52 protein-coding genes and 1 riboswitch (2 of these 53 only partly in view) are annotated in these 57,671 nt (G+C 56.6%); of the genes, 28 read left to right on the top strand and 24 right to left on the bottom strand.

Annotated elements, in window-relative coordinates:
• Positions 1–260, top strand: the end of a protein-coding gene (gene carB / locus ACZ3HG_RS17275; RefSeq protein WP_465333541.1) for a carbamoyl-phosphate synthase large subunit. The gene continues 2,965 nt to the left of window position 1, outside the view; the window shows 260 of its 3,225 coding nt (coding positions 2,966–3,225); the start codon falls outside the window, past its left edge; the stop codon is at positions 258–260.
• 223 nt (positions 261–483) lie between these two features.
• Entirely contained in the window at positions 484–1,227 is a 744-nt protein-coding gene (locus ACZ3HG_RS17270; protein ID WP_191934180.1) for an acid phosphatase, read from the top strand.
• Positions 1,228–1,309: 82 nt separating this feature from the next.
• Here ACZ3HG_RS17270 and ACZ3HG_RS17265 read toward each other — a convergent pair whose 3' ends face one another.
• Positions 1,310–1,924 (bottom strand): LysE family translocator, encoded by a 615-nt coding sequence (locus ACZ3HG_RS17265; RefSeq protein ID WP_191934179.1) that lies wholly within the window; start codon positions 1,922–1,924, stop codon positions 1,310–1,312.
• 189 nt (positions 1,925–2,113) lie between these two features.
• Here ACZ3HG_RS17265 and folA point away from each other — a divergent pair, with 189 nt between their 5' ends.
• Positions 2,114–2,596, top strand: coding sequence for a type 3 dihydrofolate reductase (gene folA / locus ACZ3HG_RS17260; RefSeq protein WP_191934178.1), 483 nt, complete (start codon positions 2,114–2,116; stop codon positions 2,594–2,596).
• Between the two features lie 47 nt (positions 2,597–2,643).
• Here folA and apaH read toward each other — a convergent pair whose 3' ends face one another.
• From apaH to lptD, 6 genes are read right to left on the bottom strand one after another with little or no spacing between them, the layout of a single operon-like run.
• Complete coding sequence (gene apaH / locus ACZ3HG_RS17255) at positions 2,644–3,462, bottom strand: bis(5'-nucleosyl)-tetraphosphatase (symmetrical) ApaH (RefSeq protein ID WP_191934177.1); 819 nt, start codon at positions 3,460–3,462, stop codon at positions 2,644–2,646.
• A 15-nt stretch (positions 3,463–3,477) separates the two neighbouring features.
• The gene (apaG, locus tag ACZ3HG_RS17250; protein ID WP_191934176.1) at positions 3,478–3,855 is read right to left on the bottom strand and encodes a Co2+/Mg2+ efflux protein ApaG; all 378 of its coding nucleotides are present in this window, start codon (positions 3,853–3,855) and stop codon (positions 3,478–3,480) included.
• 2 nt (positions 3,856–3,857) lie between these two features.
• Positions 3,858–4,679: a 16S rRNA (adenine(1518)-N(6)/adenine(1519)-N(6))-dimethyltransferase RsmA gene (gene rsmA / locus ACZ3HG_RS17245; RefSeq protein ID WP_191934175.1), complete on the bottom strand. Its 822-nt coding sequence runs from the start codon at positions 4,677–4,679 to the stop codon at positions 3,858–3,860.
• Positions 4,672–5,664, bottom strand: a complete 993-nt coding sequence (gene pdxA, locus ACZ3HG_RS17240) for a 4-hydroxythreonine-4-phosphate dehydrogenase PdxA (RefSeq protein WP_191934174.1) — start codon at positions 5,662–5,664, stop codon at positions 4,672–4,674. Before pdxA ends, rsmA begins: the two co-directional genes overlap by 8 nt.
• Positions 5,654–6,949, bottom strand: coding sequence for a peptidylprolyl isomerase SurA (gene surA / locus ACZ3HG_RS17235; protein WP_465333537.1), 1,296 nt, complete (start codon positions 6,947–6,949; stop codon positions 5,654–5,656). The genes pdxA and surA overlap by 11 nt, the downstream gene beginning before the upstream one ends.
• A gap of 54 nt (positions 6,950–7,003) precedes the next feature.
• Complete coding sequence (gene lptD, locus ACZ3HG_RS17230) at positions 7,004–9,382, bottom strand: LPS assembly protein LptD (RefSeq protein ID WP_191936138.1); 2,379 nt, start codon at positions 9,380–9,382, stop codon at positions 7,004–7,006.
• A gap of 268 nt (positions 9,383–9,650) precedes the next feature.
• On the opposite strand from lptD, the gene djlA reads away from it, so the two are divergent.
• Positions 9,651–10,472 carry a co-chaperone DjlA gene (gene djlA / locus ACZ3HG_RS17225; protein WP_191934171.1) on the top strand — a complete coding sequence of 274 codons (822 nt, stop codon included), beginning with the start codon at positions 9,651–9,653 and terminating at the stop codon, positions 10,470–10,472.
• 43 nt (positions 10,473–10,515) lie between these two features.
• Here the strand turns inward: djlA and rluA are convergent, their stop codons facing one another.
• From rluA to polB, 3 genes are all read right to left on the bottom strand, one after another.
• The gene (gene rluA / locus ACZ3HG_RS17220; protein ID WP_191934170.1) at positions 10,516–11,175 is read right to left on the bottom strand and encodes a bifunctional tRNA pseudouridine(32) synthase/23S rRNA pseudouridine(746) synthase RluA; all 660 of its coding nucleotides are present in this window, start codon (positions 11,173–11,175) and stop codon (positions 10,516–10,518) included.
• On the bottom strand, positions 11,176–14,082 hold the full coding sequence (gene rapA, locus ACZ3HG_RS17215) for an RNA polymerase-associated protein RapA (protein ID WP_465333535.1): 2,907 nt from the start codon (positions 14,080–14,082) through the stop codon (positions 11,176–11,178).
• A 168-nt stretch (positions 14,083–14,250) separates the two neighbouring features.
• Positions 14,251–16,614: a DNA polymerase II gene (polB, locus tag ACZ3HG_RS17210; RefSeq protein WP_191936140.1), complete on the bottom strand. Its 2,364-nt coding sequence runs from the start codon at positions 16,612–16,614 to the stop codon at positions 14,251–14,253.
• Between the two features lie 275 nt (positions 16,615–16,889).
• On the opposite strand from polB, the gene ACZ3HG_RS17205 reads away from it, so the two are divergent.
• Positions 16,890–17,651 carry a DedA family protein gene (locus ACZ3HG_RS17205; protein ID WP_191934167.1) on the top strand — a complete coding sequence of 254 codons (762 nt, stop codon included), beginning with the start codon at positions 16,890–16,892 and terminating at the stop codon, positions 17,649–17,651.
• Here ACZ3HG_RS17205 and thiQ read toward each other — a convergent pair.
• From thiQ to sgrR, 4 genes are all read right to left on the bottom strand, one after another.
• Complete coding sequence (gene thiQ, locus ACZ3HG_RS17200) at positions 17,628–18,344, bottom strand: thiamine ABC transporter ATP-binding protein ThiQ (protein ID WP_465333533.1); 717 nt, start codon at positions 18,342–18,344, stop codon at positions 17,628–17,630. The two genes, ACZ3HG_RS17205 and thiQ, sit on opposite strands and share 24 nt — an antisense overlap.
• Positions 18,328–19,938, bottom strand: coding sequence for a thiamine/thiamine pyrophosphate ABC transporter permease ThiP (thiP, locus tag ACZ3HG_RS17195; RefSeq protein WP_465333531.1), 1,611 nt, complete (start codon positions 19,936–19,938; stop codon positions 18,328–18,330). Before thiP ends, thiQ begins: the two co-directional genes overlap by 17 nt.
• The gene (gene thiB / locus ACZ3HG_RS17190; RefSeq protein ID WP_465333529.1) at positions 19,914–20,900 is read right to left on the bottom strand and encodes a thiamine ABC transporter substrate binding subunit; all 987 of its coding nucleotides are present in this window, start codon (positions 20,898–20,900) and stop codon (positions 19,914–19,916) included. The genes thiP and thiB overlap by 25 nt, the downstream gene beginning before the upstream one ends.
• A gap of 38 nt (positions 20,901–20,938) precedes the next feature.
• Positions 20,939–21,079, bottom strand: a riboswitch (TPP riboswitch).
• 35 nt (positions 21,080–21,114) lie between these two features.
• On the bottom strand, positions 21,115–22,776 hold the full coding sequence (gene sgrR, locus ACZ3HG_RS17185; RefSeq protein WP_191934163.1) for an HTH-type transcriptional regulator SgrR: 1,662 nt from the start codon (positions 22,774–22,776) through the stop codon (positions 21,115–21,117).
• Between the two features lie 259 nt (positions 22,777–23,035).
• On the opposite strand from sgrR, the gene ACZ3HG_RS17180 reads away from it, so the two are divergent.
• The gene (locus ACZ3HG_RS17180; protein ID WP_191936141.1) at positions 23,036–24,217 is read left to right on the top strand and encodes an MFS transporter; all 1,182 of its coding nucleotides are present in this window, start codon (positions 23,036–23,038) and stop codon (positions 24,215–24,217) included.
• An 86-nt stretch (positions 24,218–24,303) separates the two neighbouring features.
• On the opposite strand, the gene leuD is transcribed toward ACZ3HG_RS17180, so the two are convergent.
• From leuD to leuL, 5 genes are all read right to left on the bottom strand, one after another.
• A complete protein-coding gene (gene leuD, locus ACZ3HG_RS17175) occupies positions 24,304–24,909 on the bottom strand; it encodes a 3-isopropylmalate dehydratase small subunit (protein ID WP_191934161.1) in 606 nt (201 codons plus the stop codon).
• A 9-nt stretch (positions 24,910–24,918) separates the two neighbouring features.
• The gene (gene leuC, locus ACZ3HG_RS17170) at positions 24,919–26,316 is read right to left on the bottom strand and encodes a 3-isopropylmalate dehydratase large subunit (protein ID WP_465333527.1); all 1,398 of its coding nucleotides are present in this window, start codon (positions 26,314–26,316) and stop codon (positions 24,919–24,921) included.
• A 4-nt stretch (positions 26,317–26,320) separates the two neighbouring features.
• Positions 26,321–27,409, bottom strand: a complete 1,089-nt coding sequence (gene leuB / locus ACZ3HG_RS17165) for a 3-isopropylmalate dehydrogenase (RefSeq protein ID WP_191934159.1) — start codon at positions 27,407–27,409, stop codon at positions 26,321–26,323.
• Positions 27,410–28,978, bottom strand: coding sequence for a 2-isopropylmalate synthase (leuA, locus tag ACZ3HG_RS17160; protein ID WP_191934158.1), 1,569 nt, complete (start codon positions 28,976–28,978; stop codon positions 27,410–27,412).
• A gap of 94 nt (positions 28,979–29,072) precedes the next feature.
• A complete protein-coding gene (gene leuL, locus ACZ3HG_RS17155; RefSeq protein ID WP_118665871.1) occupies positions 29,073–29,156 on the bottom strand; it encodes a leu operon leader peptide in 84 nt (27 codons plus the stop codon).
• Between the two features lie 478 nt (positions 29,157–29,634).
• On the opposite strand from leuL, the gene ilvI reads away from it, so the two are divergent.
• From ilvI to lpxC, 19 genes are all read left to right on the top strand, one after another.
• On the top strand, positions 29,635–31,359 hold the full coding sequence (gene ilvI / locus ACZ3HG_RS17150) for an acetolactate synthase 3 large subunit (protein WP_191934157.1): 1,725 nt from the start codon (positions 29,635–29,637) through the stop codon (positions 31,357–31,359).
• A gap of 2 nt (positions 31,360–31,361) precedes the next feature.
• Positions 31,362–31,853, top strand: a complete 492-nt coding sequence (ilvN, locus tag ACZ3HG_RS17145; protein WP_062747511.1) for an acetolactate synthase small subunit — start codon at positions 31,362–31,364, stop codon at positions 31,851–31,853.
• A gap of 162 nt (positions 31,854–32,015) precedes the next feature.
• Complete coding sequence (gene cra / locus ACZ3HG_RS17140) at positions 32,016–33,026, top strand: catabolite repressor/activator (RefSeq protein WP_191934156.1); 1,011 nt, start codon at positions 32,016–32,018, stop codon at positions 33,024–33,026.
• Between the two features lie 516 nt (positions 33,027–33,542).
• Positions 33,543–34,001 (top strand): division/cell wall cluster transcriptional repressor MraZ, encoded by a 459-nt coding sequence (mraZ, locus tag ACZ3HG_RS17135; protein WP_062747515.1) that lies wholly within the window; start codon positions 33,543–33,545, stop codon positions 33,999–34,001.
• 2 nt (positions 34,002–34,003) lie between these two features.
• Positions 34,004–34,945: a 16S rRNA (cytosine(1402)-N(4))-methyltransferase RsmH gene (gene rsmH, locus ACZ3HG_RS17130; RefSeq protein WP_465333524.1), complete on the top strand. Its 942-nt coding sequence runs from the start codon at positions 34,004–34,006 to the stop codon at positions 34,943–34,945.
• A complete protein-coding gene (ftsL, locus tag ACZ3HG_RS17125; RefSeq protein WP_062747519.1) occupies positions 34,942–35,262 on the top strand; it encodes a cell division protein FtsL in 321 nt (106 codons plus the stop codon). Before rsmH ends, ftsL begins: the two co-directional genes overlap by 4 nt.
• Before the next feature lie 15 nt (positions 35,263–35,277).
• A complete protein-coding gene (locus ACZ3HG_RS17120; protein WP_191934154.1) occupies positions 35,278–37,050 on the top strand; it encodes a peptidoglycan glycosyltransferase FtsI in 1,773 nt (590 codons plus the stop codon).
• Positions 37,037–38,524, top strand: coding sequence for a UDP-N-acetylmuramoyl-L-alanyl-D-glutamate--2,6-diaminopimelate ligase (gene murE / locus ACZ3HG_RS17115; RefSeq protein WP_191936145.1), 1,488 nt, complete (start codon positions 37,037–37,039; stop codon positions 38,522–38,524). The genes ACZ3HG_RS17120 and murE overlap by 14 nt, the downstream gene beginning before the upstream one ends.
• Positions 38,521–39,882: a UDP-N-acetylmuramoyl-tripeptide--D-alanyl-D-alanine ligase gene (gene murF / locus ACZ3HG_RS17110; protein WP_465333522.1), complete on the top strand. Its 1,362-nt coding sequence runs from the start codon at positions 38,521–38,523 to the stop codon at positions 39,880–39,882. The genes murE and murF overlap by 4 nt, the downstream gene beginning before the upstream one ends.
• Positions 39,876–40,958 (top strand): phospho-N-acetylmuramoyl-pentapeptide-transferase, encoded by a 1,083-nt coding sequence (gene mraY / locus ACZ3HG_RS17105; RefSeq protein WP_191934151.1) that lies wholly within the window; start codon positions 39,876–39,878, stop codon positions 40,956–40,958. The genes murF and mraY overlap by 7 nt, the downstream gene beginning before the upstream one ends.
• A gap of 2 nt (positions 40,959–40,960) precedes the next feature.
• A complete protein-coding gene (gene murD / locus ACZ3HG_RS17100; protein ID WP_465333520.1) occupies positions 40,961–42,277 on the top strand; it encodes a UDP-N-acetylmuramoyl-L-alanine--D-glutamate ligase in 1,317 nt (438 codons plus the stop codon).
• Positions 42,277–43,485, top strand: a complete 1,209-nt coding sequence (gene ftsW, locus ACZ3HG_RS17095) for a cell division protein FtsW (protein ID WP_191934149.1) — start codon at positions 42,277–42,279, stop codon at positions 43,483–43,485. Before murD ends, ftsW begins: the two co-directional genes overlap by 1 nt.
• Before the next feature lie 3 nt (positions 43,486–43,488).
• Positions 43,489–44,553 carry an undecaprenyldiphospho-muramoylpentapeptide beta-N-acetylglucosaminyltransferase gene (gene murG / locus ACZ3HG_RS17090; RefSeq protein ID WP_465333518.1) on the top strand — a complete coding sequence of 355 codons (1,065 nt, stop codon included), beginning with the start codon at positions 43,489–43,491 and terminating at the stop codon, positions 44,551–44,553.
• 77 nt (positions 44,554–44,630) lie between these two features.
• Entirely contained in the window at positions 44,631–46,106 is a 1,476-nt protein-coding gene (murC, locus tag ACZ3HG_RS17085; RefSeq protein WP_191934147.1) for a UDP-N-acetylmuramate--L-alanine ligase, read from the top strand.
• A complete protein-coding gene (locus tag ACZ3HG_RS17080; protein WP_465333516.1) occupies positions 46,099–47,019 on the top strand; it encodes a D-alanine--D-alanine ligase in 921 nt (306 codons plus the stop codon). Before murC ends, ACZ3HG_RS17080 begins: the two co-directional genes overlap by 8 nt.
• A 1-nt stretch (position 47,020) precedes the next feature.
• Positions 47,021–47,866, top strand: a complete 846-nt coding sequence (gene ftsQ, locus ACZ3HG_RS17075) for a cell division protein FtsQ (RefSeq protein WP_465333514.1) — start codon at positions 47,021–47,023, stop codon at positions 47,864–47,866.
• Positions 47,863–49,119 (top strand): cell division protein FtsA, encoded by a 1,257-nt coding sequence (gene ftsA / locus ACZ3HG_RS17070; protein WP_048914885.1) that lies wholly within the window; start codon positions 47,863–47,865, stop codon positions 49,117–49,119. Before ftsQ ends, ftsA begins: the two co-directional genes overlap by 4 nt.
• Before the next feature lie 99 nt (positions 49,120–49,218).
• The gene (ftsZ, locus tag ACZ3HG_RS17065; RefSeq protein WP_062747285.1) at positions 49,219–50,373 is read left to right on the top strand and encodes a cell division protein FtsZ; all 1,155 of its coding nucleotides are present in this window, start codon (positions 49,219–49,221) and stop codon (positions 50,371–50,373) included.
• 103 nt (positions 50,374–50,476) lie between these two features.
• A complete protein-coding gene (gene lpxC / locus ACZ3HG_RS17060) occupies positions 50,477–51,394 on the top strand; it encodes a UDP-3-O-acyl-N-acetylglucosamine deacetylase (RefSeq protein WP_062747283.1) in 918 nt (305 codons plus the stop codon).
• Between the two features lie 8 nt (positions 51,395–51,402).
• On the opposite strand, the gene ACZ3HG_RS17055 is transcribed toward lpxC, so the two are convergent.
• A complete protein-coding gene (locus ACZ3HG_RS17055; RefSeq protein ID WP_191934144.1) occupies positions 51,403–51,918 on the bottom strand; it encodes a DUF721 domain-containing protein in 516 nt (171 codons plus the stop codon).
• A 21-nt stretch (positions 51,919–51,939) separates the two neighbouring features.
• Here ACZ3HG_RS17055 and secM point away from each other — a divergent pair, with 21 nt between their 5' ends.
• Positions 51,940–52,446 (top strand): secA translation cis-regulator SecM, encoded by a 507-nt coding sequence (gene secM, locus ACZ3HG_RS17050; protein WP_191934143.1) that lies wholly within the window; start codon positions 51,940–51,942, stop codon positions 52,444–52,446.
• A 72-nt stretch (positions 52,447–52,518) separates the two neighbouring features.
• Complete coding sequence (gene secA / locus ACZ3HG_RS17045) at positions 52,519–55,224, top strand: preprotein translocase subunit SecA (RefSeq protein WP_191934142.1); 2,706 nt, start codon at positions 52,519–52,521, stop codon at positions 55,222–55,224.
• A gap of 48 nt (positions 55,225–55,272) precedes the next feature.
• On the opposite strand, the gene ACZ3HG_RS17040 is transcribed toward secA, so the two are convergent.
• A complete protein-coding gene (locus ACZ3HG_RS17040) occupies positions 55,273–56,055 on the bottom strand; it encodes a prepilin peptidase (protein ID WP_465333510.1) in 783 nt (260 codons plus the stop codon).
• 204 nt (positions 56,056–56,259) lie between these two features.
• On the opposite strand from ACZ3HG_RS17040, the gene mutT reads away from it, so the two are divergent.
• The gene (gene mutT / locus ACZ3HG_RS17035; RefSeq protein WP_191934374.1) at positions 56,260–56,649 is read left to right on the top strand and encodes an 8-oxo-dGTP diphosphatase MutT; all 390 of its coding nucleotides are present in this window, start codon (positions 56,260–56,262) and stop codon (positions 56,647–56,649) included.
• Positions 56,650–56,661: 12 nt separating this feature from the next.
• On the opposite strand, the gene yacG is transcribed toward mutT, so the two are convergent.
• The 3 genes in view from yacG to coaE are tightly spaced (at most 10 nt apart) and all read right to left on the bottom strand, a layout consistent with a single transcriptional unit that may run on beyond the window.
• Positions 56,662–56,865, bottom strand: a complete 204-nt coding sequence (yacG, locus tag ACZ3HG_RS17030) for a DNA gyrase inhibitor YacG (RefSeq protein ID WP_191934140.1) — start codon at positions 56,863–56,865, stop codon at positions 56,662–56,664.
• Positions 56,866–56,875: 10 nt separating this feature from the next.
• Positions 56,876–57,619 (bottom strand): cell division protein ZapD, encoded by a 744-nt coding sequence (gene zapD, locus ACZ3HG_RS17025; protein WP_191934139.1) that lies wholly within the window; start codon positions 57,617–57,619, stop codon positions 56,876–56,878.
• Positions 57,620–57,623: 4 nt separating this feature from the next.
• Positions 57,624–57,671: the 3' portion of a dephospho-CoA kinase gene (gene coaE, locus ACZ3HG_RS17020; protein WP_062747268.1), read on the bottom strand. 564 nt of this gene lie beyond the right edge of the window; the window shows 48 of its 612 coding nt (coding positions 565–612); its start codon lies off the right edge, out of view — the gene reads right to left on this strand; the stop codon is at positions 57,624–57,626.

The following is a 57,671-nucleotide window of genomic DNA, read 5'->3' as shown; positions in this document are numbered from 1 at the left end:
GTCAGGTCAATAAGGTGCACGAAGGCCGGCCTCACATTCAGGACCGGGTGAAAAACGGGGAATATGTCTACATCGTCAACACCACGGCAGGGCGTCAGGCGATTGAGGACTCCAAGCTGATCCGCCGCAGTGCCCTGCAGTACAAGGTGCACTACGACACCACGCTGAACGGTGCATTCGCCACCACGACCTCCCTGCACTCCAGCGCGACGGATCAGGTGATTTCCGTACAGGAGATGCACGCGCAGATTAACGCGTAATCTCGCTGGTAAGAAGGGGCTGACTCTGGCCCGTTCTGCTACTGTAAGGCCGATCTGACGATCGGCCTTTTTTTTGACTTAGAATTGTTACAGGAATTACGGGTTTTGTGATCTCCGCCATTGCAGCATCTTCTGCATCCTATAGTATTGTCCAGGCTCGATTTTTTACATTGTGGGCTGAATGAACAGCCAATTTGATAGCCAAGATTATAGGGAAATGATGATGAAAAAAATTGTACTGGCCACGCTGATCGGTGCAGTGATGTCGCAGTTTGCATATGCGGCAAAAGATGTGACAACGAAACCTGATGTTTACTTCCTGAAAGAGTCGCAGTCGATTGACAGCCTGGCGCTGTTGCCTCCCCCTCCCGCGATGGACAGTATTGAGTTCCTGAATGATAAAACGCAGTACGATGTGGGCAAAATGCTGCGCAATACGCCGCGAGGGAAGCAGGCGTGGAAAGATGCCAATGTCGAGGGCGATGGCGTAGCCGAAGCGTTCTCAGAGGCTTACGGCATGACGATTTCGCCAGAGAAAACCCCTGAGCAGTATCGTCTGGTGAAGAAAATGCGTGAAGATGCGGGCGATCTGGCGACGCGCAGCGCCAAAGAGCATTACATGCGCATCCGGCCGTTTGCGTTCTATCACGAAGCGACCTGTCGCTCCGATGATGAAGGCAAGCTCTCTACCAACGGCTCTTACCCTTCCGGGCATACCACTATCGGCTGGGCAACGGCGCTGGTGCTGTCTGAAATTAATACCGAACGGCAGGGGCAGATTTTACAGCGGGGCTATGAGATGGGGCAAAGTCGTGTCATCTGCGGGTATCACTGGCAGAGTGACGTCACCGCCGCCCGCGTCGTTGCGTCGGCTATTGTAGCGCGCCTGCACGCTGAGCCTACCTTCGTTACTCAGCTGCAAAAAGCCAAAGACGAATTTAAACGCCTGAAGGGCAGCACACATTAAGAGCCCTTTCGCGGGCGGTCTGTTTTCCTCCCGCTGTTAACAGAACGGTGAGGGAGCCTTTATCAGCTCCCTCCACCGCCCATCAGGACAGCGCCACCTTAATCCCCAGGGCGATCAGCACGCCGCCGAGCAGCTTATCAACGATACGCTGGGCTTTTGCCAGCCCGCGACGCACCGGGCCACTCTGTATCAGCATCACCAGCAGCGGCCACCAGAGCATGGACAGGCCGAGGATAATACCCGCATACAGCAGCTTCTCGTGAAGGCTGGAGTTGACGCTAAGAACCTGCGTAAAGATCGACAGGAAAAACAGCGTCGCTTTGGGATTCAGCAGATTACACAGATAACCCTGTAAAAAGGCCTTTTTCAGTGAGGTTTGCTCGGGTGTCACATTGCTGAGATCCATCTTGCTGCCGCCGCGCGACAGCAGGGCCTGAATACCGATATAGATCAGGTAGGCAGCACCGGCATACTTGAGCAGCATAAACAGCCACGGTGTCGTGGTGATGACCACGGCCAGTCCGGCCACGCAGTAAGCCATATGGGTGGCAACGGCACAGTTTACCCCCAGTGCGCTCATCAGGGCGGCGCTGCGACGGTAACGTGCGGCATTTTTGATAATCAGAAAAAAGTCAGGGCCGGGGGAAAGCATTCCCAGCACCACAATGGTGGCGACGAATAAGCTGGTTTCTAACATAGTGAAGGTCTTTAGCTGGTTGAGCGGCAGATTCTACCATGTCTCCTTATTTTGTGCGGCGAAAAATAGGCGGAAGGTGATACAACCGATACCCTGAAAAACCTTTACCGAATATCCTCCGCTTACCTATCGACGAAAGTTTCGCCTTTACGTATGATGGCGCCAATTTTACCCCCTGCTGAGTTTGATATGATGATTAGCCTGATTGCAGCCCTTGCGGCCGACCGCGTTATTGGGATGGAAAACGCCATGCCGTGGCACTTGCCTGCCGACCTGGCATGGTTCAAAAAGCACACCCTCAACAAACCGGTGATTATGGGCCGTCGCACCTGGGAGTCTATTGGTCGTCCGCTGCCGGGCCGTCTGAACATCGTTATCAGCAGCCAGAAAGGCGACGCAGAGGGGGTGACCTGGGTGACCTCGATTGATGAGGCGCTGAAAACGGCGGGTGAGGTTGAGGAAGTGATGGTGATCGGCGGTGGGCGTATTTATGAGCAATTACTGCCGCGTGCAGACCGGTTGTATCTGACTCATATTGATGCGGAAGTCGAAGGGGACACGCATTTCCCGGACTATGAGCCGGATGAGTGGCAGTCCGGGTTCAGCGAGTTCCACGATGCGGATGAGAAGAACTCTCACAGCTTCTGCTTCGAAATTCTGGATCGTCGTTAACCGGCCGGGGCGGACGCATTGTAGCGGTCCGCCCGACCCGGGCGTTATTAACGTTCGCGGTTGGACGCCTGGGTAAAGACCCGCTTATCTTCCCAGCGCAGCATCGTCAGCGTGCCGCCCCAGCAGCAGCCGGTATCCAGAGCAATTACCCCTTCCGGCGTGCCTTTCCCCTCCAGCGAAGCCCAGTGACCAAACACGATGGTATAATCGCGTGATACCGCTCCGGGGATGCTGAACCACGGTTTTAACGGCGGGGGCGCGCTGTCCGGTGCCTCTTTCGCGATCATATCCAGCTGGCCGTTCGGGAAGCAAAAACGCATCCGCGTCAGGGCATTGGTGCTGAAGCGTAAGCGCGCCAGTCCCGTCAGTTCAGGGGACCAGTTATTGGGCATATCACCGTACATGGCATCCAGGAACAGTGGATAGGTATCGCTGCTGAGTACGGCTTCCACTTCACGCGCACAGCTTTGTGCCGTTTCAATGTCCCACTGCGGGGTGATCCCGGCGTGGGCCATGACCAGCTTTTTTTCCTCATCAACCTGAAGCAGTGGCTGGCGACGAAGCCAGTTGATCAGCAGATCAGCGTCAGGGGCTTCCAGCAGCGGGGTGATACGGTCTTTGGGTTTATTGCGGCTGATGCCTGCATACACCGCCAGCAGGTGCAGGTCATGGTTGCCCAGCACCAGCCTGACGCTGTCGCCCAGATAGCGAACAAAACGCAGAACGTCCAGCGAGTCAGGCCCACGGGCCACCAGGTCTCCGGTCAGCCAGAGCCGATCGGACGCCGGGTCAAACTGCACCTGATCAAGGAGCGATCGCAACTCGTCGTAGCAACCGTGGACATCACCGATTAAATAAGTGCTCATGCAAAAAAGGCCGGTTTAATGGATATGGGTGGCAATCGCCAGACGGAAGACCGGGATATCAACAACGAACGGTTTACCGTCGGCATCGAGCATCTGATAGTGGCCCTGCATGGTTCCCATCGGGGTTTCGAGTATCGCCCCGCTGGTGTACTGAAACTCGCCGCCGGGCTCGATGTGTGGCTGTTCGCCCACCACGCCTTCGCCCTGAACTTCGGTTTCACGGCCGTTACCGTTGGTAATTAACCAGTAACGGCCGATGAGCTGAACCGGGATACGCCCGAGATTACGAACAGTGATGGTGTAAGCAAACACGTAACGTTCTTCATCAGGTGCAGACTGCGACGCGATGTAAGCGCTTTGTACCTGAACACAGACTTTGGGCGTATCGTTCATACTCAGTTCTCCTGCGGCTGAGGATGCGCAGTCAACCAGTTCGCCAGACGGCAATATTGTGCAACGCTGATATTCTCTGCACGCAGCGTCGGATCAATCTCCATTTCTGCCAGTGCGTCGGCAGAGAACAGATGACCCAGGCTGTTGCGCAGCGTCTTACGACGTTTGCCGAAGGCTTCTGTGGTGATGCGGCTCAGGGCACGAATATCGTCAACCGGGTGGGGGATCTGCGCATACGGCATCAGACGCACCACGGCGGAATCGACTTTGGGTGCCGGGGTAAAGGATTCGGGTGGCACTTCCAGCACCGGGATCACCTGGCAGTAGTACTGCGCCATAACGGTCAGACGACCATAGGCTTTGCTACCAGGACCGGCCACCAGACGATTCACCACTTCTTTTTGCAGCATAAAGTGCATGTCCTGGATGGCACCGGTATAGCTGAACAGGTGGAACATCAGCGGCGTGGAAATGTTATACGGCAGGTTGCCAAACACGCGCAGCTTTTGCCCCTTTTCCTGGGCATAGGCGGCGAAATCGAAGGCCATGGCATCTTGCTGGAAAATGGTCAGCTTGGGGCCAAGAAAAGGGTGGGTCTGCAAACGGGCGGCCAGGTCACGGTCAATTTCAATGACCGTCATGGCATCCAGACGTTCGCCTACCGGTTCGGTAAGCGCAGCAAGACCGGGACCGATTTCAACTACCGCTTCACCCTTCTGTGGGTGGATGGCGTTGACAATGCTTTCGATAATGTACGGATCGTTAAGGAAGTTCTGTCCAAAACGTTTGCGGGCAAAGTGGCCCTGGTGAACGCGACTATTCATTACTGCTCTTAATCATGGTAATGGCGAGGTTAAGCGCCGTCTTAAAGCTGCCCGCATCAGCCTGGCCGCTTCCGGCCAGCTCAAGAGCTGTACCATGGTCAACAGACGTGCGGATAAATGGCAGACCGAGGGTGATATTCACCGCCCGACCAAAGCCCTGATATTTTAGCACCGGAAGCCCCTGATCGTGATACATCGCCAGCACCGCATCGGCATGTTGCAGATATTTCGGCTGGAACAGCGTATCAGCAGGCAGTGGACCGGTCAGCCGTATCCCGCGCTGACGAAGTTCTTCCAGCGCCGGGATAATGACATCAATCTCTTCACGACCCATATGGCCGCCTTCACCCGCATGCGGGTTCAGACCGCAGACAAAAATATGCGGCGCAGGGAGGCCAAACTGGCGTTGCAGATCCGCATTCAGGATGGTGATCACCTCATGCAGGCTGTCACGGGTGATGTTGTCCGCAACCTCTTTTAGCGGCAGATGGGTGGTGGCCAGCGCCACGCGCAGCTCCTCCGTTGCCAGCATCATCACCACGCGTTCGCACCCGGCACGTTCAGCGAAGAATTCAGTATGCCCGCTGAAAGGAATGCCGGCATCGTTAATTACGCCCTTGTGGACCGGTCCGGTAACTAACGCCGCAAACTCGCCGTTCAGGCAGCCATCGCAGGCACGGGCAAGCGTGGCCAGCACGTACTGACCGTTCGCTACGCAAAGCTCACCGGGTATGGCAGGCTGCGCCAGCGGCAGTGGCAGCACGGTAAGGGTGCCAGCCTGCTGTGGCACAGCGGGATAATCCGGCTGATAAGGTCGCAGCGTCAGGGGTAAATGCAAAGCTGCCGCGCGGGTGCGCAGCAGCTCGGGGTCGGCACAGACAACCAGCTCAACCGGCCAGTCTTGCCGGGCCAGCTGAACGATTAAGTCCGGACCAATCCCGGCGGGTTCGCCGGGAGTGATCGCCACGCGTTGGCTACTGTGCATTCGGATCCAGAATCTTCACGTAGGCGGCCGCGCGCTGTTCCTGCATCCAGGTCTGCGCTTCTTCCGAGAACTTACGGTTGAACAGCAGGCGGTAAGCACGCTCTTTTTTCGCCGCATCGGTCTTATCGACTTTACGGGTGTCCATCAGCTGGATCAGGTGCCAGCCGAAGGAAGAGTGAACCGGACCGCTCATCTGGCCTTTCTGCAGGCGGAGCAGGGCATCACGGAAAGCCGGGTCAAACACTTCCGGTGAGCTCCAGCCGAGATCGCCGCCCTGGTTCGCTGAACCGGGATCCTGCGACAGCTGTTTCGCCGCATCGGCGAAGGTCAGCTTGCCGCTTTTGATCTCGGCGGCCACTTCCTGCAGCTTCTGGCGTGCCTGATCGTCAGTCATGATCGGGGAGGGTTTCAGCAGGATATGGCGTGCATGAACCTCGGTCACTGAGATGCTCTGGTTATCACCGCGCATATCGTTCACTTTCAGGATATGGAAACCCACACCCGAACGGATCGGACCAATGATGTCGCCTTTCTTCGCCGTCACCAGTGCCTGTGCAAACAGGGATGGCAGCTCCTGAATACGGCCCCAGCCCATATTGCCGCCTTTCAGCGCCTGTGGATCGGCGGAGTAGGTGATTGCCAGCTTGCCAAAATCAGCGCCGGATTTCGCTTCGCCAGCCAGCTGTTTGGCCAGGCTCTCCTGGTCATCCACCTGCTGCTGAGTCGGATTCTCCGGCAGGGGCAGCAGAATGTGGCTGAGGTTCAGCTCCGTACCGGCATCATTCTGCGACGCCAGCTGCGTGGCGAGCTGATCCACTTCCTGAGGCAGGATGGTAACGCGGCGGCGAACTTCGTTATTGCGCACTTCTGAGGTGAGCATCTCTTTACGGATCTGTTCACGGTAGGTGGCATAGTTCAAACCATCGTAAGCCAGACGGCTGCGCAACTGATCGACACTCATTTTGTTCTGAGCGGCAATGTTACCGATAGCCTGATCCAGCTGGGCATCGGACACCTGAATACCGGCCTGTTTTGCCATTTGCAGCAAAATATTATCCATCACCAGACGTTCCAGGATCTGGTGGCGCAGGGTTTTGTCATCCGGTAGCTGCTGACCCGCCTGCTGCGACTGGCCTTTCACGGACTGCATCATGCCATCCACATCACTTTCCAACACTACGCCGTTATTCACTACGGCAGCAACTTTATCAACAACTTGCGGGGCTGCGAACGCCGTGTTGGCTGTCAGGGCTGCACCGAGGATCAGCATTCTCCAGTTCTTCATACTTTTTCCATTCTTCTATCCGCACTGCGGGTTTGCCTACCAAACATGACAACATCAGAAAGCGCGTTGATAAGGCAGGATGCCCTGACGCAGCATCTGACCGGTACCTAACCCATAGCTTGGGCTGAGGCCACGCAGTTCAATGTTGAACGAGATTTTATTGTCGTACTTACTGTTGTCGTTTTCCCAACCGTTGATCTTGCGCTCATAGCCAAGGCGGAGCGCATAGCAACAGGAGCTGTACTGGACGCCAAGCAGCTGATCGGCAGCCTGATTCGCTTTGGTATCATAATACCAGGCCCCGACGACGGACCAGGCATCGGCGATAGGCCAGCTGGCCGTTGCACCGACCTGAGAAATCTCCTGCTGCCACAGCGGGTTATTCGAGCTGGTCAGCGTTTGCTGTACATACTCCTTGCTGGTGTAGCGATAGTTCAGCTGGATCATACGGTCAGCATCACGACGATATTCCAGTACGGCATTACCCTGAGACACATCATTCAGGTTGGTATCATATTGCAGTCCACCACGTGCTGCCCACCTGTCACTGATCTTCCAGTAACTGTCGCCAGCCCATACCAGACTCCCTCTGTCGTCATCGCTCGTGGTGTTCAACCCGGTACGTGCCGGGGTGAACGAGTAGATTTGACCAATGGAAGCGTTAAAACGTTCAACCAGTTGATCATCAAAAATTCGCGAGGTGACGCCGGTGCTGACCTGGTTCGCTGAAGCGATGCGATCCAGGCCGCTGTAGGTACGGTCACGGAACAGGCCGGTGTAGTCACTTTGCAGCAGCGTGGAGTCATAGGCGCGGATATCGCTCTGGTCGCGATACGGCGTGTAGAGGTACTGCACGCGCGGTTCCAGTGTCTGGGTGTACCCTTTTGCCCAGTCCATGTCGCGGTCAAAGACCATCTTGCCATCAACTTTGAACTGCGGCATCACGCGGTTGACCGAATCTTTTAACTGGTTGTCACTGTTAGCAGACAGGGAGTTGTAATACTCAATGTCGTCCTGCTGATAGTGCGTGGCCAGCAGTTTGGCTTCGGTATTCAGGCTTCCCCAGCCGTTTGACAACGGCAAATCAATGGTCGGCTCAAGGTGCAGACGCGTAGCGTCCGGCAGCTTCTCATTGACGTTGGTGAACTTCACCGCCTGGGCATAGAGATGGGTATCGAACGGTCCGACATCGTTCTGATAAGCGTTAATATCAAGCTGGGGCTCGGCACGATAGACGTCACGGGTGGCGTTGGTCGAGAAAATCTGGAACTGCTTGGTCGACAGTGTGGCATCCCAGTTGGTATCGGCGTAGCCAATACTGAACTTCTGCGTGACGTAACCGTCAGTGGTGGAGCCATACGTGGAGTCAAGATCGGTAAAATAGTACGGATCGCTGACTTTGGTATAGTCAGCGCTGAAGCGCCAGTGCTGATCGTAAACGCCGGAATGACGCCAGTAGAACAGCCAGCGGTTGGAATCTTTATCGTCCGGATGCTCTCTGTTATACAGGCTGTCCGTACCGAGGTAGTCGAACTGCATCAGGCCCTGGCCGGCAACGGTCAGGTAGCGGAACTCATTTTGCCACTGCATACCACGGCGGCTGATGTAGTGCGGCGTCAGCGTGGCATCCGCCTGTGGCGCAATATTCCAGTAATACGGCAGCATAAATTCGAAGCCAGTATTACTGCCGTATTTGGCATTCGGGATCAGGAACCCGGAGCGGCGCTTATCGCCGACTGGCAGCTGCAGGTAAGGGCTGTAAAAGACCGGCACCGGTCCGATTTTAAAGCGGGCATTCCAGATTTCAGCCAGCTGCTCATCGCGGTCATGGATCACTTCAGAACCCACCACGCTCCAGCTGTTTTGTCCCGGCAGGCAGGAGGTAAACGTGCCATTTTCCAGGATTGTGTAGCGGTTATTGTCACGCAACTTCATCTGGTCCGCGACACCGCGTCCCTGGCGACCCACCATCTGATAATTACCGTTCCAGACGTTGGTATCTTTGGTATTCAGATTGGACCAGGCTTTCGGACCTTTCAGGATGACCTGGTTGTCATCATAGTGCACATTACCGAGGGCATCGACGGTGCGCGTCGGGGTCGTCTGCCCGTCAAGCATCTTTTGATGCAGTTGAACTTCGTCGGACTGCAGTCGGCTGTTGCCCTGTCGGATATCAACATTACCGGTAAAAACGGCGTTGTCGGGATAGTTGCCTTTGGCGGTATCCGCATCAATGGTGACGGGGAGCTGATTGCTGGCCTTTCCCTGCACCAGAGGACGGTCGTAGCTGGGCACCCCAAGCATACACTGCGATGCGAGGTCATCGGCCAGCCCTTGCTGGCTGTAGAGCGCTGTACCAATTAATGTGGCCAGCAATGTAGGTAGTCTTTTATTCATACGCGGTATCGAGAATTCCGTGATCACTGGCATCATGCCGACAAACGGTCAGAGACTAACGTACTCAACTGCATTGCGCTAGTCATACCCTTAATCTTTCAAGCATATGTTGAGTTTGACAGCGCTGCTCTCCCGGGTCACCTGTTTTTAGTCGGTGTGCGGGGTTAGCCCGGAACTGCCTTCTGCTTCTTGAAATCATTCGGGTATACTTCTGATTGTCTGGCCGCGTACCAATAGGCTGTGAGAGAAATGACAGGTATGATAATGCAATTTTTAGCCTTCAGCATGGCGAATTGAGGAGTATATGCGCTATTGGGGAAAAGTTTTGGGTCTTGTGCTGGGTTTATTGTCCGGCGCGGGCTTCTGGGGCGTGGTTTTTGGCCTGCTGGCCGGACATCTGATTGATAAAGCGCGCTCACCTGCCCGTCAGGGATATTTTGCGAATCAGCAGACCCGCCAGGCGCTGTTTTTCCGCACCACGTTCCAGGTGATGGGGCACCTGACGAAATCAAAAGGCCGGGTGACGGACGCTGATATTCAGATGGCGTCACTGTTAATGGATCGTATGCAGCTTGATGCGGGTGGAAGGACGGCTGCACAGCAGGCTTTTCGTGAGGGTAAGCAGGGCGACTATCCTCTGCGCGACAAGCTGCGTGAACTGCGTAGCGCCTGCTTTGGCCGCTTTGACCTGATCCGAATGTTTCTGGAAATTCAGATTCAGGCCGCCTTTGCCGACGGTTCACTGCATCCCAATGAACGGCAGGTGTTGTATGTGATCGCTGAGGAGTTGGGTATTTCCCGGGCGCAGTTTGATCAGTTCCTGCGCATGATGGAAAGCGGTCAGCAGTTCGGCGGCGGGGCGTATCAGGGCGGGTCTTCGCAGGGCGGGTTCGCGGGGGCACAGCGCGGGCCGACGCTGGACGATGCCTGCAGCGTACTGGGGGTCAGGAGCAGCGACGATGCCACTACGATAAAGCGTGCCTACCGTAAGCTGATGAGCGAACATCACCCGGATAAGCTGGTAGCGAAAGGCTTACCGCCGGAAATGATGGAGATGGCGAAGCAGAAAGCGCAGGAAATTCAGGGGGCATACGACCTGATCAAGCGCGAGAAAGGATTTAAATAACCGGTGAAAAAGGGCGGACCGAAAAGGTCCGCCCCGTGCCGGATTAGAATTCCGCTGGCTGGCGGAATGTCATTGGCGTGCCGTACTGCGGATGAGTAATGCTCAGGCTTTCGGCATGCAGCTGCAGACGGGGAGCCATCATTCTGGCTTCATCGTGCGCATAGAAGTTATCTCCCAGTATCGGATGTCCCAGCGCCAGCATGTGAACGCGCAGCTGATGAGAGCGGCCGGTAATCGGCTTCAGCTGCACGCGGGCGCTGTTATCACTGGCGTAATCCAGCACCTGATATTCTGTCTGGGCCGATTTCCCGGTGTCAAAACAGACCTTCTGCTTCGGCCGGTTCGGCCAGTCACAGATCAGCGGTAAATCCACCACCCCTTTCTCCGGCTGCGGATGTCCCCAGACGCGCGCCACATAGGTTTTCTGTGGCTCACGTTCGCGGAACTGACGCTTCAGCTCCCGCTCGGCGGCTTTGGTCAGTGCCACCACAATAACGCCGCTGGTGGCCATATCCAGCCGGTGGACTGACTCTGCCGTCGGAAAATCACGCTGGACGCGCGTCATGACGCTGTCCTTGTGTTCATCCAGACGGCCGGGAACGGACAGCAGCCCGCTGGGTTTATTGACCACCATGATGTGCTCATCCTGATAGAGGATATGCAGCCATGGCTCCAGCGGCGGATGATAGGGTGCCATCATCATTTACTGGTGCGTCACGACAATCAGACGCAGCGCATCAAGACGCCAGCCTGCGTCGTCAAGGTTAGCCAGCACCTGTTCACGATTATTTTCCAGCGCCTCAATTTCATCCTGACGAATGTTAGGATTGACGGCGCTCAGGGCCTGCAGACGCGACAGTTCGGCGCTCAGTTTTTCATTAGCTTCCATGCGTGCCGCGTCAATCAGCTTGCGTGCTTCCACCGCGGCCTGCTCTTCCGACAGCTTGATAATCTCGTGTACGTCCTGCTGCACCGCATTCACCAGTTTGCTGCCGGTGTGACGGTTTAACGCGTTCAGCTGACGGTTGAAACTTTCAAACTCGACTTTAGCGGCAAGGTTGGTGCCCTTACGGTCAACCAGCATACGCACCGGCGTGGGTGGCAGGAAGCGGGTTAGCTGCAGATGCTTCGGTGCCTGGGCCTCCACAACGTAGATCAGCTCGACCAGCAGAGTACCTACCGGCAGCGCCTTGTTTTTCAGCAGCGAAATCGCGCAGCTGCCGGTATCCCCGGAGAGGATCAGATCCAGACCATTGCGGATAATCGGGTGTTCCCAGCTGACGTACTGTGCATCTTCACGCGACAGCGCCTGGTTACGGTCAAAGGTAATGGTGCAGCCATCTTCCGGCAGACCCGGGAAGTCGGGCACCAGCATATGGTCACCCGGAGTGAGGATAATCAGGTTATCGCTGCGATCTTCCTGGTTAATGCCGACGATATCGAACAGGTTAAGGGCGAAGTTCACCAGCTCAATGTCGTTATCCTGTTCGGCGATCTTATCCGCCAGCGCCTGCGCTTTTTCACCGCCGTTTGAGTTCAGTTCCAGCAGGCGGTCGCGTCCCTGTTCCAGCTGTAGCTTCAGCGCATCGTGCTGCTTGCGGCACTCGTGAATAAAGTCATCCAGGCCTTCGGTATTCTCCGGTGCGGCCAGGTACTCGATCAGCGGCGCATAGACGCTGTCATAAACGGTACGACCGGTCGGGCAGGTGTGCTCAAACGCATCCAGCCCTTCGTGATACCACTTCACCAACACGGATTGGGCGGTTTTTTCCAGGTAAGGGACGTGGATCTGGATATCATGCGCCTGACCGATACGGTCAAGACGGCCGATACGCTGCTCCAGCAGATCCGGATTGAACGGCAGATCGAACATCACCATCTGGCTGGCAAACTGGAAGTTACGGCCTTCTGAACCAATTTCTGAGCACAGCAGAACCTGAGCGCCATCCTCTTCGGAGGCAAACCACGCGGCTGCGCGGTCACGCTCAATGATTGACAGGCCTTCATGGAACACGGCAGCACGGATGCCTTCGCGTTCACGCAGCACCTGCTCAAGCTGCAGAGCCGTCGCGGCTTTGGCGCAGATAACCAGCACCTTCTTGTCGCGGTTGCTGGTCAGGAAGCCCATCAGCCATTCCACCCGCGGGTCAAAGTTCCACCAGGTACCGCTGTCACCTTCAAATTCCTGATAGATCTGCTCCGGGTAGAGCATATCGCGGGCGCGTTCATCAGCTGATTTACGCGCGCTCATGATGCCGGAGACTTTGATCGCCGTCTGGTACTGCGTAGGCAGCGGCAGCCGGATCTGATGCAGTTCGCGTTTCGGGAAGCCTTTCACCCCGTTACGGGTGTTACGGAACAGGACGCGGCTGGTGCCGTGACGATCCATCAGCATACTGATCAGCTCCTGACGGGCTTCCAGTTTGCCTTCACGATCGCTGTTTGCCGTCTGCAGCAGCGGCTCAATATCCTGCTCACCCATCAGGTCGTTGAGCAGGTTCAGCTCATCATTGCTGATGGTTTTGTCCGCCAGCAGCATCGCCACCGCATCGGCAATCGGACGGAAGTGCTTCTGCTCTTCGACAAACTGCGCAAAGTCGTGGAAGCGGTTAGGGTCAAGCAGGCGCAGACGGGCGAAATGGCTCTCCATGCCCAGCTGTTCCGGCGTGGCGGTCAGCAGCAGGATCCCCGGGATCTGCTCGGCTAACTGCTCAATAACCTGATACTCGCGGCTCGGGGCCTCTTCTGACCACACCAGATGATGGGCCTCATCCACCACCATCAGGTCCCACTCGGCATCCGCCAGTTTTTCCAGACGCTGCTTGTTACGGCGGACAAAGTCCAGTGAGCAGATAATCATCTGCTCGGTTTCAAACGGGTTATCGCTGTCGTGCTGCGCTTCGGCATAGCGGTCGTCATCAAACAGTGCAAAGCGCAGGTTGAAGCGGCGCAGCATTTCAACCAGCCACTGGTGTTGCAGGGTTTCCGGCACCACAATCAGAATACGTTCGGCACGGCCCGCCAGCAGCTGCTGGTGAATGATCATCCCGGCTTCGATGGTTTTACCCAGACCCACCTCATCGGCCAGCAGCACGCGCGGCGCGTGGCGGCGGCCCACATCGTGAGCGATGTGCAACTGATGGGGGATCAGGCTGGTGCGCATGCCGCGCAGGCCGCTGGTGGCCAGACGATACTGCTCACTCTGGTACTTGCGCGCGCGAAAACGCAGAGCAAAACGGTCCATACGGTCCAGCTGTCCGGCAAACAGGCGATCCTGTGGTTTGCCAAACACCAGTTTGCTGTCCAGCATCACTTCACGCAGCACGACGTTTGCTTCTTCGCTATCAAGCCGGGTACCCACATAGCTGACTACGCCATTGTCGGTTATGACCTCGTCAACCTCCATCTGCCAGCCTTCGTGGCTGGTGATGGTGTCACCGGGATTGAACACCACGCGGGTGATCGGTGAATCACTTCTGGCATAGAGACGGTTTTCGCCCGTGGCAGGAAAGAGCAGGGTAACCATACGTGTATCTACGGCAACCACCGTTCCCAATCCCAGTTCGCTTTCCGTATCGCTTATCCAGCGCTGACCAAGTGTAAAAGGCATAAATATTCGGCTCGATTCTCGTCTAGTTTATTTTCGGCAATAGCACTGCTGCCCGGTAAAGAGTGCCCGGCGATGAATGCACGCAGTCTGCACAGCAGCTTCAAGTATGAGGGTGTTGATACTCAGGAAGGGCGCTATGGTACTGGAAGGCTGCCCGTTCGTCACCTGTCAAAAAAGCCCCAGCTGTCCTGTTACCAGTGTAGCAAAGTCATCCTGCATAAATGGCAGGATACCATCGGCGACCGGCTCCAGCTGGCGCGTGAGGTAGTGATCGTAGTCCAGCGGCGTGAGGCGGGCTTCCAGCGGCTCGGGGCCTGACGTTGCCATCACATAGCGGATCTTGCCCCCTTTCTGATACAGCAGCGGGCGGCCCAGCTTCTCATTCTGTTCATCTGCAATGCGCGCAGCGCGCACGTGCGGAGGCACATTGCGCTGATACTCGCCCAGCGGACGACGCAGCCGCTTGCTGTACGTCAGCTGGTCGTCCAGCTCACCCGCCATCAGCTGGCGCACGGTCTCAAGGATGTAATCCTGATAAGGCTGTCCGGTGAAGATACGCAGATAAAGCTCCTGCTGAAATTTTTGTGCCAGCGGCGTCCAGTCAGTGCGCACGGTTTCCAGTCCTTTAAACACCATACGCTGATTATCACCGTGACGGATCAGGCCCGCGTAGCGTTTTTTGCTACCCTGTTCAGCGCCGCGTATGGTGGGCATCAGAAAGCGGCAGAAGTGGGTTTCGTACTCCAGCTCCAGCGCGCTGTCCAGATTGAACGTCGTGCGCAGATGCTGCTGCCACCACTGATTGACCCGAGTCACCAGACGGTGGCCAATGTCCGCGGCCTGTGTTTCATCGTGGGCCGACTTCAGCCAGACAAAGGTCGAGTCCGTATCGCCATAGATCACGTCATAGCCTTCGGCTTCAATCAGTTCACGGGTCTGACGCATAATATCGTGGCCACGCATGGTGATTGACGATGCGAGGCGGGGATCGAAAAACCGGCAGGCGCTGGTACCCAGTACGCCGTAGAAGGCATTCATAATGATTTTCAGCGCCTGCGAAAGGGGCTTGTTGCCCTGTTTTTTAGCTTCTTCACGGCCCTGCCAGATCTGGTTCACAATGGCGGGCAAACAGTGGGTGGTGCGGGAGAACCGCGCCCCACGGTAGCCGGCGACCGAATCGGCCTCATCCGGGTGCGCCATCCCTTCGACCAGCCCCACCGGGTCGATCAGGAAGGTGCGGATGATTGAGGGATACAGGCTTTTATAATCCAGCACCAGCACCGAGTCATACAAGCCGGGGCGTGAGTCCATCACGTAACCGCCCGGGCTGGCCTCCGGTGCCACATCGCCCAGATTGGGCGCGACGAACCCTGCTCGGTGCATGCGCGGCAGATACAGATGGCCAAATGCGGCCACGGAGCCACCGTGCCGGTCAACGGCCAGACCGTTAACTGACGCGCGCTCCAGCAGGAAGGGCATCAGCTCGGTATGCTGAAAAATACGGGTGACCAGCTCACAGTCCTTCAGGTTGTAATGGGCCAGCGCAGGCTTATCTTCGGCAAAGCGCTGGTTAATTTCTTCCATGCGCTGCCAGGGGTTATTGATGGCTTTGCCCTCTCCCAGCAGCTCGCGCGATACCGCTTCCAGACTGAAAGACTCGAAGTTCCAGAACGCGGATTTCAGGGCATCGATACCGTCGATAATCAGCCTGCCGCTGGCCTGGGCAAAGAAGACGCCCGGCTTAAACCCGTGTTCACGCCACTCGAGTGCCGGGCTGTGTCCGCGGCCCAGATTCAGGGGGACACCGTAGCGATCGGCATGTTTTTGCAGGACGCGCAGGTCAAACTGTACGACGTTCCAGCCGATCAGCACGTCGGGATCGTGGCGGGCAAACCAGGCATTGAGTTTTTCCAGCAGCAGCGGCCGGCTGGCAACGTACTCCAGATGAAAATCGAGTGTGCTGGCATCGCCGTTTTCCGGGCCGAGCATATAGACATCTCGCTGGCCGCAGCCCTCCAGTCCGATGCAGTACAGCTCACCGTGGCGGGTCGTTTCAATATCCAGGGAAACCCATTTCAGCGGGGGGCGGTAGTCCGGGTGGGGTTTCAGCCGGGTGTTGACCAGACGATCCCCGGCGGGTTGGCCGCTGAACCAGACCGGTGCGGTAATGAAGCGCTCCATCAGAAAACGATCCGGCGGGCGCACGTCGGCTTCATACAGGGTAATGCCGTTTTCCCGCAGCAGCTTTTCCAGCCGCTGGAGCTGGCGCTGCTGGCGGCAGTACAGCCCCACCACCGGGCGCTGGCGGAAATCTTTCATCTCAAGGGGGGCAAAGCGCCAGTGACGTTCTCCGCTCAGCAGCGCGGCGGCGGCGGCCTGCTGTTCTGCAGGGATAAATGCCACGGACTCCTGCGGGGGCAGGACCACCTGCTGGGGGCCCGTATCGGTTGCCAGCCATAGCGTGATTTCACTGCCTGCGGGGGTGTCCCGCCAGTGGCGAGTTAACAGAAATCCTGCACGTGCGTCGTTCACCTTATCTCCTTAAGACTTCAGGCTGCTCCGGGTTGGCGGTACCCACTGACCCGTATCACTGTCTTCAGTCAGCCGATCGGAACGCCTGCGTTTGCCGCCCAGATGCCATTCGAATGATGGTGGCGACTGGCGGCCAGATGCTCAATAATAGCATGTTTATTTATACAGTGTTCACGCAGGTATTCTCTTATACTACGTTCCCATACAAAACAGGTCTTGACGCTTGACTGAAGCCTCTGGACAATCCGGGATTCTGTTAATCAGTTTGGAACATTATGGAAGCCTGGCTACAACATTTAATCACCCAGTCGCTGGCCTGGTCGCTGCTGGCTGTCGGGCTGATCACTTTCTTTGAATCGCTGGCGCTGGTCGGATTGCTGTTACCGGGCACGGTGCTGATGGCCTCTTTTGGTGCTCTGATCGGCAGCGGACAGATTGGCCTGTATCCCGCCTGGGCCGTCGGGACGCTGGGCTGTCTGCTGGGGGATTGGGTTTCCTACCTGATTGGCTGGCAGTTTAAAGGGCCGCTGCACCGCTGGTCGTTTATAAAAAAACACCAGAAGCTGATGGATAAAACGGAACATGCGCTGCACGCACACAGCATGTTCACCATCATTGTGGGCCGTTTTGTCGGGCCGACCCGCCCGCTGATCCCGCTGGTTGCCGGGATGCTGGAGCTGCCGATACGGAAATTTATTCCCCCGAATATCATTGGCTGCCTTCTCTGGCCACCGCTCTATTTACTGCCGGGCATTCTCGCCGGTGTCGCGATTGATGTGCCGAAAGAGGCCAACAGTGCGATGTTTAAGTGGCTGCTTCTGGGGGTTGCGATCCTGGTCTGGCTGGGATGCTGGCTGTGCTGGCGCTGGCTGCGTGCCAACAAACAGCACGACTGGGCGACGGTGTATTTGCCGCGAACACGCCTGCGCTGGCTGGCTCCGCTGATGATGCTCCTGGCAGTGGCCAGCTTCACGGCCCTGCAGTTCCATCCGATGATGCCGATTTTCCGCCACCTACTGTGGGACGTGTTCTTCTAAGGTTACCCCCAGCACTGTCGCTTCCGGTACGGCACCGCGCTGCAACTGCGCGGTGCTGCCGTCCCAGTAAACCCGTCCGTCGACAATCAGCAGGCTACGCGGTGCAATCGCGGCGGCGTCTTCAATGCTGTGCGACACCATCAGCAGGGTAATATTTCGCTCGCTACAGACCTCATCCACCAGGCCCAGCATCTCTTTGCGCAGGGCCGGATCCAGCGCAGAAAAGGGTTCATCCAGCAGCAGGATCGGCTGCTGACGAACCAGGCAGCGGGCGAGGGCGGCACGCTGGCGCTGGCCGCCGGAAAGCTGGTGCGGCAGTCGGTGCAAATGTTCCGTCAGCCCGACGCGCTGTGCAATGTTCTGTAACGCGTGCTTTTGCTGGTGGTTCAGTTTCAGCCCGGGATGTAACCCCAGCCCGATATTCTGCGCCATGGTCAGATGGGGGAAGAGGTTATTTTCCTGAAACAGCATGGATACCGGACGCTGCGCGGGGGCGCTGTTGCGGTGATCGCTGCCATTCAATATCAACTCGCCGCCGTTGACCGGCAGAAAGCCGGCGATCAGACTCAGCAGGGTACTTTTTCCTGCTCCGCTGGGGCCCAGGATGGCCAGTCGTTCCCCCGCCTGCACGCTGAAGGTAAAGCGCATCGGCAGGTGATGATACAGCCAGGTCAGATTAGTCAGGTTTAGCATGGTTCCCCGGCAGTTTTTCAATCAGAGTGAACAGCAGGAAGCAGAGCAGCAAAAGTAACAGCGCGGTGACCGCCCCGTCACTGCTGCGGTATGAGCCTATCTGCTGATAAAGATAAAACGGCAGGGTGCGGAAGTGCTCATTGCCAAACAGTGCCACCACGCCAAAATCACCAATTGACAGCACGCAGGCAAAAGCGAGCGCCTGCGCAAGGGGGCGCTTCAGGGCGCGCAACTCAATCAGCCGCAGACGGTTCCAGCCGCGAATATCCAGCGACAGGCAGAGCCGTCCATAGCGTTCAGCCATATCGCGCAGCGGGTTCTCCAGCACTTTCATCGCATACGGCACCGCCATCAGTGCGTTAGTCACAATCACTATCCCCTCTGCCGACGCCGGCAGCCCGATGGTCTGGTTGAGCAGCAGGAAAAAACCGGTGGCCAGGACAATCCCCGGCATCGCCAGTATCAGCATGCCACTCAGTTCCAGCGTCTGCCCCCACAGCAGGCGCTGGCGCTGGCGCAGTTCACGGCTGCTCCATAGCAGCATCAGCGTCAGCACCACGCTGAGGACCCCAGCGCCCAGGGCAATGCGCAACGAGGTGAACGTCGCCTGCCACAGTGCGGGCTGGTGCAGGACGCCGCCAAACCCCTGATTCATTCCGTCGGCCACCACCGCCAGCAGCGGTGGCAGGATCAGCAACAGCATGCTGGCGATCATCAGTCCGTCAAGCAGGCGGGCGCGACCGCTGTCCTGCGGGTTACGCCAGCCCCCGAGGCTGTCACTCCCCGTCGGCAATACCTTACTCAGGCGCTGGCTTAACATCACGAGCCCGAGGCAGCACACCATCTGTATCAGCGCCAGCAGGGCGGCCCGCCCGGGATCGTAATCAAAACTCAGCGCCTGGAAGATCGCCAGCTCAATGGTGGTCGCTCGCGGCCCGCCCCCGAGGGACAGCACGGTGGCAAAGCTGGCAAAGCACAGCATGAAGATCAGTGCCCCGGCAGGCAGAAGCTGACGCCGCAGCCACGGCCATTCGACAAGGCGAAAATGCGCCCAGCCACTCAGCCCCAGCTGGGCGGCGATCTGTCGCTGTTCAGCGGGGATCTGCTGTAAGGCCTGGAGCAGCAGGCGCGTAGCCAGCGGCAGATTAAAGAAGACATGGGCCAGCAGGATCCCCTGCAGGCCATAGGGAGTGAATGAGTAGCCAACGCCGAGCAGGGCGCAAAGCTGCGCCAGCCAGCCGCTGCGGCCGTACACGCTGAGAAGACCAAACACGGCCACCAGTACCGGCAGTACCAGCGTCATAGCACACAGCCGCAGCAACGTGCCACGTCCGGGGAAGCGACGGCGGTAAAGCGCACGCGCCACGGGAATAGCCGGGAGTACCGACAGCAATGCCGACAGCAGCGCCTGCCAGAAAGAGAAGCGCAGCACGTGCCACAGGTAGCTGTCCTGCCACAGTCCGCGCCAGTCCGTGGCGGGCGCGTTTTGCCACAGGGCGAAAAACGCCAGCAGGGCCACGCTGACCAGCAGCAGGCCGGCCAGCAGGCCCGGGACTAACCAGCCGGGAATTAGCGGCTGACGGCGCGTTGCCATGCACTAATCCACTGGCTGCGCTGGGTGGCAACGTCCTGCGGGCTGAACTGCAACGAAATGGCCGGCACGGTCAGGGTGTTGAACCCTTCTGGCAGCGCGGTATGGGTAGCCGGATACATCCAGTTGCCGGTAGCAATGGTTTTCTGGAAGGGTTGTGTCATCACGAATTGCATAAATGAGTGTGCCAGCTCAGGCTGCTTACTGGCTTTTAACTGCCCGGCCACCTCAACCTGCAGATAGTGGCCTTCACTGAAGTTTGCCGCGGCATACTGATCTTTCTTCTCTTCAATCAGATGATAAGCAGGCGAGGTCGTGTAACTGAGCACCATATCACTTTCCCCTTTCAGGAACAGACCGTAGGCCTCACTCCATCCTTTCGTCACGGTGACGGTCTTCTTCGCCAGTTGCTGCCAGGCTTCCGGGCTCTTATCGCCGTAAACTTTCTGCATCCACAGCAGCAGGCCAAGCCCAGGAGTGCTGGTGCGCGGATCTTCATAAATCACCTTCAGAGGACGGTCGCTCTCGACCAGCTCCTTCAGGCTTTTCGGCGGGTTCTGCAGTCTGGTTTTATCATAAACAAAAGCAAACCAGCCGTAGTCATAGGGGACAAATGTTGTGTTCGTCCAGCCGCCCGGCACCGTAGCGTGGCGGGTGTCTACCTTTGACGGCGCAAACAGGCCGGTTTTTTCGGCGGCATCCAGCAGATTGTTATCCAGCCCCAGCACCACGTCGGCCTTGCTGTTTTTGCCTTCCATACGCAGGCGATTGAGCAGCGAGACGCCGTCTTCCAGTGCGACGAATTTCAGCTCACAGTTGCACTGCGCTTCGAAGGCTTTTTTAATCGCCGGCCCCGGCCCCCATTCGGCAGAGAAGGAGTCATAGGTGTAAACCGTCAGGGTATCTTTCGCCGCGAGGGCAGGCAGGGAAAACAGCGCCAGCAGAGGGAGTAATTTTTTCAACACTTTGCGTTCCTTTAAGGGAAAATGCGCAAAGGATCTGAGTCAGTGACACTCTCAAATCCCTACGCCGGTATGATCCGGATCAGGTTCGACGGGTTTTTCTCAGCGAAAACATGCTGCACAGACATTGACCCGGCGTCGGGCAATGTCTCAGCAGGGTGTTCGCACCCCGTTGAGAACGGCCTATTCTAGTGGTTTCGTCTTTGTTACGAAAGCGTCATGATTCGGGCGGCGCGAACCAGGCTGATTTAAAGTCAAACCAGCCGAGGGTATTCATGCGTACGCCGCGCATGCTTCGCTGGCCGTGCAGCAGCAGCCAGTGATGGAACAGGGGATGCAGATAGTTACTGTCTATCAGCTGTTTGCTCCAGTCAGCCAGCGGCAGGGTCTGTTCGCGCCACTGCCGCGCATCGTTTTCCCAGTCGGTGGGCACACAGTGGTGCATCAGCGGGATCTCATACAGCAGCGAAAACAGGGAAAACTCTAGCGGCAGCGTGAAGTTGGCGCTGCCCAGCCAGATGTCACTTTCCGCCTCACCGCGATACCAGCTTTCGTAGTCAATTTCCTGGGTGATGAGCGTGACGCCGTGCGTGGCAAGGATCGGCCCCAGCGCGTTGGCGATCCCCTGATGCTCGATATGATCGCTGTACCAGGTGATGGTCAGTGAGGTCAGCCCTGCGGGTTTTTCTGCGGTCGCCATTGAGCGTCGGTGATGCCAGCGCGGCAGCAGCCCGTAAGCCGGGAACCAGTAGCGCTGATAGGCGATGCCGCTGTGGTTAAGCAGGGCAATCGGGTTAAAAATGGTGCTGATCCAGCGGCGCAGCTGTTCATTGCGCCCCTGCTCAGAGCGCTGGTCGAACATCAAAAAATAGCAGCCCTCTTCCAGACGACTCTCTTCCGACTTCTCATCGGTATTTTCGCTCTGCAGTTTGACCCCGGAGTAGACCAGCTCATCGCTGATCTCCGGCAGGACCCAGATATTGACCTCATCTATCAGCGCCCGGTAGCCGAAATAGTCATCAAAGGCGGAAATACGCAGCTGGCTGTGCTGATTGCGTTCCACCGCGTAAGCCCCGGTGCCGACCGGCTGACGGGCAAAGTTGCGCATATGCGGCCACTCTTTTGGCAGGATCATGGCGCTGACGCTGCCCAGCAGCCACGGCAGCCAGTTATCGGGCTGGTGCAGATAAATATCCAGCGTCCACGGCGTGTGGCACTCAATCCGGTCTAAATGGCTGTAAAGCGGCTGCGTTTTCAGGCGTTCCAGGCTGGCAATGACATCGTCGACATCCAGCTCACGGCCGTGATGAAAGTGGATCGCCGGGCGCAAAAAGAAGCGCCAGTGATCCGGTGCAATCTGCTGCCAGTGGTGGGCAATATCCGGCTCGATTTCCCCGTTTTCCTCATTTATTCGCGCCAGCCCGTTAAAAATCTGCCGGGCAAGGTGAGTTTCAGAGCGACGCAGCGGCGTTCCGGGCAGCAGATTGAGCAGGGGACGATAGTAGAGCACGCGAAGAATGTGTTTTCCCTGACGGAAACTGCGGCCCAGATGGGAGAGCAGCATCTGGCGCACGCGATTTTTATCGCCGACTAACTGCACCAGCTGATCGATGCGATCCTGTTCCAGCAGATCCTCAGCCCGCTGTTGTTGCAGCGCCAGCCCGGTATAGCGGAAGGTCAGACGCGATCGCTTACCGCGCCCGGCCTCGGCCTGCCACTCCAGCCACCCCTGTTCCTGCATGGCATTCAGCAGGTTGCGCATATGGCGGCGTGAGCAGCTGAGTTGTACCGCCAGATCGCTGAGGGTGGTCTCCTGAGGCTGACCATCGCAGCACTGCCAGAGCCGGATAAATTGCTGCTGTAAACGGGGTGAGGACATAAAAGAGGAACCCTGTGTTAAAAGCTGTCTGTTTTTCCTGCCTTATATTACGGTGATAATGGCTGCAGATGAAAGAGTGGGAGGCATTCATATCTGAATGGCACTTGATCATCGTTATTCATCTCCCTGCTATTAAGGGTATTCTGAGTATGGTGCTTTTCACCAGCCAGCTAGCTTCGGCATAGCTGGCTTTTTTCGTGGGTTTTCTTCTAAGCTGTGGAGTAGTTATCCGCATTGTCCCGTCACTGAGGCCTTATTCATGTCATCGCTCCTTAGCCGTCGTATCCATCCGGTGTATCTGGCATTTATGGCGGTTTCTTTTATGGTCGGCATCGCCGGTGCGCTGCAGGCCCCGACGCTGAGTCTGTTTCTCAGCCGTGAAGTCGCGGTCCGGCCATTCTGGGTGGGGTTGTTTTACACCGTCAATGCGGTCGCGGGAATTGTGGTCAGCCTGCTTCTGGCAAAGCGATCCGACACCCGGGGCGATCGGCGGATGCTGATCCTGTTCTGCTGCGTGATGGCGACAGGAAACGCGCTCCTTTTTGCCTTTAACCGTCATTATCTGACGCTGGTCACCGCTGGCGTTTTTCTCTCTGCTATCGCCAGCGTGGCGATGCCGCAAATTTTCGCGCTGGCGCGGGAATATGCAGACAGCTCAGCCCGTGAGGCGGTGATGTTCAGCTCCGTCATGCGTGCCCAGCTTTCTCTGGCCTGGGTGATTGGGCCGCCGCTCTCCTTTGCTATCGCGCTGAATTACGGTTTTACCGCCATGTTTCTGCTGGCAGGGCTGCTGTTTATGGTCTGCATTGCGCTGGTCTGGTTTACCCTGCCCTCGGTGCCGCGTGCTGCGGTATCCGCGAACGTGCCGATTACGCATATTAGCGGCTGGAAGAACCGTGATGTGCGCATGCTGTTTATCGGGTCGGTGCTGATGTGGACCTGTAACACCATGTATATCATTGATATGCCATTGTATATCAGCAGCGTGCTGGGGATGCCGGATACGCTGGCCGGGCTGCTGATGGGGACCGCGGCCGGACTGGAAATTCCGGTGATGCTGCTGGCGGGCCATTACGTGAAGCGGCTGGGTAAACGCAATATGATGCTGGTGGCGATTGGCTGCGGGGCACTGTTTTACCTTGGCCTGGTGCTGTTCCAGAGCCGGACGGCACTGATGGTGCTGCAGCTGTTTAACGCGGTGTATATCGGCATTATTGCCGGGATTGGTATGATCTGGTTCCAGGACTTAATGCCTTCCCGGCCGGGAGCAGCGACCACGCTGTTTACTAACAGTATTTCGACCGGCGTGATCCTGGCCGGGATTATTCAGGGGGCGCTGGCGGAAACCTTCGGCCATCACGCTGTCTACTGGGGCGCGTTTGGGCTGGCAGTGCTGGCGCTGGCGCTGTCATGGCGGGTGCGGGAAAAAAGAGCGATATAAGGGGGCTTCGCCACGGGTAGGCTGCAACAACAGGCCGACCCTGAACATCGCCAGGGCTGACCGTCTATTCCGGTCAGCCCGCCAAATTAACGCAGAAACGCGGGCTGTTTTTGCTCGTATGCCGTGATTTTCGCCTCGTGCTGCAGCGTCAAACCGATGGCATCCAGCCCGTTAATCAGGCAGTGGCGGCGGAAGCCGTCGATCTCAAAGGAATAGACTTTCTCACCGGCCAGCACCTGCTGTTTTTCCAGATCAACCGTAAACCGGATACCCGGCTCGTCGGCGACCCGCCGAAACATCTCATCAATTTCCTCTTCACTCAGTGTCACCAGCAGAAGCTGATTGTTGAATGAGTTATTGGCAAAGATATCGGCGAAGCCGGAGCCAATAATCGCCTGAATACCATAGTCGGTCAGCGCCCAGGGCGCATGCTCGCGTGATGATCCACAACCAAAGTTTTCCCGGGTAAGCATGATGCTGGCTCCGCTAAACGCGGGCTTATTCAGCACAAACTCCGGGTCTGAGATCTGCCCTTCGGCATCGGTGTAGCGCCAGTCAAAAAACAGATTGCGGCCAAAACCGGTGCGCGTCACCATCTGCAGGAACTGCTTAGGAATGATCGCGTCGGTATCAACGTTGGCGGCGTCCAGCGGCACCACGATACCGCTGTGTTGAGTGAATTTTTTCGCCATAAAAGTTCCTTAAATCAGCTCACGGATATCAGCAAAGTGACCGGCGACTGCAGCGGCGGCGGCCATCGCCGGGCTGACCAGATGCGTACGCCCACCGCGTCCCTGTCGGCCTTCAAAGTTGCGGTTGCTGGTGGACGCACAGCGTTCGCCCGGGCTGAGGCGGTCGTTGTTCATGGCCAGACACATAGAGCAGCCAGGCAGACGCCATTCAAATCCCGCGTCGATAAAGATTTTATCCAGACCTTCTTCTTCCGCCTGTGCCTTCACCGGGCCGGAGCCGGGCACCACGTAGCCCTGCACGCCCTGCGCAATCTTCTGTCCTTTCACCACTGCCGCCGCTGCGCGTAAATCCTCGATTCGTGAGTTGGTACAGGAGCCGATAAACACTTTATCTATCGGCACCTCGGTCAGACGGATGCCAGGTTTCAGATCCATATAAGCCAGGGCTTTTTCCGCCGAGGCGCGTTCGACCGGATCGCTGAAGGAGGCCGGATCGGGAATTGGGTCACTGACGGCAATTACCTGTCCGGGATTGGTTCCCCAGGTCACCTGCGGCGCGATCTCAGCCGCGTCCAGCGTCACGACTTTATCGAAATGTGCCCCGTCGTCGGTTTTCAGCGTGCGCCAGTAGTCGACAGCCTGCTGCCAGGCCGCGTCTCTGGGGGCAAAACGGCGGCCGTTAACGTAGTGGAAGGTGGTGTCGTCCGGAGCAATCAGCCCCGCTTTGGCACCCAGTTCGATCGCCATATTACACAGCGTCATGCGGCCTTCCATGCTCAACGCGGCGACGGCTTCCCCGCAGAACTCCACCACGTGGCCATTACCCCCGCCGCTGCCGGTTTTACCGATAATCGCCAGAGCAATATCTTTTGCCGTGATGCCCGGTGCGGTCTGGCCGCAAACTTCCACCTTCATGGTTTTCGCCCGGGCCTGCTTCAGCGTCTGCGTCGCCAGCACATGCTCTACTTCTGACGTGCCGATACCAAAGGCCAGCGCACCTAACGCGCCGTGCGTGGAGGTATGTGAGTCGCCGCAGACAAGGGTCATGCCAGGCAGTGACAGGCCCTGTTCCGGCCCCATCACATGCACAATGCCCTGGAACTGATGGCTGAGGTCAAACAGCTGCACACCAAAGGCTTCACAGTTTTTCATCAGTGCCGTCATCTGAATCCGCGCCATCTCACCGCTGGCGTTAATATCACGCGACTGGGTCGAAACGTTGTGATCCATGGTGGCAAAGGTCTTTGACGGCTGACGCACCGGGCGACCATGAGCGCGCAGACCGTCAAAGGCCTGCGCCGAGGTCACCTCATGAACAAGGTGCCTGTCGATATAGATCAGCGGCGTTTCACCGGGTGCTTCGTGCACGACATGCGCGTCAAACAGCTTCTCGTACAGTGTTTTCATATTTTTATGCTTCGCGAATAAACCGGGCAATGGTGCTGCCCATTTCATCGGTGCCGATTGACGTGCCGCTGCCCGCCAGGTCACCGGTGCGGTAACCTTCAGCCAGTGCACGATTAATGGCATGTTCAATAGCCTCTGCCGCCCCGGTTTCATTCAGGCTGTAGCGCAGCAGCAGGGCCAGCGACAGGATTTGTGCCACCGGGTTGGCGATATTTTTCCCGGCGATGTCCGGCGCAGAGCCGCCCGCCGGTTCGAACAGCCCAAAGCCTTTTTCGTTCAGGCTGGCGGAGGGCAGCATCCCCATGGAGCCGGTGATCATGGCACATTCATCGGACAGAATGTCCCCAAACAGATTAGAGCAGAGCATCACGTCGAACTGCGACGGGGCTTTAATCAGCTGCATGGTGGCATTGTCGATATACATATGGCTCAGCTCAACGTCCGGGTAGTCCTGCGCCACTTCATTGACGATTTGACGCCAGAGAATCGAGGACTGCAGCACGTTGGCTTTATCAATAGAGGTGACTTTGCTGCGGCGCTTGCGTGCCGATTCAAAGGCGATCCGGGCAATGCGTTCGATCTCGAAGCGGTGATATACCTCGGTGTCGAAGGCGCGTTCGTGCATGCCACTGCCTTCGCGGCCTTTCGGCTGACCGAAATAGATCCCCCCAGTCAGCTCGCGCACCACCAGTATATCAAAGCCCTGATCGGCAATATCGCGGCGCAGCGGGCAGAAATCTTCCAGCCCCTTATACAGGCTGGCTGGTCGCAGATTGCTGAACAGTTGAAAATGTTTACGCAGGGGCAGCAGAGCGCCGCGCTCCGGCTGTTCTGTCGGGGGCAGATGCTCCCATTTTGGGCCACCGACCGAACCGAACAGAATGGCGTCAGCCTGCTCACAGCCTTTTACCGTAGCATCAGGCAGTGGCACACCGTGGCGATCGATGGCAATGCCACCGACATCGTATTCGCTGGTGGAGATACGCAGATTAAAACGCTGGCGAATGGCTTCCAGCACTTTACTGGCCTGTGCCATCACTTCCGGGCCGATGCCGTCACCGGGTAATACAGCAATATGGTAAGTACGGGACATTTATACGGCTTCCTTCTGATCTTTATTCTGAGACTTACGCTGCAATTCCTGCTCCACCTGACGCGCGCGCCAGATGGTATTCAGCGCGTTCACCATTGCTTTAGCGGAGGATTCGACAATATCTGTCGCCAGGCCAACGCCGTGGAATTTACGGCCGTTGTACTGCACCACAATATCCACCTGACCCAGCGCGTCTTTGCCGTGGCCTTTCGCGGTCAGTTGGTAGTTGATCAGCTCGGCATCAAAGTCGGTGATACGGTTGATGGCCTGGTAAACGGCATCCACCGGACCGTTACCGGTGGCCGCTTCGGTTTTCTGTTGTTCGCCGCAGCCCAACTGTACTGTGGCAGTGGCAATGACCGTTGAACCGGATTGCACGTTGAAAGTATCCAGTGTGAAGTATTCCGGCTCTTCAGACTGTTTATTGATAAACGCCAGGGCTTCCAGGTCGTAGTCGAATACCTGGCCTTTCTTATCGGCCAGCGCTTTGAACGCATCGTACAACGTATCCATGTTGTACTCGGCGTCGGTGTAGCCCATCTCCTCCATGCGGTGCTTGACGGCTGCGCGCCCGGAACGGGAAGTCAGGTTCAGCTGAACCTGTTTCAGGCCAATGGATTCCGGTGTCAGAATTTCGTAGTTTTCACGATTTTTCAGTACGCCATCCTGATGAATACCAGAGGAGTGAGCGAAGGCGTTGGAACCGATAATCGCTTTGTGCGCCGGGATAGGCATATTGCAGATTTTGCTGACGGTCTGGCAGGTACGGTAGATCTCCTGATGATTAATCCGCGTCTGAACGTTCATCAACTGACCGCGGGTTTTAATCGCCATGATGACCTCTTCCAGCGCACAGTTTCCGGCGCGCTCACCCAGACCGTTCATCGCCCCTTCAATCTGACGGGCACCGGCATTCACTGCCGCCAGCGCATTGCCGACCGCCATCCCCAAATCGTCATGGGTATGTACGGACAGGATGGCTTTATCAATATTGGGTACGCGTTCGCGCAGCGCGCTGAAAATATTGGCATATTCGTAAGGCAGGGTGTAGCCGACGGTGTCTGGGATGTTAATGGTTGTGGCCCCGGCGTTAATCGCGGCTTCCACCACCCGGCACAGATCGTCAATCGGCGTACGGCCGCCGTCTTCGCAGGAAAATTCGACGTCATCGGTGTAGTTACGTGCGCGCTTCACCATTTTAACGGCGCGCTCGATCACCTCTGGCAGGGTACTGCGCAGCTTAGTGGCGATGTGCATAGGGGAGGTGGCGAGGAAGGTATGGATACGGTAGGCATCTGCCACGCGCAGCGCTTCATAGGCGGCGTCGATATCTTTTTCCACACAGCGGGCCAGGCCACATACCCGGCTGTTTTTGATCTGACGGGCGATGGTCTGCACCGATTCAAAATCCCCCGGGGACGAAACCGGAAAACCGACCTCCATCACGTCAACGCCCATACGCTCCAGCGCCAGGGCAATCTGCAGTTTTTCCTTCACACTCAGGCTGGCCTGTAATGCCTGTTCGCCATCGCGCAGTGTGGTATCGAAAATAATGACGTGGTCGCTCATGGGATAGTTCCTTATCGGGTTTACGTCGCCGGGTGCTGCGAGCATAAAAAAACCCGCGCATCGGCGCGGGTTTCTTAGGTTTTACAGGCCTGAATCAGTGATTGATTCCGCCCACAAGTCTACCGCGCAAAGGGGATGCGTTTAGTAGTAGACCGAGTAGGCGGTTGGAACGAATCATGGACTCAAACCTCATTAAATTCTGCAAGTGACTTTATTGATACCTGATTAAGACCGGAGCTGTCAACCTTCAATAACGCTTCCCGGAGTGTGGGCATTATTTGCGCCGCCGGGCTTTAAAGGCCGCAGGGTTTTAATAACAAAACGATCACAATGTATATTTCATCACCACAGTATATTCCGCTTTATGAAGCGCAGAATTACAGTGTAAACGTCGATGGCAGGGGGAGGGCGGCAGAGCCTTAATTATCCCTTTCCGCACGTGTCGTAGGGTTTGCCGTTTGCCTGCCAACTTTTCTACGGTTATGGTATTTGCCATAACCTCGAAAAACTGGGGCTTCGCCCTGTACCTGGATGTTGGAAATGACTTCCACTGTCTGAGCATAATAAAAACAGGTTTTGACCTTATCTGCCGCCCGCAGCCCTTAAACGTCTGCGCGATGGTCGATAAATCAGCACCTTAAAGCCTGGAGGCAAAAATGGAGATGTTGTCAGGAGCCGAGATGGTAGTCCGATCGTTAATCGATCAGGGCGTAAAACATGTATTCGGCTATCCCGGCGGAGCGGTCCTTGATATCTATGACGCTCTGCAAACGGTGGGCGGCGTGGATCATATCCTGGTCCGTCACGAACAGGGTGCTGTCCATATGGCGGACGGCTATGCCCGAGCGACCGGCGATGTTGGTGTCGTGCTGGTCACGTCCGGCCCCGGTGCGACCAATGCGATTACCGGCATTGCCACCGCCTATATGGACTCCATTCCGATGGTGGTGTTGTCCGGTCAGGTGATGTCCTCCCTGATCGGTTATGACGCCTTCCAGGAGTGCGATATGGTGGGGATTTCCCGCCCGGTGGTGAAGCACAGCTTTATGGTGAAGCGGGTTGAAGATATCCCCACCATCATGAAGAAAGCCTTCTGGCTGGCCGCCAGCGGACGTCCCGGACCGGTGGTGGTCGACCTGCCGAAAGACATGATGAGCCCGGCGAATAAACTGCCATACGTCTGGCCTGATGAAGTCAGTATGCGTTCATACAATCCGACGACGCAGGGCCATAAAGGCCAGATCAAACGCGCGTTGCAAACGCTGCTGGCTGCCAAAAAACCGGTGATCTACGCCGGGGGTGGGGTGATTAACGCCGCCTGCCACGATGAGCTGCGTCAGCTGGCTGAAACGCTGAATATTCCTGTCACCACCTCACTGATGGGGCTGGGGGCATTCCCGGGAACACATCGTCAGTGCGTGGGGATGCTGGGGATGCACGGTACCTACGAAGCCAATATGACGATGCACCATTCTGATGTCATTTTTGCCGTTGGCGTACGCTTCGATGACCGTACCACTAATAACCTGGCAAAATACTGCCCCAACGCCACCATACTGCATATCGACATTGATCCGACGTCCATCTCTAAAACCGTTTCAGCGGATGTGCCGATCGTCGGCGATGCCAAGCAGGTATTGCAACAGATGCTGGAACTGCTGGCGCAGAGCGATGTGAAGCAGGATTACGACAGCGTGCGCGACTGGTGGCAGAATATCGATCAGTGGCGTTCGCGCCAGTGCCTCGAATTCGATCGCACCAGCGATAAGATCAAACCTCAGGCGGTGATTGAAACCATCTGTCGTCTGACCCATGGCGATGCGTATGTGACCTCTGACGTGGGTCAGCACCAGATGTTTGCTGCACTCTATTATCAGTTTGATAAGCCCCGCCGCTGGATCAACTCCGGTGGTCTGGGCACGATGGGCTTCGGCTTACCGGCTGCGCTGGGCGTGAAACTGGCGTTACCGCAGGAAACCGTGGTGTGTGTCACGGGCGATGGCAGTATTCAGATGAATATTCAGGAGCTGTCCACTGCGTTGCAGTACGGCATTCCGGTGCTGGTGCTCAATCTGAACAACCGTTTCCTGGGCATGGTGAAGCAGTGGCAGGACATGATCTATTCCGGCCGTCACTCCCAGTCTTATATGGAGTCGCTGCCTGATTTTGTCCGCCTGGCGGAAGCCTATGGTCACGTAGGGATCTCCATTAGCCGCCCGGACGAGCTGGAAGCGAAGCTGACGGAAGCGCTGGAACACCTGGCGAAAGAGCGCCTGGTCTTTGTCGACGTTAACGTTGACGGCACGGAACACGTTTACCCGATGCATATTCGCGGTGGTGGTATGGACGAGATGTGGTTGAGCAAAACGGAGAGGACTTAATTATGCGTCGTGTATTATCGGTTCTGCTGGAAAACGAATCCGGCGCATTGTCCCGCGTGGTAGGCCTGTTCTCCCAGCGTGGCTATAACATTGAGAGCCTCACCGTGGCCCCGACAGACGATCCTACGCTGTCGCGGATGACCATTCAGACGGTGGGCGACGAGAAGGTGATTGAGCAGATCGAAAAGCAGCTGCACAAGCTGGTGGATGTTCTGCGCGTCAGCGAACTGGGCCAGGGCGCATTTGTTGAGCGCGAAATCATGCTGGTGAAGATTCAGGCCAGCGGCTATGGTCGTGAAGAGGTGAAGCGCTGCGCTGAGATCTTCCGCGGGCAGATCGTGGATGTCACACCGTCGCTTTATACGGTTCAGCTTGCCGGCACCAGCGATAAGCTGGATGCGTTCCTCAGTGCCGTACGCGAAGTGGCGGAAATTGTTGAGGTCGCCCGATCCGGGATCGTCGGTGTTGCACGCGGCGAACGCATCATGCGCTGATGCGCCAGCGTGATAATTAAGATTGTCAGTTAACCCGGCGTAATGCCGGGTTTTTTTATTTTTGTCATAAAGCCCCCGCCGCAGATGAAAAGCGGTTGCTCACGTAGGTATTCTGCGGTTAGATGTTACAAATACTAATCCATAGCGAAGTGTGGGGTTATTGTGAAACTGGATGAAATTGCGCGCCTCGCGGGTGTTTCGCGCACGACGGCCAGCTATGTCATTAACGGCAAGGCCAAGCAGTATCGTGTCAGCGATAAAACCGTCGAGAAAGTCATGGCGGTGGTGCGTGAACATAATTACCATCCGAACGCGGTGGCGGCAGGGTTACGCGCCGGGCGCACCCGTTCGATAGGACTGGTTATTCCCGATCTGGAGAATACCAGCTACACAAGGATTGCAAACTATCTGGAACGCCAGGCACGCCAGCGCGGTTATCAACTGCTGATTGCCTGCTCGGAAGACCAGCCGGATAATGAAATGCGCTGCGTGGAGCATCTGCTGCAACGACAGGTTGATGCGATTATCGTCTCTACCTCCCTGCCGCCGGAGCATCCTTTCTATCAGCGCTGGATCAACGACCCGTTACCGATTATTGCGCTGGATCGTGCGCTGGATCGTGAACATTTCACCAGCGTGGTGGGTGCAGACCAGGATGATGCCGAAGCGCTGGGGGCCGAACTGCGCAAGCTCCCGGCCAAATCCGTGCTCTTTCTTGGCGCACTGCCGGAGCTGTCCGTTAGCTTCCTGCGTGAGCTGGGCTTCCGTGATGCCTGGAAAGGGGACGATCGTCCCATAGACTTTATTTACGCCAACAGTTTTGAACGCAGTGCGGCGGCCACGCTGTTTGAAAAATACCTCGAAACCCATGAGATGCCGGAAGCGCTGTTCACTACCTCTTTCGGGTTGTTGCAGGGCGTGATGGACGTGACGCTGCGCCGTGAGGGCAGGCTTCCGCAGGATCTGGCGATTGCCACCTTCGGCGATCATGAACTGCTCGATTTCCTCGAGTGCCCGGTTCTGGCGGTGGGCCAGCGGCATCGGGACGTGGCAGAACGAGTGCTGGAACTGGTGCTCGCCAGTCTGGATGAACCCCGTAAACCGAAACCTGGTTTGACGCGGATCCGGCGAAATCTATATCGGCGTGGGCGACTAAACCGTAAAACGAACTAAGTTCACAAGGCAGCGAAAGCTGCCTTTTTCATATCTTTTAAACCTTAAGCGCACAATTTAACCGCTAATCTGGTGTTACCTCAGGTAAATAAAAGTAAAAAGAGTGCGGTAATGTCAGCATCTGATTATAAACCCTGACGTTTATAAATACTCTGCAACCTGACGGAGCGCGGAACGTCAGGGCTCAGAAGGGTTATGCTGGGAAAGTTTTAAGAAATAACCTAAAATGCCGCCCACGTCGCAAAGCGGGCAGCTTATTTTGTGCGGAGATAAAGTGGTATTTTTTTGAGCAATTAAGGGGTTCACAAGAATTTCCTGACGTTATTCATTAGTTTATTTCTAAGATTTATCTTCATTTGGTTTTTTTTTAACTTCCCCGTGTTTACTCCTCCGAAGAAATAATGCCAATCGGCTATGTATGCGGCTTGACAATGATTTCCTCTGCTCCGTACACTCTTTTGGTGGGAATTTGTGGAGTTAAGTGGTGATTTTGGGGATCTGGGGGGTGAGGCTGGCATGTTCCGTGGAGCAACGTTAGTCAATCTCGACAGCAAAGGCCGGCTTGCCGTGCCGACGCGCTACCGCGAAACGCTGATCGGGGAATCACAAGGGCAAATGGTTTGTACCATTGACCTTCACCAGACATGCCTGCTGCTTTACACCTTACCCGAATGGGAAATCATTGAACAAAAGCTGTCTCGTTTATCCAGCATGAACCCCGCAGAGCGCCGTGTACAACGTCTGCTGCTGGGGCACGCCAGTGAATGCCAGATGGATAATGCAGGTCGCTTACTGCTGGCGAACACGCTTCGTCAGCATGCGAACCTCACCAAAGAAGTGATGCTGGTTGGGCAGTTCAACAAGTTTGAGCTGTGGGATGAACAGACCTGGTATCAACAAGTCAAGGAAGATATTGACGCAGAGCACACCTCTCAGGAACCTCTCTCTGACCGGTTGCAGGATTTGTCGTTATAGCTATGCAGGATAATTTTAAACACACCACAGTGCTGTTGGACGAGGCGGTAAACGGCCTCAATATTCACCCTGACGGCATCTATATTGATGGCACCTTTGGGCGCGGTGGACACTCACGCCTGATCCTTTCCCAACTGGGCGAGAAGGGACGTTTGTATGCTATCGACCGCGATCCGCAGGCGATCGCCGCCGCCGCTGAGATCGACGATCCCCGCTTTACCATTATCCATGGCCCCTTTTCGGCGCTGGCTGAATACGCGGAAGAGCGTGGGCTGAGTGGCAAGATTGACGGGATCCTGCTGGATCTTGGCGTCTCCTCCCCACAGCTGGATGATGCCGAGCGCGGCTTCTCCTTCATGCGTGACGGACCGCTGGATATGCGCATGGACCCTACGCGCGGCCAGTCGGCGGCAGAATGGCTGCTGAAAGCGGAAGAGGCGGACATTGTTTTTGTGCTGAAGACCTTCGGTGAGGAGCGGTTTGCCAAACGTATCGCCCGCGCCATCGTGGAGCGCAATCGTGAACAGCCTATGACGCGGACGAAAGAACTGGCCGAGGTGATTTATGTCGCCACGCCGGTAAAAGATAAATTTAAACATCCGGCGACGCGCAGTTTCCAGGCCATCCGTATCTGGGTGAACAGTGAGCTGGATGAGATCGAACAGGCGCTGAAAGGCTCACTGAGCGCGCTGTCACCCGGTGGTCGGCTTTCGGTGATCAGCTTCCACTCGCTGGAAGACCGCATCGTAAAACGCTTTATGCGCGAACAGAGCCGTGGGCCACAGATACCGCATGGTATACCCATGACCGAAGCGCAACTTAACAGTCTGGGTGGTCGCCGCCTGAAAGCACTGGGCAAGATGATGCCGGGTGAGAGTGAAGTGGCGGACAACCCGCGCGCCCGCAGCTCGGTGCTGCGTATTGCGGAGCGTACCGAATCATGATCGGTAATGAGCGTCACAGCCTGCCGGGTGTGATAGGTGGCGATATATTGCGGCATGGCAAGATCCCCCTGATCCTGCTGATTGCCTCGCTGGTTTCGGCAGTGCTGGTCGTCACCACCGCGCACAAAACGCGTCTGCTTACCGCGCAGCGTGAGCAGTTGGTGCTGGAGCGTGACGCGCTGGACATTGAGTGGCGCAACCTGATTCTGGAAGAAAATGCACTGGGCGATCATAGCCGGGTGGAACGGATAGCAACGGAGAAACTACAGATGCAGCATGTTGATCCTTCTCAGGAAAATATTGTGGTACAGCGATAAGGACACACGGACTCAATGAGAGCCGCAAGTAAGACGCAGAAGTCGAAACGCCAGGAAGATCAGGCCAGCTTTGTTAGCTGGCGTTTTGCGTTGCTGTGCGGCTGTATTTTTCTGGCCCTGGTCGGGCTGCTGATGCGGGTGGCCTATCTGCAGGTGATCAACCCCGATCGGCTGGTGCGTGAGGGCGATATGCGCTCGCTGCGCGTACAGGCGATCCCCACTTCACGTGGGATGATCAGCGACCGTGCGGGCCGACCTCTGGCCGTCAGCGTGCCGGTGAATGCGATCTGGGCCGATCCCAAAGAGCTGCACGACAAAGGGGGGATCACCCTCGACAGCCGCTGGAAGGCCCTTTCCGATGCGCTCTCTATTCCCCTCGACCAGCTTGCAGCGCGCGTGAATGCCAATCCGAAAGGCCGCTTCGTTTATCTGGCTCGTCAGGTGAATCCTGCCATTGGCGATTACATCAAAAAACTGAAACTGCCGGGCATCTTTCTGCGGGAAGAATCACGTCGCTACTATCCTGCCGGGCAGGTGACCTCACATCTGATTGGGTTCACCAATATCGACGGCCAGGGTATCGAAGGCGTAGAAAAAAGCTTTGATAAATGGCTGACCGGCCAGCCGGGTGAACGGACGGTGCGTAAAGACCGCTTCGGACGGGTGATTGAGGATATCTCCTCGGTAGACAGCCAGGCGGCACACAACCTGGCGTTGAGCATCGACGAGCGTCTGCAGGCGCAGGTCTACCGCGAGCTGAATAATGCCGTTGCTTTCAACAAGGCGGAATCGGGCACGGCGGTGCTGGTGGATGTAAACACCGGTGAGGTGCTGGCGATGGCGAACAGCCCGGCCTATAACCCGAATAACCTGGCGGGTACGACGAAAGACGTGATGCGTAATCGCGCGATCACCGATATTTTTGAACCGGGCTCTACCGTCAAACCGATGGTGGTGATGGCTGCCCTGCAGCGTGGCGTGGTGCGCGAAGGCAGCGTACTGAACACCGTGCCTTACCGGATTAACGGCCACGAAATTAAAGACGTGGCTCGCTACAGCGAATTGACCCTGACCGGGGTGCTTCAGAAGTCGTCAAACGTTGGTGTTTCCAGACTGGCGTTAGCGATGCCGTCCAGTGCGTTAGTAGATACTTACTCTCGTTTTGGGTTAGGCAAAGCGACCAATTTGGGGTTGGTCGGAGAAAGCAGTGGCTTATATCCTCAAAAACAACGGTGGTCTGACATAGAGAGGGCCACCTTCTCTTTCGGCTACGGGCTAATGGTAACGCCGTTACAGCTAGCGCGAGTCTACGCAACGATGGGCAGCTACGGCATTTACCGTCCGCTGTCGATTACCAAAGTTGACCCGCCAGTGGCGGGTCAGCGCATTTTCCCTGAAGCGCAGGTGCGCACCGTTCTGCACATGATGGAAAGCGTTGCTCTCCCGGGCGGCGGTGGCGTGAAAGCCGCGATCAAGGGATACCGCATTGCTATTAAAACGGGTACGGCCAAAAAGGTCGGCCCGGATGGAAAATACGTCAATAAATACATTGCTTATACCGCGGGTGTCGCACCGGCAAGCAACCCTCGTTTTGCACTGGTGGTGGTCATTAACGATCCTCAGGCGGGCAAATATTACGGTGGTGCGGTCTCCGCACCGGTATTTGGCGCCATCATGGGCGGCGTACTGCGCACCATGAACGTTGAACCGGATGCGTTACCGACTCCCACCAGTGACAAGAACGAGATGGTAACTAACAAGAATGAGGGACCGAGTGACCGATCGTAATCTGCGCGACCTGTTGGCACCGTGGGTGCCTGGCGCACCGGAGCTTCCGCTGCGTGACATGACCCTGGACAGCCGCCTTGCGGCGTCGGGCGACCTGTTTGTGGCGATTAAAGGCCATGCGGCCGACGGACGCCGTTTTATTCCCCAGGCCATTGCCCAGGGCGTGGCGGCGGTGATTGCCGAAGCCGAAGGTGAGGCGGAAGACGGGCAGATTGTGCGCATGCACGGTGTACCGGTCATTTACCTTGCCCAGCTTTCTCAGCGCTTATCCGCCCTGGCAGGGCGCTTTTATCAGCAGCCGGGCGAGAAGCTCAAGCTGATTGGCGTGACCGGGACCAACGGAAAAACCACCATCACCCAACTGCTGGCACAGTGGGCCCAGCTGCTGGGTGAAACCGGTGCGGTGATGGGCACGGTCGGTAACGGCGTGTATGGCCATCTGGCCCCCGCAGAAAATACCACCGGTTCTGCGGTTGATGTGCAGCACCTGCTGGCCTCGCTGGTCAGCAAGGGCGCGACGCTGGCAGCCATGGAAGTCTCCTCTCACGGCCTGGTACAGCACCGTGTGGCCGCTCTGCCGTTTGCGGCGGCCGCCTTTACCAACCTCAGCCGCGATCACCTTGATTACCACGGTGATATGGCGCGTTATGAAGCCGCGAAATGGCTGCTGTTCTCAGAGCATCAGGTGGGGCAGGCCATTATTAATGCTGATGACGAAGTGGGGCACCGCTGGCTGGAAAATCTGCCAGACGCCGTGGCCGTCAGCATGGAAAACAACATTAACCCCACCTGCCGCGGGCGCTGGCTGAAAGCCACTGAAGTTCAGTATCACGATGGGGGGGCTGCGGTTCGCTTTGACTCCAGCTGGGGGCCGGGTGAGATCGACAGCCGTCTGATGGGAGCCTTCAACGTCAGTAACCTGCTGGTCGCGCTGGCGACCCTGCTTTCTCTGGACTATCCGCTGGCTGCCTTAACGGCTACGGCCAGCCAGCTGCTGCCGGTCACCGGGCGCATGGAGGTCTTTACCGCCCCGGGTAAGCCTACCGTGGTGGTGGATTATGCGCATACGCCGGATGCGCTGGAAAAAGCACTGGCAGCAGCACGGCTGCACTGTAAAGGTCAGCTGTGGTGCGTGTTTGGCTGCGGCGGAGATCGTGACAAAGGTAAACGCCCGCTAATGGGAGCGATTGCTGAACAGTTTGCTGATGTTGTGGTGATCACCGACGACAACCCGCGTAGTGAAGATCCGGCCGCCATAGTGGCTGATGTCCTCAGCGGACTTCTTGATGCAGGCCGCGCCCGCGTGGTGATGGGACGTGCGCAAGCGGTCACTAACGCCGTGATGCAGGCACAGGAAGGCGACATCGTGCTGGTGGCAGGCAAAGGCCATGAAGATTACCAGATCATCGGCAACCAGCGCTTCGACTACTCCGACCGGGTCACCGTCGCGCGTCTGCTGGGGGTGCTGGCATGATCGCTTTTACCCTTAGCCAGCTGGCTGACATTACCGGTGGTACGCTGTACGGCGGCGATCTGACGATAGAAGCCGTGACCACGGACACCCGCAAAGTCACTGCCGGCTGCCTGTTTATTGCCCTGAAAGGTGAGCGTTTCGATGCACATGACTTTGTGGCTGATGCGCTGACGGCCGGTTCGCTTGCGCTGTTAGTAAGTAAGCACTTACCCGTTGCCGTGCCGCAGGTGGTGGTGGCCGACACCCGCATTGCGCTGGGACAGCTGGCAGGCTGGGTGCGTCAGCAGGCTGGCGCACGCGTGGTTGCCCTGACCGGTTCTTCGGGCAAGACCTCAGTCAAAGAGATGACCGCCGCCATGCTGCGTCAATGCGGCGAGACACTGTATACCGCCGGTAACCTGAATAATGATATCGGGGTGCCCTTAACGCTGCTGCGCCTGACGAAAGAGCACCAGTATGCGGTGATCGAACTCGGGGCGAACCATCAGGGCGAAATCGGCTACACCACCGAACTGACCCGACCAGAAACGGCGCTGGTGAATAACCTTGCGGCGGCCCATCTTGAAGGCTTTGGCTCGCTGGCTGGCGTGGCGAAAGCCAAAGGGGAAATTTTTAACGGTCTGCCGTTGCACGGTATCGCCATTATTAACAGCGACAGCAACGACTGGCCGCACTGGCAGCCTGTGCTGCACGGGAAAACCGTCTGGCGCTTTTCACCAGAGCAGCAGTCCGACAGTGATTTTTACGCCTCAGACGTGCTGATTACTCCTCAGGGGACGCATTTTACGCTGCATTCGCCGCAGGGGAGCGTGGCGATTACCCTGCCACTACCGGGGCGTCATAACATCGCTAATGCCCTGGCGGCCAGCGCACTGGCACTGTCCGTCGGTGCGCCATTAAGTGCGATACAGGAAGGATTACGCCAGCTCAACGCCGTACCGGGGCGTCTGTTCCCGGTGGTGCTGGGCACGGACAAGTTACTGCTGGACGACAGCTATAACGCTAATGTCGGCTCAATGACGGCGGCCGCGCAGGTGCTGGCCGAAATGCCGGGCTACCGCGTGATGATCGTCGGCGATATGGGCGAGTTAGGGGATGAAGCCGTCGAGTGCCACCGTCAGGTGGGTGCGGCGATCCACGCCGCCGGGGTCGACAAGGTACTCAGCGTGGGCTCACTGAGTCAGGCCATCTCTGATGCCAGCGGCGTCGGTGAACATTTTCACGATAAGGCGGCACTCAGCGTCCGCGCGCTGGCACTGCTGTCACAACATCCACAGATTACCGTTTTGGTTAAAGGTTCGCGCAGTGCCGCGATGGAGCAGGTAGTGCACACCTTACAGGAGAAAGGCGCATGTTAGTCTGGCTGGCCGAGCATCTGGTCGCATTTTATTCCGGCTTTAACGTCTTTTCGTATCTGACGTTTCGCGCCATTGTCAGCCTGCTGACCGCGCTGTTTATCTCCCTGTGGATGGGGCCACGTATGATCGCCCGCCTGCAGGAAATGTCCTTTGGCCAGGTCGTGCGTAACGACGGTCCGGAGTCCCATTTCAGCAAGCGCGGCACGCCGACGATGGGCGGGATTATGATCCTTACCTCCATCACCATTTCGGTGCTGCTGTGGGCCTATCCCTCTAATCCTTACGTCTGGTGCGTGCTGTTCGTGCTGGTGGGCTACGGTGTCGTCGGCTTTGTTGATGATTACCGCAAAGTGGTACGCAAAGACACTAAAGGCCTGATCGCCCGCTGGAAATACTTCTGGCAGTCTGTGATTGCTCTGGCGGCGGCCTTTGCAATGTACATGATTGGCAAAGACACGCCGGCGACCGAGCTGGTGGTGCCGTTCTTTAAAGACGTGATGCCGCAGCTGGGCCTGCTTTACCTGCTGCTGGCGTACTTTGTGATTGTGGGCACCAGTAATGCAGTAAACCTGACCGATGGCCTGGACGGGCTGGCGATTATGCCGACCGTGTTTGTTGCCGCAGGCTTTGCCCTGGTCGCCTGGGCTACAGGTAACGTTAAGTTTGCTGAGTATCTGCATATCCCCTATCTGCGCCATGCCGGTGAGCTGGTGATCGTCTGTACGGCCATCGTCGGGGCCGGTCTGGGATTCCTGTGGTTCAACACCTACCCGGCGCAGGTCTTTATGGGCGATGTCGGCTCACTGGCGCTGGGTGGCGCACTGGGTACTATTGCCGTGCTGCTGCGTCAGGAGTTCCTGCTGGTGATCATGGGCGGGGTCTTCGTGGTCGAAACCCTGTCGGTGATCCTGCAGGTTGGCTCATTCAAACTGCGGGGCCAGCGTATTTTCCGCATGGCACCGATCCACCATCACTATGAGCTTAAAGGCTGGCCAGAGCCGCGCGTCATCGTGCGCTTCTGGATTATTTCACTGATGCTGGTGCTGATTGGCCTGGCAACACTGAAGGTGCGTTAACTATGGCTGACTATCAGGGTAAAAAAGTGGTCATTATCGGGTTGGGGCTGACCGGCCTCTCCTGTGTTGATTTCTTTGTCACTCGTGGCGTAACGCCGCGCGTGATGGATACCCGTGTCGTGCCGCCGGGGCTGGAGAAGCTGCCGGAAAACGTTGAGCGCTGGCTGGGATCGTTAAATGACGACTGGCTGCAAAACGCCGACCTGATTGTTGCCAGCCCCGGCATGGCGCTGGCACATCCTTCGCTGATGGCTGCGGCAGATGCGGGCGTGGAGATCGTGGGCGATATCGAACTGTTCTGCCGTGAAGCCCAGGCACCCATTGTCGCCATCACTGGTTCCAATGGTAAAAGTACCGTCACCACGCTGGTGGGCGAAATGGCCAAGGCCGCCGGCTGGCAGGTGGGGGTGGGCGGCAATATCGGCCTGCCGGCGCTGATGTTGCTGGATAATCCTGCGCAGCTTTATGTACTCGAACTCTCCAGCTTTCAGCTGGAAACCACGCACAGCCTGCAGGCCGCAGCGGCAACGATCCTGAATGTCACCGAAGATCATATGGATCGCTATCCGCTCGGGATGCAGCAGTACCGGGCAGCCAAGTTGCGCGTCTATGAAAACGCGGCGGTCTGCGTGGTGAATGCCGATGATGCGATGACCATGCCGGTGCGCGGTGCCGATAAACGCTGCGTCAGCTTTGGGGCTGACGTGGGGGACTATCACCTCAACCATCAGCAGGGCAGTACCTGGCTGCGGGTCAAGGGCGAGAAGGTGCTGAACACCGCTGAAATGAATCTGGTGGGCCAGCACAACTATACCAATGCGCTGGCGGCGCTGGCACTGGCCGATGCCGTTGGCCTGCCGCGTGCAAGCAGCCTGAAAGCGCTGACCACTTTTGGCGGTTTGCCGCATCGCTTCCAGCTGGTTCACGAGCATAACGGCGTGCGCTGGATTAACGACTCGAAAGCCACCAACGTTGGCAGCACTGAAGCCGCGCTTAATGGCTTACAGGTAAAAGGTACGCTCTGGCTGTTGCTGGGGGGGGACGGTAAGTCGGCGGATTTCAGCTCCCTGACCCGCTATCTGCAGGGCGATCGCATTCGTACCTACTGTTTTGGGCGCGACGGTGAGGCGCTGGCAGCATTACGTCCGGAGATTGCCGTCCAGACCGAAACCCTGGCGCAAGCGGTGCAGCAGATTGCCGCTCAAGTGCAGCCCGGTGACCTGGTCCTGCTGTCGCCTGCCTGCGCCAGCCTCGATCAGTTTAAAAACTTTGAGCAGCGTGGCGATCTGTTTGCTCAACTGGCGCGGGAGGCTGACTGATGCGTTTTCCTGGTCTGAGTCTTGCTGGCGGCCTGTCCGAACGGCTGAAATCCTGGGTGATGGGGTCGCGAGAGAGCGACACGAGCTCAATCGTTCTCTATGACCGTACCCTGCTGTGGCTGACTTTTGGTCTGGCCATCCTCGGCTTTGTGATGGTGACCTCGGCCTCAATGCCGGTGGGTCAGCGTTTGAATGACGACCCGTTCTATTTTGCCAAGCGTGATGCGTTTTACATCCTGCTGGCGATGGGTATGGCGCTGGTGACATTGCGTGTGCCCATGGATTTCTGGCAGCGCTACAGCAACATCATGCTGATGGGTACGATAGTGATGCTGCTTATCGTGCTGGTTGTGGGCAGCTCGGTTAATGGTGCTTCGCGCTGGATCGCTCTCGGACCGCTGCGTATTCAGCCAGCAGAATTATCCAAGCTGTCACTGTTTTGCTATCTCGCCAGCTATCTGGTGCGCAAGGTTGAAGAAGTGCGTAACAACTTCTGGGGCTTCTGTAAGCCGATGGGGGTGATGGTGGTGCTGGCGGTATTACTGCTGGCTCAGCCCGATCTGGGTACGGTGGTCGTGCTGTTTGTTACCACGCTGGCCATGCTGTTTCTTGCCGGAGCCAAGCTGTGGCAGTTTCTGGCGATTATCGGCTCGGGTATTTTTGCCGTTTGTTTGCTGATTGTCGCTGAACCTTATCGTATGCGACGTGTCACTTCTTTCTGGAATCCGTGGGAAGATCCGTTCGGCAGCGGTTACCAGTTAACCCAATCGTTAATGGCCTTTGGTCGTGGCGAGTTCTGGGGGCAGGGATTGGGAAATTCCGTGCAAAAACTGGAATATTTACCGGAAGCGCATACCGATTTTATCTTCTCGATTATCGGAGAAGAACTGGGTTATATCGGTGTGGTTTTGGCGTTGTTAATGGTATTCTTCGTCGCTTTTCGCGCGATGTCCATCGGACGTCGTGCATTAGAGCTCGATCAGCGCTTTTCAGGCTTTCTCGCCTGTTCAATCGGCGTCTGGTTCAGCTTTCAGGCGCTGGTGAACGTCGGTGCCGCAGCGGGCATGTTACCGACCAAAGGTCTGACACTGCCGCTGATCAGTTACGGGGGGTCGAGTCTGATTATCATGTCGACCGCTATCGTATTTTTGTTACGTATAGATTATGAAACGCGTCTGGCGAAAGCGCAGGCGTTTAGCAGAGGGTAGTCGATGTCGATGACGGGTAAGCGACTGATGGTGATGGCTGGCGGAACCGGGGGACATGTCTTCCCGGGCCTGGCCGTCGCGCACCATCTGATGGCGCAGGGCTGGCAGGTTCGCTGGCTGGGAACCGCTGACCGGATGGAAGCGGATTTAGTCCCGAAGCACGGTATCGACATTGATTTTATCCAGATCAGCGGGCTACGCGGTAAGGGAATCAAAGCGCTGATCGCCTCGCCACTGCGCATTTTTAATGCCTGGCGTCAGGCGCGGGCGATCATGAAAGCCTGGAAGCCGGACGTGGTGCTGGGTATGGGCGGCTATGTTTCCGGCCCGGGTGGACTGGCAGCCTGGAGCTGCGGTATCCCGGTGGTGCTCCATGAACAGAACGGTATTGCTGGATTAACGAATAAATGGCTGGCGAAAATCGCCACTAAAGTGATGCAGGCGTTTCCCGGCGCATTTCCCAAAGCGGAAGTGGTGGGCAACCCGGTACGCACCGACGTACTGGCCCTGCCGTTACCGGCGGTGCGGTTAGCGGGAAGAGAAGGTCCCGTGCGGGTGCTGGTGATCGGCGGCAGCCAGGGGGCGCGCGTGCTGAACCAGACGATGCCACAGGTGGCAGAGCTGCTGGGCGAAGGCATCAGCCTGTGGCATCAGGTAGGCAAGGGCGCGCTGGATGCGGTTAATCAGCACTATGCGCGGGTGAACCAGACACAGCATCGGGTGTCGGAATTTATCGACGATATGGCCAGCGCCTATGCCTGGGCTGATGTGGTGGTCTGTCGCTCCGGTGCGCTGACGGTCAGTGAAGTGGCGGCCGCAGGGCTCCCCGCAATCTTTGTGCCTTTCCAGCACAAAGATCGCCAGCAGTACTGGAATGCCCTGCCACTGGAACAGGCTGGGGCCGCCAAAATTTTTGAACAGCCGCAGTTTACCGCGGAAGGGGTCGCTGCCACGCTGACCCGCTGGGATCGCGCCACGCTATTGCAGATGGCAGAAAAAGCCCGCGCGGTCGCCATCCCGGATGCAACAGAGCGTGTCGCGGCCGAAGTCAGTAAAGCGGCAAAATGATTTTCCAGGGGTCAGGTCAGCCTGATCCAGAACTGTCGGGTTCAGGGATGCCTGAACCACAGCAACACAGGTAAGAGATGAATACACAGCAACTGGCAAAACTGCGTTCTATCGTGCCCGAGATGCGTCGCGTCCGGCACATTCACTTTGTTGGCATCGGTGGTGCCGGCATGGGCGGTATTGCCGAAGTGTTAGCGAATGAAGGGTATGAAATTAGCGGTTCAGACCTGGCACCGAACGCGGTGACGCAGCATCTGAGCGCACTGGGAGCGACCATTTACTTTCACCATCGCCCGGAAAACGTCAGTGATGCCAGTGTGGTGGTGGTTTCCACCGCTGTATCCCAGGATAACCCGGAAGTGGTTGCCGCGCGTGAAGCGCGCATTCCGGTGATCCGTCGCGCTGAGATGCTGGCTGAACTGATGCGCTTCCGCCATGGTATCGCCGTTGCCGGCACGCACGGTAAAACTACCACCACGGCGATGGTGTCGAGCATTTATGCTGAAGGCGGGTTGGATCCGACGTTTGTGAATGGTGGGCTGGTCAAGGCAGCGGGGACCCATGCGCGTCTCGGCAGCAGCCGCTACCTGATTGCAGAAGCGGATGAGAGCGATGCGTCGTTCCTGCATCTGCAACCTATGGTCGCCATCGTGACGAATATCGAAGCCGATCATATGGATACCTACCAGGGCGACTTTGAAAATCTGAAGCAGACGTTTATTAACTTCCTGCACAATTTGCCGTTTTACGGTCGCGCTGTGCTCTGTGTGGATGATGCGGTGATCCGCGATCTTATTCCGCGCGTAGGTCGTCAGATCACCACGTACGGGTTCAGTGAAGATGCCGACGTGCGTGTAGAGAACTACGAGCAGCGCGGCGCACAGGGCCACTTTACCCTGGTGCGTCATGATAAACCGCTAATGCACGTCACGCTCAATGCACCAGGCCGCCATAATGCGCTAAATGCAGCGGCTGCGGTGGCGGTGGCGACCGAAGAGAATATCGATGATCAAGATATTCTCAGTGCGCTGTTGAGTTTCCAGGGGACCGGGCGACGTTTCGACTTCCTGGGGGAGTACCCGCTGGCCGAGGTAAACGGTCAGCATGGTACAGCGATGCTGGTGGATGATTATGGCCATCATCCGACAGAAGTTGACGTCACCATTAAAGCCGCACGGGCAGGCTGGCCGGAAAAAAATCTGGTGATGATTTTCCAGCCGCATCGCTACACCCGCACCCGCGATCTGTACGACGATTTCGCTAACGTGCTGTCACAGGTCGATGTGTTGCTGATGCTGGATGTATATGCCGCCGGTGAGTCACCGATCCCGGGCGCAGACAGCCGCTCATTGTGCCGGACCATTCGTGGCCGGGGTAAGGTTGACCCTATCCTGGTCTCTGACCACGATGCGGTTCTGGAAATGCTGTTGCCAAAACTGTCTGGCAACGACCTGATTCTGGTGCAGGGGGCGGGTAACGTTGGCCGTATAGCCCGCACCCTGGCGGACCAAAAGTTACAACTGCAGACGAATAAAGAGGAACATCATGGCTGAGAAAGTAGCGGTATTGCTGGGTGGAACCTCCGCAGAACGTGACGTATCACTGTTGTCGGGTGCTGCGGTACTGAAAGGCCTGCAGGAAGCGGGTATTGATGCACATCCGGTTGATATCCGTGATTTCCCGGTGATGCGTCTGAAAGAAGAGGGCTTTGCGAAAGCCTTTATCGCCCTTCACGGCCGTGGCGGTGAAGATGGCACGTTGCAGGGGGTACTGGACTATCTGGCGATCCCTTACACCGGCAGCGGCGTGATGGCTTCGGCGATCACTATGGACAAACTGCGCAGCAAATACCTGTGGCAGGGCTGTGGCTTACCGGTGTCGCCCTTTGTGGCGCTGACGCGTCAGCAGATGGATGACGGCCTGACGCCTGACGTGCTGGCCAGTATTGATGCGCTCGGGCTGCCGCTGTTCGTTAAGCCGAGTCGTGAAGGATCCAGCGTGGGTATCTCGCGGGTCAATGAGGCGTATCAGTTCCCGGCGGCCCTGGACGAGGCATTTCGTCATGACGACGAAGTGCTGGTGGAAGCGTTTCTCAGCGGGCCAGAGTACACCGTTGGCGTGATTGGGGACGACATTCTGCCGTCTATTCGCATTCAGACCGCCAGTGAGTTCTATGACTATGAAGCAAAGTATATTTCTGACGATACCCAGTACTTCTGTCCGTCAGGACTGAGCGCCGAACAGGAAGCCGAATTAAGCGAACTGGTGATCGCCGCATGGCGTGCGCTGGGCTGCAGCGGCTGGGGTCGCGTAGATGTGATGATGGGCGGGGACGGGCGTTTCTATCTGCTGGAGGTCAATACGTCTCCGGGGATGACCAGCCACAGCCTGGTGCCGATGGCGGCCAAACAGGCAGGGATGAACTTCTCACAGCTGGTGGCACGCATTCTGGAACTGGCCGACTGATATGTCTCAGGCTGCTTTGAATGTCCGCAACCGTGAAGCGCAGGAAAAAGCGCGTACCGGTCGAAGTAACGGCTCGCGCCTGGCAGGCATTGTTTTCCTGCTGATGGTGATCGGCGTGATGCTGGCCGGGGGGTTAGTGGTGCTGAAGTGGATGAACGATGCTTCCAGGCTGCCGTTGTCGAAGCTGGTAGTGACGGGGCAGACGCATTACACCACCAACGATGACATCCGTCAGGCGATTTTATCGCTCGGCGAACCCGGTACCTTTATGTCGCAGGACGTCGACATTATTCAGCAGCAGATTGAGCGCCTGCCGTGGATCCAGCAGGTAAGTGTACGCAAGCAGTGGCCAGACGAATTAAAGATCCATCTGGTGGAGTATGTCCCGGTTGCACGCTGGAATGATGTGCACATGGTTGATGCTGAGGGGAAATCGTTTAGCGTCCCGGCCAGCCATCTCGGCAAAGAAGTGATGCCGATGCTGTATGGCCCGGAGGGCAGCGAGTCCGAAGTGTTAACCGGCTTTCACCAGATGAGTAACGTACTGGCGGCCAGCAAATTGAAACTGAAAGCGGCGTCCATGACCGCACGGCGTTCGTGGCAGTTGGTGTTAGATAATGACATCCGGCTTGAACTGGGGCGTAACGAAGATATGAAGCGGCTGCAGCGTTTCATCGAATTATACCCCACCCTGCAACAGCAGGCGCAGACGGACAATAAGGTCATCACCTACGTCGATCTGCGCTACGACTCTGGCGCAGCGGTAGGATGGGCACCGGCCCCCATAGCGGCCGCTGACAGTAATCAGCAACAGCAACAGACTCAGGCACAGGCTAAACAACAATGATCAAGTCGACGGACAGAAAACTGGTAGTTGGACTCGAGATAGGCACCGCGAAGGTGGCCGCCCTGGTAGGGGAAGTTCTGCCTGATGGCATGGTTAATATTATCGGTGTGGGCAGCTGTCCGTCTCGCGGGATGGATAAAGGCGGTGTTAACGACCTGGAATCGGTAGTGAAATGCGTACAGCGCGCTATCGATCAGGCCGAACTGATGGCTGACTGTCAGATTTCCTCGGTTTACCTTGCATTATCGGGCAAACATATCAGCTGCCAGAACGAAATAGGGATGGTTCCTATTTCCGAAGAAGAAGTGACGCAGGAAGATGTGGAGAACGTGGTACATACCGCTAAATCCGTCCGTGTTCGTGATGAACACCGCATCCTCCATGTGATCCCACAAGAATATGCGATCGACTATCAGGAAGGGATCAAAAACCCGGTCGGTTTATCCGGTGTCCGTATGCAGGCCAAAGTGCATCTGATTACCTGTCACAACGATATGGCGAAAAACATCGTCAAAGCCGTTGAGCGTTGTGGGCTGAAAGTGGATCAGCTCATTTTCGCTGGGCTGGCATCCAGCTTTGCGGTACTGACTGAAGATGAACGTGAGCTGGGCGTGTGCGTGGTTGACGTCGGTGGCGGTACGATGGATATCGCCGTTTATACCGGCGGTGCGCTGCGCCATACCAAAGTGATTCCGTATGCAGGCAATGTGGTCACCAGCGATATCGCCTATGCTTTCGGCACACCGCCGACAGATGCTGAAGCGATTAAAGTGCGTCATGGCTGTGCGCTGGGCTCGATTGTCGGTAAAGACGAAAACGTGGAAGTGCCGAGCGTAGGCGGTCGTCCACCACGCAGCCTGCAACGGCAGACGCTGGCTGAAGTCATTGAGCCTCGTTATACCGAACTGCTCAATCTGGTGAACGACGAAATTCTGCAGCTGCAGGAACAGCTTCGCCAGCAGGGCGTTAAACATCACCTCGCGGCCGGTATTGTACTGACCGGCGGCGCGGCACAAATTGAAGGATTGGCGGCTTGCGCCCAGCGTGTATTCCACACGCAGGTACGTATCGGACAGCCGCTGAATATCACGGGATTAACGGATTACGCGCAGGAACCTTACTACTCCACAGCGGTAGGTTTATTGCACTACGGAAAAGAATCTCACCTTAACGGTGAGGCAGAAGTAGAAAAAAGAGCCTCAGTGGGTAATTGGTTCAAGAAAATCAACAGCTGGCTGAGAAAAGAGTTTTAATTTTTACCAAAGGGGATCATGCTATACCTAAGCAAATTTACGTTGCGGGTATCGTTATTAGTGATCTCCAGGCGAACAGGCACATAACGGAGAGAAATTATGTTTGAACCTATGGAATTAACCAATGACGCGGTGATTAAAGTCATCGGCGTCGGTGGCGGCGGCGGTAACGCCGTTGAGCACATGGTGCGTGAGCGTATCGAAGGCGTTGAGTTCTTCGCGGTAAACACCGATGCTCAGGCACTGCGCAAAACAGCAGTGGGCCAGACCATTCAGATCGGTAATGGCATTACTAAAGGCCTCGGCGCGGGTGCAAACCCGGAAGTGGGCCGAAACTCTGCTGAAGAAGATCGTGAAGCACTGCGCCAGGCACTGGAAGGTGCAGACATGGTATTTATCGCCGCAGGTATGGGGGGCGGTACCGGAACGGGTGCAGCGCCCGTGGTGGCTGAAGTCGCCAAAGAACTGGGTATTCTGACCGTTGCCGTGGTGACAAAGCCTTTCAACTTTGAAGGCAAGAAGCGCATGGCATTTGCTGAGCAGGGTATCGCCGAGCTGTCTAAGCACGTTGACTCACTGATCACTATACCAAATGACAAGCTGCTGAAAGTGCTGGGTCGCGGTATCTCACTGCTGGACGCATTCGGCGCAGCGAACGACGTGTTGAAAGGCGCCGTGCAGGGTATCGCTGAGCTGATCACCCGTCCGGGTCTGATGAACGTCGACTTTGCTGACGTGCGCACCGTGATGTCTGAAATGGGCTACGCGATGATGGGCTCCGGTGTGGCCTGCGGTGAAGATCGTGCTGAAGAAGCGGCTGAAATGGCCATCTCCAGCCCGCTGCTGGAAGATATCGACCTGTCCGGCGCGCGCGGCGTACTGGTGAACATCACTGCCGGCTTCGACCTGCGTCTGGATGAGTTTGAAACCGTGGGTAACACTATCCGTGCGTTTGCTTCCGATAACGCGACTGTGGTTATCGGTACCTCACTGGATCCGGAAATGAATGACGAACTGCGCGTCACCGTCGTGGCAACCGGTATCGGCATGGATAAGCGTCCTGAGATCACCCTGGTGACCAGCAAGCAGACCACGCAGCCGTTGATGGACAATCGTTATCAGCAGCACGGTATGGCACCGCTGCCGCAGGAGCAAAAACCGGCGGCGAAAGTGGTGAACGATCCGGGTGCACAAACGAACAAAGAGCCTGACTATCTGGATATTCCGGCCTTCCTGCGTAAGCAGGCAGACTAAGAATAACCCGAGAAATTGGGATTCTTCGCTCTTTGTGTTAAAGTATTCGCCCGTCAGTGGAGTAAACTGATGGTCGGATGGCTAATTTTTGCGAGATAATGCGATGATCAAACAACGGACTTTAAAACGTATTGTTCAGACGACTGGCGTCGGTTTACACACCGGCAAAAAAGTCACGCTGACGTTACGCCCTGCGCCGGCTAATACCGGGGTCATCTATCGTCGCACTGACTTGAATCCACCGGTTGATTTCCCGGCTGATGCCAAATCCGTGCGTGATACCATGCTCTGTACTTGCCTGGTTAATGAGCATGACGTACGTATTTCAACAGTTGAACACCTGAATGCTGCCCTTGCGGGTCTCGGCATCGATAATATCGTGGTGGAAGTGAACGCGCCTGAAATTCCGATTATGGATGGCAGCGCCGCACCCTTTATTTATCTGCTGATGGATGCTGGTATTGAAGAGCTGAACAGCGCGAAGAAATTTGTGCGCATCAAACAGCCTGTCCGGGTTGAAGATGGCGACAAATGGGCAGAGCTTTCGCCGCATAATGGTTTTACTTTGGACTTCACCATTGATTTTAACCATCCGGCAATCGACTCAAGCTCTCAGCGCTACAGCATGGACTTCTCTGCCGAAGCCTTTGCGCGCCAGATCAGCCGCGCCCGTACGTTTGGCTTTATGCGCGACATCGAAGCGTTGCAGTCCCGTGGCCTGTGCCTGGGTGGCAGCTTTGACTGTGCTATCGTGGTAGATGACTACCGCGTGCTGAACGAAGATGGCCTGCGTTTTGAAGATGAATTCGTTCGTCACAAAATGCTGGATGCTATCGGTGACCTGTATATGTGTGGCCACAACATCATTGGTGCGTTTACCGCATTCAAATCGGGTCATGCGCTGAACAACAAGCTGTTACAGGCTGTTCTGGCGAAACAGGAAGCCTGGGAATGGGCAACGTTTGAAGACGAAGCTGCGCTCCCGGTGAAATTCAAGGCACCCAATCTGGTTCTGGCGTAAGCCTGAACCTACTTATTACGACTGGTTGAGCTGGTACCCTCTCCGGCCAGTGAGGCCAGTCGTTCTAATATCTTCTTCAGTTTTTCCGGGCTCTGGCTCGCGACACTCCGTAAAATCTCTGCACTTTGCTCACTGATCTGTCTTAACGGCGGTTTCTCTGCGTCTTTTGCTCGAGTGCTGTTTTCTTGCACAGATTCCTGCCCTTTTGCAGCCAGCGAAGGATTTATCCTGATGTCGATTGACGTCAATGATGGTAATATTTGCGCACGTAAAGCTGACAGCAGGCTGGATTGTTCGTAGCGTAAGCGCATCAACCAGCTGGCGTTAGCCGTTTCGATGACCAGAATCCCCTGACGGAAGTTTGCCACACGGCACCAGGGATGCAGCTGAGCAGGAATAACCCCCTGTACTGCGCGATTCAGTTTATTCAGGGCAATAGCACGCTGCTGCACGTTTTGCAGTACGCTCTGCTCCTGAGCCATATCGAAAAAACTTTCAATTGATTGTGGGCGACTATCTCGCATAACAAGCTCCGGCGGAACACAGTGATCGGTATTCTTAATCGTTGGCGACAATTTGGCAGACGCTATTTCTGGCCGCATCTCCTTTTGGGGATGGTCGCGGCGAGTCTTGGCCTGCCTCACGCGTCAGCGCACGATCGCACTACCTTAGCAGAAACCTCGTCACGAAGCCTGGATATTGGCACCGCTGCGCGCTTCGACAGCCTTGCCCTTATTGACTCCGCCCGACGTTCATCATTTAGCGTAGATTACTGGCATCAGCACGCCATCCGCACGGTCATTCGTCACCTGTCCTTCACGCTGACTCCCTCGGCTTCACCCGCAGCCGTGGCTGAACAGCCGCTTCAGGCGCACAAGCTGGCCTTGCTGGACACGCTGAATGCGCTGCTGACCCACGAGGCGAAACCGCCGGTCATTATTCGCTATACGGCGCAACGTCAGGTTGAAGCCGCTCCCCGTCATCAAACCGGCCTTTGGCTGGCTCAGGTTCAGGGCATTCGTGCCGGACCTTTCTCGTCTCTTAATTCATAACAATAGCGTCTGTTTAAAATCAAACATTAAGCGTCCATCGTTCAAGGCGGTGGCATAGAGAAATTATTTATTATGTTAACTAAAATATTAACCAAAGTTTTTGGTAGCAGTAATGACCGCACGCTGCGCCGTATGCGTAAGACTGTTGAAACGATCAACAAGATGGAGCCGGATTTCGAGAAGCTGTCTGACGATGAGCTGAAAGCGAAAACCGTTGAGTTCCGCGCGCGCCTTGAAAAAGGCGAAGAGCTGGAAAGCCTGATCCCGGAGGCGTTTGCCACGGTGCGTGAGGCCAGCAAACGCGTATTCGGCATGCGTCACTTCGACGTGCAGCTGCTGGGTGGTATGGTGCTGAACGATCGCTGCATCGCAGAAATGCGTACCGGTGAAGGTAAAACCCTGACGGCGACCCTGCCGGCTTACCTCAATGCGTTGAGCGGCCAGGGGGTACACGTGGTGACCGTCAATGACTACCTGGCCCAGCGTGATGCGGAAAATAACCGCGCGCTGTTTGAGTTCCTTGGTCTGAGCATTGGTATCAACCTGCCGGGCATGCCAGCACCGGCAAAGCGCGCCGCGTATGCTGCTGATATCACCTACGGCACCAATAATGAATACGGCTTTGACTACCTGCGCGACAACATGGCGTTCAGCCCGGAAGACCGCGTACAGCGCAAGCTGAATTATGCGCTGGTGGATGAGGTTGACTCCATTCTGATCGATGAGGCCCGTACGCCACTGATCATCTCCGGCCCGGCAGAAGACAGCTCTGAGCTGTATATCCAGGTCAACAAAATCATCCCGAACCTGATCCGTCAGGAAAAAGAAGATTCCGACAGCTTCCAGGGTGAAGGCCACTTCTCGGTGGATGAGAAATCTCGCCAGGTTCACCTGACCGAACGCGGCCTGGTTGCCGTTGAAGAACTGATGGTCAGCGAAGGCATTATGGCGGAAGGAGAGTCCCTCTACTCGCCGGGCAACATCATGATGATGCACCATGTGACGGCGGCGCTGCGCGCACACGTGCTGTTTACGCGTGATGTGGACTACATCGTGAAAGACGGTGAAGTGATCATCGTTGACGAACATACCGGCCGTACCATGCAGGGCCGTCGCTGGTCTGATGGCCTGCACCAGGCCGTAGAGGCGAAAGAGGGCGTGGAAATCCAGAACGAGAACCAGACGCTGGCCTCGATCACTTTCCAGAACTACTTCCGTCTGTATAACAAACTGGCCGGGATGACCGGTACGGCTGACACGGAAGCATTTGAGTTCAGCTCTATCTACAAGCTGGACACTATCGTAGTGCCGACCAACCGTCCGATGGTGCGTAAGGATCTGCCTGATCTGGTCTATATGACGGAAATGGAGAAGATCGGCGCGATCATCGAAGATATCCGTGAGCGTACCGCTAATGGCCAGCCCGTTCTGGTCGGTACCATTTCGATTGAAAAATCAGAAGTGGTATCCGAGGAGCTGACGAAGGCTGGCATCAGACACGAAGTACTGAACGCCAAATTCCACGCCCGTGAGGCGGATATCGTCTCGCAGGCGGGTCAGCCTTCCGCCGTGACTATCGCTACCAACATGGCGGGTCGTGGTACGGATATCGTGCTCGGTGGTAGCTGGCAGTCAGAGATTGCTGCGATTGAAAACCCGACCGCTGAACAGATCGACGCGATCAAAAGCGCGTGGAAGATCCGCCACGATGCCGTACTGGCTTCCGGTGGTTTGCATATCATCGGTACGGAGCGTCATGAATCACGCCGTATCGATAACCAGCTGCGCGGCCGTTCTGGGCGTCAGGGGGATAACGGTTCATCCCGCTTCTACCTGTCAATGGAAGATGCGCTGATGCGTATTTTTGCCTCGGATCGTGTCACCAATATGATGCGTAAGCTGGGTATGAAGCCGGGCGAAGCGATTGAGCATCCGTGGGTGACCAAGGCGATTGCCAACGCGCAGCGTAAAGTGGAAAGCCGTAACTTCGATATTCGTAAGCAGTTGCTGGAGTATGATGACGTGGCCAGCGATCAGCGCCGCGCGATTTATTCACAGCGTAATGAGCTGCTGGACGTATCTGACGTGTCAGAAACCATCGCCAGTATTCGCGATGACGTTTTCAAGGCGACTATCGACAGCTACATTCCACCGCAGTCACTGGAAGAAATGTGGGATGTTGAAGGGCTGCAGGAACGCCTGAGCAATGATTTCGACCTCAACCTGCCGATTAAAGAGTGGCTGGATAAAGAGCCCGATCTGCATGAAGAGACGCTGCGTGACCGCATTATGGATGAGGCGAAACAGCAGTATCAGCGTAAAGAAGAAGTGGTTGGCGTGGAAATGATGCGCAACTTCGAGAAGGGCGTCATGCTGCAGACGCTGGACTCCCTGTGGAAAGAGCACCTGGCCGCGATGGATTATCTGCGTCAGGGCATTCATCTGCGCGGTTATGCGCAGAAGGATCCTAAGCAGGAGTATAAGCGCGAGTCCTTCGCCATGTTTGCCGCCATGCTGGAATCACTGAAGTATGAAGTGATCAGCACCCTGAGCAAGGTGCAGGTGCGCATGCCGGAAGAAATTGAACAGATGGAAGAACAGCGCCGTCTGGAAGCAGAGCACCTGGCGCAGCAGCAGCAATTGAGCCACGTCGATGCAGAAACGGAAGCTGCAGCGTCTCTTTCCTCGCAAACCGGTGAGCGTAAAGTGGGCCGCAACGATCTCTGCCCGTGTGGTTCAGGTAAAAAATACAAGCAGTGCCACGGTCGCCTGGCGTAATCAGCCACCGATATCTGCATCAGGGCCGGAGATCCTCCGGCCCTTTTTTTATCGGTTTTGCCAGATAAACACCAGCCAGATGGCGATGGACAGAGCCGGACCAAAGGGAGCCGGGGCAGAGAGGGGCCGCCTGAGCCAGAGACGTGCCACTGTAAACGTCATCAATCCCCCCAATGACGCCAGCAACAGCACGGCGGGGAGAGCCTGCCAGCCCAGCCATACACCGCCCGCCGCCAGCAGCTTCGCATCACCTCTCCCCAACCCCTCTTTACCGGACAGTGATTTATAGATCCCCGCCAGCCCCCTGAAGACGCTATAACCTGTTGCGGCACCGGCCACGCCCTGTGCCAGAGTGACCGAAGGCACGATGCTAGCGAGATGACAGAGCAGGCCCAGCCACAGCAGCGAAAGCGTGAGACAGTCTGGCAGCAGAAAGTGCAGGCCGTCGATAAGCGCCAGAGTCAGCAGCCACCAGCCCAGCAGTAGCGCTGCCGCCAGCAACGGTCCGGCAGGCAGGAGAGAGGCCGTCAGCAGCGTCAGCAGCATGGTTATGGCTTCCGTGGCAGGATATCGCCACGATATGGGCTCCCGACACCAGCGACAGCATCCCTGTAATGCTATCCAGCTCACCAGCGGTATGTTGTCGCCCGGTGTTAGCGTTTTTCCACATCGGGGGCAGAACGAACCGGGGAACCACAGGCTGACGCGGCGCGGGGCATTTCTCTGTAAAATTAGCGGCACGCGGTAAACAATGACGTTAAGCAGGCTACCCACGCAGAGTCCGCACAAGCCCATTAACGTCCGGTAAATCCATTCCGATTCAGCATCCATACTCTGTCACTCCCCTTTATCTACACTATGGCGACTATAGCGCCGCAGGCAGATAGCGGAGCAGGGGAGTTCGCATTTGCATCACGTTACATTTCAGCGATGCGGCGAGGCTCGATCTTTCCAGTCTTGCGCTGATAACACCTTGTCATTGACAGACAAGGCTGGAATAGTGGCGGGAAAATACGTCAGTGAAGTGAGGATATGATGAAACATCTGCAAGTGGCCGTAGGGATTATTCGCCGGGACGGTGACATTTTTTTAGCGCAGCGTTCCGCCAGTTCGTACATGGCGAACCGCTGGGAGTTCCCGGGGGGCAAGATGGAAGCAGACGAAACACCCGAGCAGGCATTGAAGCGTGAGTTGCTGGAGGAAACGGGTATCGAAGTCGTCAACGCGACCCCCTATGATACGGTGGATCATACCTATGACGATCTGCGCGTCACGCTGCATTTTTTTATCGTCGACCGCTGGAAGGGGGAACCGTACGGGCGTGAAGGGCAACCTCAGCGCTGGGTTCCCCAGCGGGAGTTGCAGGCGGAAGAGTTTCCCCCTGCCAACGTCGAAATCGTTGCCCGTCTGAAAGCCAGCGCTTAAGCGCCAGCGAGTCTACTCGCGATCGAAAGGCTGTTCGCTCCATTCATCGCTGTCGGTCTGATCGCCGCTGCTGGGGATGCGTTTCTCCTCAGCGGCCCACTCTCCAAGGTCGATCAGCTGGCAGCGCTTGCTGCAGAAGGGCCGCCAGGTGCTCAGTTCATCCCAGATGACCTGTTTGCGGCAGGTCGGACAGTTCACTACGGTGACATCATTCATAACTTTTCCCTTAACAACAGGCCAGCTCGAAATCGAAGCGGGCAGGTACCTCACCGCGCTCGCTGTCCAGCGGCAGAAAACGGATGGCATAGCGGCTCTTATGGCCGGAAATCTGTGGGTAGAGTGCATCATCCAGTCGGAGCTGCATCCGCAGCAGATCTGCACCTTCCGCATTATCCTGGAAGAAGCCATTCAGGCTGGTGTGGTTGCGGAAGATCCCTGACTGCCGAATCAGATCGAGAATGATTGTCAGCGCATCCTGTATCGGGGCTAACGAATTTATCCATGTGGTGACCTGCTGATCACGCAGCGACTGGTCAATATGCAACCAGATGTGCAGCGTCGGCAGATCGAAACTACAGCATCCGCCCGGGATACTCAGACGCTGGCGGACCAGACCGATCATGCGCTCTTCCCGCAGAACCTGGCCCGTACGGGGGGCGGCCATTAACGCAGCGCCACACTGCTTGAGTTCGCCACGCAGCAGATTAATGCGTGACATATCAACGCCGGGAACGTCTGCCCAGCCCAGCAGTTTTTGCTGCTGGCGTTCCAGCTCTTTTAATATCTCCGTGCGCAGTTCACCTCGTTCAAAGACATCCAGCAGTTCTGCGGCATTGCGAAAAAAGGTCAGGGCACTAAGGTGATCGACGATTTTCTGACTGGCCGTCAGCTGCTTAAGTAAAAATTCAATACGCAGCCAGGTGCGCATTTTTTCATTCAGAGGGTGCTCAAAGAGAACGGTTGTGCTCATACAGTTAATCCCGATAGGCTGCCGCCGCCAGCGCCAGATAACGCTGATGGAG

This window comes from Erwinia sp. PME.40.26/001 (assembly GCF_055556675.1).
This window is presented reverse-complemented; position numbering and strand designations above follow the sequence as displayed.

What these genes read in the sequence shown, in the direction of transcription:
- ACZ3HG_RS17270 (WP_191934180.1), top strand. Translation starts at nt 484, where the DNA reads ATGAAAAAAATTGTACTGGCCACGCTGATCGGTGCAGTGATGTCGCAG.
- thiQ (WP_465333533.1), bottom strand. Translation starts at nt 18,344, where the DNA reads ATGCTAAACCTGACTAATCTGACCTGGCTGTATCATCACCTGCCGATG.
- apaH (WP_191934177.1), bottom strand. Translation starts at nt 3,462, where the DNA reads ATGAGCACTTATTTAATCGGTGATGTCCACGGTTGCTACGACGAGTTG.
- murC (WP_191934147.1), top strand. Translation starts at nt 44,631, where the DNA reads ATGAATACACAGCAACTGGCAAAACTGCGTTCTATCGTGCCCGAGATG.
- mutT (WP_191934374.1), top strand. Translation starts at nt 56,260, where the DNA reads ATGAAACATCTGCAAGTGGCCGTAGGGATTATTCGCCGGGACGGTGAC.
- ftsA (WP_048914885.1), top strand. Translation starts at nt 47,863, where the DNA reads ATGATCAAGTCGACGGACAGAAAACTGGTAGTTGGACTCGAGATAGGC.
- leuC (WP_465333527.1), bottom strand. Translation starts at nt 26,316, where the DNA reads ATGAAAACACTGTACGAGAAGCTGTTTGACGCGCATGTCGTGCACGAA.
- surA (WP_465333537.1), bottom strand. Translation starts at nt 6,949, where the DNA reads ATGAAGAACTGGAGAATGCTGATCCTCGGTGCAGCCCTGACAGCCAAC.
- rsmH (WP_465333524.1), top strand. Translation starts at nt 34,004, where the DNA reads ATGCAGGATAATTTTAAACACACCACAGTGCTGTTGGACGAGGCGGTA.
- mraZ (WP_062747515.1), top strand. Translation starts at nt 33,543, where the DNA reads ATGTTCCGTGGAGCAACGTTAGTCAATCTCGACAGCAAAGGCCGGCTT.
- ftsW (WP_191934149.1), top strand. Translation starts at nt 42,277, where the DNA reads ATGCGTTTTCCTGGTCTGAGTCTTGCTGGCGGCCTGTCCGAACGGCTG.
- rapA (WP_465333535.1), bottom strand. Translation starts at nt 14,082, where the DNA reads ATGCCTTTTACACTTGGTCAGCGCTGGATAAGCGATACGGAAAGCGAA.
- ACZ3HG_RS17080 (WP_465333516.1), top strand. Translation starts at nt 46,099, where the DNA reads ATGGCTGAGAAAGTAGCGGTATTGCTGGGTGGAACCTCCGCAGAACGT.
- ACZ3HG_RS17120 (WP_191934154.1), top strand. Translation starts at nt 35,278, where the DNA reads ATGAGAGCCGCAAGTAAGACGCAGAAGTCGAAACGCCAGGAAGATCAG.
- ftsQ (WP_465333514.1), top strand. Translation starts at nt 47,021, where the DNA reads ATGTCTCAGGCTGCTTTGAATGTCCGCAACCGTGAAGCGCAGGAAAAA.
- secA (WP_191934142.1), top strand. Translation starts at nt 52,519, where the DNA reads ATGTTAACTAAAATATTAACCAAAGTTTTTGGTAGCAGTAATGACCGC.
- leuB (WP_191934159.1), bottom strand. Translation starts at nt 27,409, where the DNA reads ATGTCCCGTACTTACCATATTGCTGTATTACCCGGTGACGGCATCGGC.
- sgrR (WP_191934163.1), bottom strand. Translation starts at nt 22,776, where the DNA reads ATGTCCTCACCCCGTTTACAGCAGCAATTTATCCGGCTCTGGCAGTGC.
- murD (WP_465333520.1), top strand. Translation starts at nt 40,961, where the DNA reads ATGGCTGACTATCAGGGTAAAAAAGTGGTCATTATCGGGTTGGGGCTG.
- ACZ3HG_RS17180 (WP_191936141.1), top strand. Translation starts at nt 23,036, where the DNA reads ATGTCATCGCTCCTTAGCCGTCGTATCCATCCGGTGTATCTGGCATTT.
- ilvN (WP_062747511.1), top strand. Translation starts at nt 31,362, where the DNA reads ATGCGTCGTGTATTATCGGTTCTGCTGGAAAACGAATCCGGCGCATTG.
- zapD (WP_191934139.1), bottom strand. Translation starts at nt 57,619, where the DNA reads ATGAGCACAACCGTTCTCTTTGAGCACCCTCTGAATGAAAAAATGCGC.
- pdxA (WP_191934174.1), bottom strand. Translation starts at nt 5,664, where the DNA reads ATGCACAGTAGCCAACGCGTGGCGATCACTCCCGGCGAACCCGCCGGG.
- ACZ3HG_RS17265 (WP_191934179.1), bottom strand. Translation starts at nt 1,924, where the DNA reads ATGTTAGAAACCAGCTTATTCGTCGCCACCATTGTGGTGCTGGGAATG.
- apaG (WP_191934176.1), bottom strand. Translation starts at nt 3,855, where the DNA reads ATGAACGATACGCCCAAAGTCTGTGTTCAGGTACAAAGCGCTTACATC.
- lptD (WP_191936138.1), bottom strand. Translation starts at nt 9,382, where the DNA reads ATGATGCCAGTGATCACGGAATTCTCGATACCGCGTATGAATAAAAGA.
- rluA (WP_191934170.1), bottom strand. Translation starts at nt 11,175, where the DNA reads ATGATGATGGCACCCTATCATCCGCCGCTGGAGCCATGGCTGCATATC.
- ACZ3HG_RS17205 (WP_191934167.1), top strand. Translation starts at nt 16,890, where the DNA reads ATGGAAGCCTGGCTACAACATTTAATCACCCAGTCGCTGGCCTGGTCG.
- ilvI (WP_191934157.1), top strand. Translation starts at nt 29,635, where the DNA reads ATGGAGATGTTGTCAGGAGCCGAGATGGTAGTCCGATCGTTAATCGAT.
- ACZ3HG_RS17040 (WP_465333510.1), bottom strand. Translation starts at nt 56,055, where the DNA reads ATGGATGCTGAATCGGAATGGATTTACCGGACGTTAATGGGCTTGTGC.
- rsmA (WP_191934175.1), bottom strand. Translation starts at nt 4,679, where the DNA reads ATGAATAGTCGCGTTCACCAGGGCCACTTTGCCCGCAAACGTTTTGGA.
- ftsL (WP_062747519.1), top strand. Translation starts at nt 34,942, where the DNA reads ATGATCGGTAATGAGCGTCACAGCCTGCCGGGTGTGATAGGTGGCGAT.
- leuD (WP_191934161.1), bottom strand. Translation starts at nt 24,909, where the DNA reads ATGGCGAAAAAATTCACTCAACACAGCGGTATCGTGGTGCCGCTGGAC.
- yacG (WP_191934140.1), bottom strand. Translation starts at nt 56,865, where the DNA reads ATGAATGATGTCACCGTAGTGAACTGTCCGACCTGCCGCAAACAGGTC.
- thiP (WP_465333531.1), bottom strand. Translation starts at nt 19,938, where the DNA reads ATGGCAACGCGCCGTCAGCCGCTAATTCCCGGCTGGTTAGTCCCGGGC.
- mraY (WP_191934151.1), top strand. Translation starts at nt 39,876, where the DNA reads ATGTTAGTCTGGCTGGCCGAGCATCTGGTCGCATTTTATTCCGGCTTT.
- leuL (WP_118665871.1), bottom strand. Translation starts at nt 29,156, where the DNA reads ATGATTCGTTCCAACCGCCTACTCGGTCTACTACTAAACGCATCCCCT.
- lpxC (WP_062747283.1), top strand. Translation starts at nt 50,477, where the DNA reads ATGATCAAACAACGGACTTTAAAACGTATTGTTCAGACGACTGGCGTC.
- ACZ3HG_RS17055 (WP_191934144.1), bottom strand. Translation starts at nt 51,918, where the DNA reads ATGCGAGATAGTCGCCCACAATCAATTGAAAGTTTTTTCGATATGGCT.
- djlA (WP_191934171.1), top strand. Translation starts at nt 9,651, where the DNA reads ATGCGCTATTGGGGAAAAGTTTTGGGTCTTGTGCTGGGTTTATTGTCC.
- murF (WP_465333522.1), top strand. Translation starts at nt 38,521, where the DNA reads ATGATCGCTTTTACCCTTAGCCAGCTGGCTGACATTACCGGTGGTACG.
- folA (WP_191934178.1), top strand. Translation starts at nt 2,114, where the DNA reads ATGATGATTAGCCTGATTGCAGCCCTTGCGGCCGACCGCGTTATTGGG.
- leuA (WP_191934158.1), bottom strand. Translation starts at nt 28,978, where the DNA reads ATGAGCGACCACGTCATTATTTTCGATACCACACTGCGCGATGGCGAA.
- ftsZ (WP_062747285.1), top strand. Translation starts at nt 49,219, where the DNA reads ATGTTTGAACCTATGGAATTAACCAATGACGCGGTGATTAAAGTCATC.
- murG (WP_465333518.1), top strand. Translation starts at nt 43,489, where the DNA reads ATGTCGATGACGGGTAAGCGACTGATGGTGATGGCTGGCGGAACCGGG.